Origin of the sequence: Streptomyces roseirectus (genome assembly GCF_014489635.1) — a bacterium.
Classification (GTDB): Bacteria; Actinomycetota; Actinomycetes; order Streptomycetales; family Streptomycetaceae; genus Streptomyces; species Streptomyces roseirectus.
In genome coordinates, this window is sequence record NZ_CP060828.1 from 1,256,720 (window position 1) to 1,311,676 (window position 54,957).

The 54,957-nt window shown below is 72.9% G+C and carries 54 protein-coding genes and 2 pseudogenes (1 of these 56 running past the window's edge); 26 read left to right on the forward strand and 30 right to left on the reverse strand.

Annotation, left to right across the window (positions count from 1 at the left end; translation table 11 throughout):
• Positions 1–91: 91 nt before the first annotated feature.
• A complete protein-coding gene (locus IAG44_RS05065) occupies positions 92–2,539 on the forward strand; it encodes a right-handed parallel beta-helix repeat-containing protein (RefSeq protein ID WP_187745919.1) in 2,448 nt (815 codons plus the stop codon).
• A gap of 92 nt (positions 2,540–2,631) precedes the next feature.
• Entirely contained in the window at positions 2,632–4,101 is a 1,470-nt protein-coding gene (locus tag IAG44_RS05070) for an alpha/beta hydrolase (RefSeq protein WP_425508421.1), read from the forward strand.
• On the opposite strand, the gene IAG44_RS05075 is transcribed toward IAG44_RS05070, so the two are convergent.
• Complete coding sequence (locus IAG44_RS05075) at positions 4,098–6,326, reverse strand: hypothetical protein (protein WP_246563715.1); 2,229 nt, start codon at positions 6,324–6,326, stop codon at positions 4,098–4,100. The two genes, IAG44_RS05070 and IAG44_RS05075, sit on opposite strands and share 4 nt — an antisense overlap.
• A gap of 429 nt (positions 6,327–6,755) precedes the next feature.
• Between IAG44_RS05075 and IAG44_RS05080 the strand changes: the two genes are divergently transcribed.
• Together IAG44_RS05080 and IAG44_RS05085 are read left to right on the forward strand one after the other, a co-directional pair.
• Complete coding sequence (locus tag IAG44_RS05080; protein WP_187745921.1) at positions 6,756–7,583, forward strand: DeoR/GlpR family DNA-binding transcription regulator; 828 nt, start codon at positions 6,756–6,758, stop codon at positions 7,581–7,583.
• 58 nt (positions 7,584–7,641) lie between these two features.
• The gene (locus tag IAG44_RS05085; RefSeq protein ID WP_187745922.1) at positions 7,642–8,112 is read left to right on the forward strand and encodes an SRPBCC family protein; all 471 of its coding nucleotides are present in this window, start codon (positions 7,642–7,644) and stop codon (positions 8,110–8,112) included.
• 149 nt (positions 8,113–8,261) lie between these two features.
• Here IAG44_RS05085 and cds1 read toward each other — a convergent pair whose 3' ends face one another.
• Positions 8,262–9,392, reverse strand: a complete 1,131-nt coding sequence (gene cds1 / locus IAG44_RS05090; RefSeq protein WP_187745923.1) for an L-cysteine desulfhydrase Cds1 — start codon at positions 9,390–9,392, stop codon at positions 8,262–8,264.
• Positions 9,393–9,646: 254 nt separating this feature from the next.
• Between cds1 and IAG44_RS05095 the strand changes: the two genes are divergently transcribed.
• The 3 genes from IAG44_RS05095 (at position 9,647) to IAG44_RS05105 (ending at position 11,711) form a co-directional block, all read left to right on the forward strand.
• Complete coding sequence (locus tag IAG44_RS05095; protein ID WP_187745924.1) at positions 9,647–9,976, forward strand: hypothetical protein; 330 nt, start codon at positions 9,647–9,649, stop codon at positions 9,974–9,976.
• Positions 9,977–10,283: 307 nt separating this feature from the next.
• Positions 10,284–10,808, forward strand: coding sequence for an ATP-binding protein (locus IAG44_RS05100; protein WP_187745925.1), 525 nt, complete (start codon positions 10,284–10,286; stop codon positions 10,806–10,808).
• A gap of 114 nt (positions 10,809–10,922) precedes the next feature.
• Positions 10,923–11,711: an aminotransferase class IV family protein gene (locus tag IAG44_RS05105; protein WP_223006781.1), complete on the forward strand. Its 789-nt coding sequence runs from the start codon at positions 10,923–10,925 to the stop codon at positions 11,709–11,711.
• 109 nt (positions 11,712–11,820) lie between these two features.
• Here IAG44_RS05105 and IAG44_RS05110 read toward each other — a convergent pair whose 3' ends face one another.
• Together IAG44_RS05110 and IAG44_RS05115 are read right to left on the reverse strand one after the other, a co-directional pair.
• Positions 11,821–12,024, reverse strand: a complete 204-nt coding sequence (locus tag IAG44_RS05110; protein ID WP_187753139.1) for a hypothetical protein — start codon at positions 12,022–12,024, stop codon at positions 11,821–11,823.
• Positions 12,021–12,259: pseudogene (locus IAG44_RS05115) on the reverse strand (SHOCT domain-containing protein). The gene IAG44_RS05110 and the pseudogene IAG44_RS05115 overlap by 4 nt, the downstream one beginning before the upstream one ends.
• A gap of 178 nt (positions 12,260–12,437) precedes the next feature.
• Here IAG44_RS05115 and IAG44_RS05120 point away from each other — a divergent pair.
• Genes IAG44_RS05120 through IAG44_RS05130 form a run of 3 tightly spaced genes read left to right on the forward strand, consistent with a single transcriptional unit; the run spans position 12,438 to position 14,552 of the window.
• A complete protein-coding gene (locus tag IAG44_RS05120; protein WP_187745926.1) occupies positions 12,438–13,016 on the forward strand; it encodes a TetR/AcrR family transcriptional regulator in 579 nt (192 codons plus the stop codon).
• Between the two features lie 40 nt (positions 13,017–13,056).
• A complete protein-coding gene (locus IAG44_RS05125) occupies positions 13,057–13,644 on the forward strand; it encodes a DUF4865 family protein (RefSeq protein WP_187745927.1) in 588 nt (195 codons plus the stop codon).
• Entirely contained in the window at positions 13,641–14,552 is a 912-nt protein-coding gene (locus IAG44_RS05130; protein WP_187745928.1) for a phosphotriesterase family protein, read from the forward strand. The genes IAG44_RS05125 and IAG44_RS05130 overlap by 4 nt, the downstream gene beginning before the upstream one ends.
• 63 nt (positions 14,553–14,615) lie before the next feature.
• Here the strand turns inward: IAG44_RS05130 and IAG44_RS05135 are convergent, their stop codons facing one another.
• Complete coding sequence (locus tag IAG44_RS05135) at positions 14,616–15,497, reverse strand: NAD(P)-dependent oxidoreductase (RefSeq protein ID WP_187745929.1); 882 nt, start codon at positions 15,495–15,497, stop codon at positions 14,616–14,618.
• Complete coding sequence (locus IAG44_RS44205; RefSeq protein ID WP_281404275.1) at positions 15,494–15,625, reverse strand: hypothetical protein; 132 nt, start codon at positions 15,623–15,625, stop codon at positions 15,494–15,496. The genes IAG44_RS05135 and IAG44_RS44205 overlap by 4 nt, the downstream gene beginning before the upstream one ends.
• Positions 15,626–15,737: 112 nt before the next feature.
• On the opposite strand from IAG44_RS44205, the gene IAG44_RS05140 reads away from it, so the two are divergent.
• A complete protein-coding gene (locus tag IAG44_RS05140; protein ID WP_187745930.1) occupies positions 15,738–16,325 on the forward strand; it encodes a TetR/AcrR family transcriptional regulator in 588 nt (195 codons plus the stop codon).
• Positions 16,326–16,415: 90 nt separating this feature from the next.
• Complete coding sequence (locus tag IAG44_RS05145) at positions 16,416–17,183, forward strand: SDR family NAD(P)-dependent oxidoreductase (RefSeq protein WP_187745931.1); 768 nt, start codon at positions 16,416–16,418, stop codon at positions 17,181–17,183.
• Positions 17,184–17,221: 38 nt separating this feature from the next.
• Here IAG44_RS05145 and IAG44_RS05150 read toward each other — a convergent pair whose 3' ends face one another.
• Entirely contained in the window at positions 17,222–18,463 is a 1,242-nt protein-coding gene (locus IAG44_RS05150) for an ROK family protein (RefSeq protein WP_187745932.1), read from the reverse strand.
• Complete coding sequence (locus IAG44_RS05155; RefSeq protein WP_187745933.1) at positions 18,460–19,263, reverse strand: alpha-ketoglutarate-dependent dioxygenase AlkB family protein; 804 nt, start codon at positions 19,261–19,263, stop codon at positions 18,460–18,462. The genes IAG44_RS05150 and IAG44_RS05155 overlap by 4 nt, the downstream gene beginning before the upstream one ends.
• Before the next feature lie 66 nt (positions 19,264–19,329).
• Here IAG44_RS05155 and IAG44_RS05160 point away from each other — a divergent pair, with 66 nt between their 5' ends.
• Positions 19,330–20,466: a methyltransferase gene (locus IAG44_RS05160; RefSeq protein ID WP_187752515.1), complete on the forward strand. Its 1,137-nt coding sequence runs from the start codon at positions 19,330–19,332 to the stop codon at positions 20,464–20,466.
• A 29-nt stretch (positions 20,467–20,495) separates the two neighbouring features.
• On the opposite strand, the gene IAG44_RS05165 is transcribed toward IAG44_RS05160, so the two are convergent.
• From IAG44_RS05165 to htpG, 6 genes are all read right to left on the reverse strand, one after another.
• Complete coding sequence (locus IAG44_RS05165; protein WP_187745934.1) at positions 20,496–21,335, reverse strand: class II fructose-bisphosphate aldolase; 840 nt, start codon at positions 21,333–21,335, stop codon at positions 20,496–20,498.
• 32 nt (positions 21,336–21,367) lie between these two features.
• Positions 21,368–22,237: an SIS domain-containing protein gene (locus IAG44_RS05170; protein ID WP_187745935.1), complete on the reverse strand. Its 870-nt coding sequence runs from the start codon at positions 22,235–22,237 to the stop codon at positions 21,368–21,370.
• A gap of 70 nt (positions 22,238–22,307) precedes the next feature.
• Positions 22,308–23,138, reverse strand: a complete 831-nt coding sequence (locus IAG44_RS05175) for an alpha/beta fold hydrolase (protein ID WP_187745936.1) — start codon at positions 23,136–23,138, stop codon at positions 22,308–22,310.
• A gap of 99 nt (positions 23,139–23,237) precedes the next feature.
• Positions 23,238–23,798, reverse strand: a complete 561-nt coding sequence (locus IAG44_RS05180) for an AMIN-like domain-containing (lipo)protein (RefSeq protein ID WP_187745937.1) — start codon at positions 23,796–23,798, stop codon at positions 23,238–23,240.
• 121 nt (positions 23,799–23,919) lie between these two features.
• On the reverse strand, positions 23,920–26,331 hold the full coding sequence (locus IAG44_RS05185; RefSeq protein WP_187745938.1) for an MFS transporter: 2,412 nt from the start codon (positions 26,329–26,331) through the stop codon (positions 23,920–23,922).
• Positions 26,332–26,510: 179 nt separating this feature from the next.
• A complete protein-coding gene (gene htpG / locus IAG44_RS05190) occupies positions 26,511–28,394 on the reverse strand; it encodes a molecular chaperone HtpG (protein ID WP_187745939.1) in 1,884 nt (627 codons plus the stop codon).
• Positions 28,395–28,587: 193 nt separating this feature from the next.
• Here htpG and IAG44_RS05195 point away from each other — a divergent pair, with 193 nt between their 5' ends.
• The 3 genes from IAG44_RS05195 to IAG44_RS05205 all read left to right on the forward strand — a co-directional run bounded on the left by IAG44_RS05195 (position 28,588) and on the right by IAG44_RS05205 (position 31,392).
• Entirely contained in the window at positions 28,588–29,925 is a 1,338-nt protein-coding gene (locus IAG44_RS05195) for an MFS transporter (RefSeq protein WP_223006782.1), read from the forward strand.
• A 430-nt stretch (positions 29,926–30,355) separates the two neighbouring features.
• Positions 30,356–31,090, forward strand: a complete 735-nt coding sequence (locus IAG44_RS05200; RefSeq protein ID WP_187745940.1) for a maleylpyruvate isomerase family mycothiol-dependent enzyme — start codon at positions 30,356–30,358, stop codon at positions 31,088–31,090.
• Positions 31,091–31,110: 20 nt separating this feature from the next.
• A complete protein-coding gene (locus IAG44_RS05205) occupies positions 31,111–31,392 on the forward strand; it encodes a DUF6332 family protein (RefSeq protein WP_187745941.1) in 282 nt (93 codons plus the stop codon).
• Here IAG44_RS05205 and IAG44_RS44715 read toward each other — a convergent pair.
• Positions 31,353–31,511, reverse strand: a pseudogene (locus IAG44_RS44715) (DNA-binding response regulator); the annotation flags it as partial. The gene IAG44_RS05205 and the pseudogene IAG44_RS44715 overlap by 40 nt on opposite strands.
• Before the next feature lie 168 nt (positions 31,512–31,679).
• Positions 31,680–32,387 (reverse strand): TetR/AcrR family transcriptional regulator, encoded by a 708-nt coding sequence (locus tag IAG44_RS05210; protein WP_187745942.1) that lies wholly within the window; start codon positions 32,385–32,387, stop codon positions 31,680–31,682.
• Positions 32,388–32,545: 158 nt separating this feature from the next.
• Here IAG44_RS05210 and IAG44_RS05215 point away from each other — a divergent pair, with 158 nt between their 5' ends.
• A complete protein-coding gene (locus IAG44_RS05215) occupies positions 32,546–32,995 on the forward strand; it encodes a nitroreductase family deazaflavin-dependent oxidoreductase (protein WP_187745943.1) in 450 nt (149 codons plus the stop codon).
• Here the strand turns inward: IAG44_RS05215 and IAG44_RS05220 are convergent.
• A complete protein-coding gene (locus IAG44_RS05220) occupies positions 32,985–34,250 on the reverse strand; it encodes a geranylgeranyl reductase family protein (protein ID WP_187745944.1) in 1,266 nt (421 codons plus the stop codon). The genes IAG44_RS05215 and IAG44_RS05220 overlap by 11 nt on opposite strands.
• Before the next feature lie 191 nt (positions 34,251–34,441).
• Between IAG44_RS05220 and IAG44_RS05225 the strand changes: the two genes are divergently transcribed.
• Positions 34,442–35,797, forward strand: a complete 1,356-nt coding sequence (locus tag IAG44_RS05225; RefSeq protein WP_187745945.1) for a dipeptidase — start codon at positions 34,442–34,444, stop codon at positions 35,795–35,797.
• Positions 35,798–35,804: 7 nt separating this feature from the next.
• Positions 35,805–36,824: a protein kinase family protein gene (locus IAG44_RS05230; RefSeq protein WP_246561505.1), complete on the forward strand. Its 1,020-nt coding sequence runs from the start codon at positions 35,805–35,807 to the stop codon at positions 36,822–36,824.
• A gap of 32 nt (positions 36,825–36,856) precedes the next feature.
• On the opposite strand, the gene IAG44_RS05235 is transcribed toward IAG44_RS05230, so the two are convergent.
• The 3 genes from IAG44_RS05235 to IAG44_RS05245 form a co-directional block, all read right to left on the reverse strand.
• Positions 36,857–37,912, reverse strand: coding sequence for an NUDIX hydrolase (locus IAG44_RS05235; RefSeq protein WP_187745946.1), 1,056 nt, complete (start codon positions 37,910–37,912; stop codon positions 36,857–36,859).
• A gap of 150 nt (positions 37,913–38,062) precedes the next feature.
• Positions 38,063–38,257, reverse strand: coding sequence for a hypothetical protein (locus IAG44_RS05240; protein ID WP_187745947.1), 195 nt, complete (start codon positions 38,255–38,257; stop codon positions 38,063–38,065).
• Between the two features lie 290 nt (positions 38,258–38,547).
• Positions 38,548–39,501: an ROK family protein gene (locus IAG44_RS05245; protein ID WP_187745948.1), complete on the reverse strand. Its 954-nt coding sequence runs from the start codon at positions 39,499–39,501 to the stop codon at positions 38,548–38,550.
• A 224-nt stretch (positions 39,502–39,725) separates the two neighbouring features.
• Here IAG44_RS05245 and IAG44_RS05250 point away from each other — a divergent pair, with 224 nt between their 5' ends.
• The 3 genes from IAG44_RS05250 to IAG44_RS05260 all read left to right on the forward strand — a co-directional run bounded on the left by IAG44_RS05250 (position 39,726) and on the right by IAG44_RS05260 (position 42,314).
• Positions 39,726–40,775 carry a LacI family DNA-binding transcriptional regulator gene (locus IAG44_RS05250; protein ID WP_187745949.1) on the forward strand — a complete coding sequence of 350 codons (1,050 nt, stop codon included), beginning with the start codon at positions 39,726–39,728 and terminating at the stop codon, positions 40,773–40,775.
• Between the two features lie 226 nt (positions 40,776–41,001).
• A complete protein-coding gene (locus IAG44_RS05255; RefSeq protein WP_187745950.1) occupies positions 41,002–41,811 on the forward strand; it encodes a hypothetical protein in 810 nt (269 codons plus the stop codon).
• A gap of 92 nt (positions 41,812–41,903) precedes the next feature.
• Positions 41,904–42,314, forward strand: coding sequence for a VOC family protein (locus IAG44_RS05260; protein WP_187745951.1), 411 nt, complete (start codon positions 41,904–41,906; stop codon positions 42,312–42,314).
• A 64-nt stretch (positions 42,315–42,378) separates the two neighbouring features.
• Here the strand turns inward: IAG44_RS05260 and IAG44_RS05265 are convergent, their stop codons facing one another.
• Positions 42,379–43,665: a DUF6986 family protein gene (locus IAG44_RS05265; protein WP_187745952.1), complete on the reverse strand. Its 1,287-nt coding sequence runs from the start codon at positions 43,663–43,665 to the stop codon at positions 42,379–42,381.
• Between the two features lie 264 nt (positions 43,666–43,929).
• On the opposite strand from IAG44_RS05265, the gene IAG44_RS05270 reads away from it, so the two are divergent.
• The gene (locus tag IAG44_RS05270; RefSeq protein WP_187745953.1) at positions 43,930–44,850 is read left to right on the forward strand and encodes an endonuclease/exonuclease/phosphatase family protein; all 921 of its coding nucleotides are present in this window, start codon (positions 43,930–43,932) and stop codon (positions 44,848–44,850) included.
• 78 nt (positions 44,851–44,928) lie between these two features.
• Here IAG44_RS05270 and IAG44_RS05275 read toward each other — a convergent pair whose 3' ends face one another.
• The 4 genes from IAG44_RS05275 to IAG44_RS05290 form a co-directional block, all read right to left on the reverse strand.
• Positions 44,929–45,891 carry an electron transfer flavoprotein subunit alpha/FixB family protein gene (locus IAG44_RS05275; RefSeq protein ID WP_187745954.1) on the reverse strand — a complete coding sequence of 321 codons (963 nt, stop codon included), beginning with the start codon at positions 45,889–45,891 and terminating at the stop codon, positions 44,929–44,931.
• A gap of 58 nt (positions 45,892–45,949) precedes the next feature.
• Complete coding sequence (locus IAG44_RS05280) at positions 45,950–46,738, reverse strand: electron transfer flavoprotein subunit beta/FixA family protein (RefSeq protein ID WP_187745955.1); 789 nt, start codon at positions 46,736–46,738, stop codon at positions 45,950–45,952.
• Between the two features lie 220 nt (positions 46,739–46,958).
• Positions 46,959–47,468 carry a flavin reductase family protein gene (locus IAG44_RS05285; protein WP_187745956.1) on the reverse strand — a complete coding sequence of 170 codons (510 nt, stop codon included), beginning with the start codon at positions 47,466–47,468 and terminating at the stop codon, positions 46,959–46,961.
• Positions 47,469–47,664: 196 nt separating this feature from the next.
• Entirely contained in the window at positions 47,665–48,078 is a 414-nt protein-coding gene (locus IAG44_RS05290) for a TlpA family protein disulfide reductase (protein ID WP_187745957.1), read from the reverse strand.
• Positions 48,079–48,153: 75 nt separating this feature from the next.
• Here IAG44_RS05290 and IAG44_RS05295 point away from each other — a divergent pair, with 75 nt between their 5' ends.
• From IAG44_RS05295 to IAG44_RS05305, 3 genes are all read left to right on the forward strand, one after another.
• Entirely contained in the window at positions 48,154–48,570 is a 417-nt protein-coding gene (locus tag IAG44_RS05295; protein WP_187745958.1) for a DUF4395 domain-containing protein, read from the forward strand.
• A gap of 258 nt (positions 48,571–48,828) precedes the next feature.
• A complete protein-coding gene (locus IAG44_RS05300) occupies positions 48,829–49,557 on the forward strand; it encodes a lysophospholipid acyltransferase family protein (RefSeq protein WP_187745959.1) in 729 nt (242 codons plus the stop codon).
• A gap of 112 nt (positions 49,558–49,669) precedes the next feature.
• Entirely contained in the window at positions 49,670–50,707 is a 1,038-nt protein-coding gene (locus IAG44_RS05305; protein WP_187745960.1) for a hypothetical protein, read from the forward strand.
• Here IAG44_RS05305 and IAG44_RS05310 read toward each other — a convergent pair.
• The 5 genes from IAG44_RS05310 to IAG44_RS05330 all read right to left on the reverse strand — a co-directional run.
• Positions 50,695–51,831, reverse strand: coding sequence for a hypothetical protein (locus IAG44_RS05310; protein WP_187745961.1), 1,137 nt, complete (start codon positions 51,829–51,831; stop codon positions 50,695–50,697). The two genes, IAG44_RS05305 and IAG44_RS05310, sit on opposite strands and share 13 nt — an antisense overlap.
• Positions 51,832–51,878: 47 nt before the next feature.
• Positions 51,879–52,472, reverse strand: a complete 594-nt coding sequence (locus IAG44_RS05315) for a transglutaminase-like domain-containing protein (protein ID WP_187745962.1) — start codon at positions 52,470–52,472, stop codon at positions 51,879–51,881.
• Positions 52,473–52,547: 75 nt separating this feature from the next.
• Positions 52,548–53,618, reverse strand: coding sequence for a threonine aldolase family protein (locus tag IAG44_RS05320; RefSeq protein ID WP_187745963.1), 1,071 nt, complete (start codon positions 53,616–53,618; stop codon positions 52,548–52,550).
• Entirely contained in the window at positions 53,615–54,361 is a 747-nt protein-coding gene (locus IAG44_RS05325) for an SDR family NAD(P)-dependent oxidoreductase (RefSeq protein ID WP_187745964.1), read from the reverse strand. Before IAG44_RS05325 ends, IAG44_RS05320 begins: the two co-directional genes overlap by 4 nt.
• Positions 54,362–54,467: 106 nt before the next feature.
• Positions 54,468–54,957 carry the end of a DUF6421 family protein gene (locus IAG44_RS05330; RefSeq protein WP_187745965.1) on the reverse strand. The gene runs 908 nt beyond the window's last position, so only the last 490 of its 1,398 coding nucleotides appear in the window; its start codon lies off the right edge, out of view; it ends in the stop codon at positions 54,468–54,470.

A 54,957-nucleotide genomic window follows, 5' to 3' on the forward strand; every position in this document is an offset into this window, starting at 1 on the left:
CAACTCACCACCCGCGCGCACGCTACGGTGGACCAGCCGACCTTCATTCGGCATCGACCCGCGTATCACGAGGTGGGGGCACAGCATCGTCATGGCACAGGGCACGGTCCAGGTGACGCACACCGGCACATCGCGGTGGCGGCGCCGCACGGGTGAGTACGCGTCGCTCGCCGCCGCCCTGGAGGCCGCGGCCGACGGGGACGTCCTCACCGTCGCGCCCGGCACCTACCGGGAGAACCTCGTCGTCGAGCGGGCGGTGACCCTGCGCGGCCCCGAGGGCGCCCCGGGCTCGGTGCGGATCGCCCCCGTCGACGGGGTGCCGCTGACCGTGCGCGCCTCCGCCGTCGTCCAGGACCTCCACGTCGAGGGCCAGGACGCGGCGGCGCCCGCGCTGCTCGTCGAGGAGGGCACGCCGGAGCTGCTGGACGTGCGGGTCGTGACGCGGTCAGCGGCCGGTATCGAGGTGCGCGGCGGGTCGCGGCCGACGGTGCGGCGGTGCACGGTCGACAACCCGGCGGGCATCGGGATCGCCGTCCTGGACGGCGGCGGCGGGGTGTTCGAGGAGTGCGAGGTGATGGCCGCCGGGCAGGCGGGCGTCGCCGTGCGCGGGGGCGCGCACCCGCGCCTGGAGCGCACGCGCGTGCACCACGCGTCCGGCACAGGTGTCAGCGTGACGGGCGACAACTCGGCGCTGGAGGCGGTGGGCTGCGAGATCTACGAGGTGCGCGGCAGCGGCGTCCAGATCACCGGGCGGGCCACCGCCCACTTCACCGACTGCGACGTCCACCGCACGACCGCCGACGGCGTCACCCTCGACACGGACGCGGTGCTCACGCTCGCGGACTGCCGTATCCACGACATCCCGGAGAACGCCGTGGACCTGCGCTCGCGCAGCGTCCTGACGCTGACGCGCACGTCAGTGCGGCAGTTCGGGCGCAACGGCCTGTCGGTGTGGGACCCGGGCACGCGCGTGGACGCCAACCAGTGCGAGATCTTCGACAGCACCGGCGACTACCCGGCCGTGTGGGTGAGCGACGGCGCGACGGCCGTCCTGGACTCCTGCCGCGTCCACGACGTCCCGGACGCGCTGTTCGTCCTGGACCGGGGCTCGCGCGCCGACGTCGTCGACAGTGACCTCAGCCAGGTCCGCAACACGGCCGTCTCGGTGAGCGACGGGGCGACCGCGCAGCTCGACGACTGCCGGATCCGCGAGGCCGCGACGGGCGCCTGGTTCCGCGACCACGGCAGCGGCGGGACCCTCAACAACTGCACGGTGGACTCCGTCCAGACCGGTGTGATCGTCACCAAGGGCGCCGATCCGACGGTCGAGCGGTGCACCGTGGACTCGCCCGCCGAGGCCGGGTTCTACGTGTCGGCGGGCGGGCGGGGCTCCTTCGTCGGCTGCCGGGTCACGGGCAGCGGGGGCTACGGCTTCCACGTGATAGACGGCAGCCGCACGACCCTGCGCAAGTGCCGCACGGAGCGGTGCGCGCGCGGCGGCTACGAGTTCGCGGAGGCGCCGGACGCCGCGCCCGGTTCGGGGCCGCTGGTCGAGGACTGCACGAGCGACGAGAGCGGCGGCGTCCGCACGCCCGCCGCCCCGGCGCTCGCGCCGCGCGAGACGGCCGTGCAGACCGTCACGCACTCCCCCGGGCTGCTGGGCACGATCCCGGACCAGCGGCCCGTCGCCGCGCCGGAGCCGTCGGTGTCCGAGCGGACGATGGAGATCAAGGCGCCGAAGGACGTGCTGGCCGAACTCGACGCGCTGGTGGGCCTGGACAGCGTCAAGCGCGAGGTGCGGGCGCTGATCGACATGATCGAGGTCGGCCGGCGCCGGCAGCGCGCGGGCCTCAAGGCGGCGTCCGTGAAACGCCACTTGGTGTTCACAGGCTCCCCCGGCACCGGCAAGACGACGGTGGCGCGCCTGTACGGCGAGATCCTGGCGTCCCTGGACGTCCTGGAGAAGGGCCACCTGGTCGAGGTGTCGCGCGTCGACCTGGTCGGCGAGCACATCGGGTCGACGGCGATCCGCACCCAGGAGGCGTTCGAACGGGCGCGCGGCGGCGTGCTGTTCATCGACGAGGCGTACGCGCTGTCGCCGGAGGACGCGGGCCGCGACTTCGGCAAGGAGGCCATCGACACGCTGGTGAAGCTGATGGAGGACCACCGCGACGCGGTCGTGGTGATCGTCGCCGGCTACACCGCCGAGATGGAGCGCTTCCTGGCCGTCAACCCCGGTGTGGCGTCCCGTTTCTCACGGACCATCACCTTCGGCGACTACGGCCCCGAGGAGCTGCTGCGGATCGTGCGGCAGCAGGCGGACGACCACGAGTACCGGCTCGCGGGCGGCGCCCCGGAGGCGCTGCTGAAGTACTTCGCGGAGATCCCGAAGGGCCCCGCGTTCGGCAACGGCCGTACCGCGCGCCAGACGTTCGAGGCGATGGTGGAGCGGCACGCGAGCCGGGTCGCGCAGGTCGTGGAGCCCAGCACGGACGAGCTGACCCTGCTGTACGCGGTGGACCTCCCCGAACTCCCCTGACGGGCACGGCAGTTCATACGGGGGACAGCCCCACCCCAAGCATGCCGCCCGCCGGATGGTGACGCGTCCGGCGGGCGGACAGCATGATCGGCATGACGACTTCACGCGTTCTCGCCCTCATGCTCACGGCCGCCGCGACCGCCCTCACCCTGACCGGCAACCCGTCCTCGGCGGCGACCGCCGCGCCCCCGGGCCTCGACTGGCGCCCGTGCGGCGTCGCCGGCCAGGAGTGCGCCGACCTCCCCGTCCCCCTCTCCCACGACGACCCGGACGGCCCCCAAATCACCCTCGCCGTCTCCCGGTTGGCCAGCGACCGCCCCGAGGCCCGGCGCGGCACCCTCCTGGTCGTCCCGGGCGGTCCGGGAGGCTCCGGCATCCGCCGCCTGTCCCAGCAAGGCCCGGCCCTGCAACGGGAGTTGGGCGGCAGCTACGACCTCGTCAGCTTCGACCCGCGCGGCGTGGGCGCCAGTTCACGGACGAGCTGCCGACTGCCCGAAGCGGACCGGCACTTGGTGACCCTGCGGTCGTGGCCCGCGCCGGACGGCGGTATCGCGCAGAACGTCGAGAGGTCCCGGCGCACCGCCGACTCCTGTGCCGAGCACGGCGGTCCGCTGCTGCGCAGCCTGTCCACGGCGACCGAGGTCCAGGACATCGAACGGCTGCGGCAGGCGCTCGGCGAGCAGAAGCTGTCGGCGTACGGGGTGTCGTACGGGACGTACGTGGGAGCCGTCTACGCGCAGAAGTACCCGGCGCGCACGGACCGTTGGGTGCTGGACAGCAACGACGACCCCAACCCCCGCCGGGTCGCCCGGGGTTGGCTCGCGTACATGGCGCGCGGCGCCGAGGACCGCTTCCCCGACTTCGCGGCCTGGGCCGCCGACCCGGCGCGCGGAGACCTGCGCCTGGCCGAACACCCGGGCGACGTACGGGAGTTGTTCCTGTCGCTCGCCGCCTCACTGGACCGGCAGCCGCGCGAGACGACCACTCCGGGCGTGCCGCTCACCGGGAACCGGCTGCGCCAGGCGATGCAGACCACCCTCTACAGTGACGCCTCCTTCCCCCAACTCGCCCTGCTGATACGGCAGGTGACGGACCCGGCGGCCACCCCCGTGCTGCCCCCGGACGTCGCGGGCCCGCTGTCCGACGAGGACGCCGCCGTCACCATGGCGGTCGTGTGCAACGACGTCCGCTGGCCGCACTCGGTGCCCGCGTACCAGAGTTCGATCACCGCGAACCGGGCCCGGTATCCGCTGACGGCCGGGATGCCGGCGAACATCACGCCGTGCTCGTTCTGGAAGGACGCGCCCGCCGCGAAGCCCGTCCGGATCACCGGCGACGGCCCGTCCAACGTGCTGATGATCCAGCTCCGCCGCGACCCGGCCACCCCGTACGCGGGCGCGCTGGAACTGCGCGCGGCGCTCGGCGGCCGGGCCCGGATGGTCACCGTCGAGCGCGGCGGCCACGGCGCCTACCTGAACGCCGGGAACGCCTGCGGGGACCGCCTGGTGACCCGGTTCCTGGTGACCGGCGAGCGGCCCGCGCGGGACGTCGTCTGCGGTTAGGGCGCCTGGGCCTCGTTCGGCACGCAGGCTGGGTCGGCCTGGCCCGGTACGCGGGCGCCGAGGCCGAGGCGGGCCAGGAGGTCGGCGCGCTCGCGCGCGAAGCGGGGGTCGGCCTGGTAGTCGGAGTGGCCCAGCAGGGGCGCGGGCAGCGGGTGGAGGGTCGTGCGGCCGTACTCCAGCGGGTCCGCGAAGGGCACGCAGTCGACGTCCGGGAGGCGGACCGGGCCGCCTATGGGGTCAGTGAGGCGGTACAGGTTGCGCCAGCGGTCGACGTCCTCGTGCAGGGCCTTGAGGGCGTCGGGGCCGAAGTGGGCGGGGAACCAGCGGCCGTACAGGCGCTCGATCGGCGAGCCGTAGGTGAGCAGGGCGACGCGCCCCCGGTCGGCGGGCTCCAGCTGCCAGGCGGCGGCAGCGGCGAGGACGCTGCCCTGGGAGTGCCCGGAGATGACCAGCCGGCCGCCCGTCGCGCGCGTCCAGGTCGTCATCCGCCAGGTCAGGTCCGGGACGGCCCGCTCGGCGTAGCAGGGCGGCGCGAAGGGGTGCGCCGCGCGCGGCCAGAACGTGCCGACGTCCCACAGGATGCCGATCGTCCGGCGTGCGTGCGGGTCCTTGTACGCGCGCCGGCCCCAGGTGACGAACATCAGGAACGCGAACCCGATCAGCCACGACCCGAGCGCCTGCCCCACGCGCGCCGCGCCCTCGACGAACGCGTAGGTCCCCTCGGCCGCCCCCACCGGGGTCTTCCCGCTCACCAGCGCCCCGACGACGGCCGCCGTGCCCAGCAGCAGCGTCGCCCCGGAGGTGACGCCGACCAGGAGCGGCGCCCGGTCGGTGAGCGCGGCCATCGCGCGGGCGCGTGCGATCGCGCGCGTACGCCCCGGATCGCCGCGCTCGACGCCGTACTCCTTCTCGACGGCGCTCTCCTGGGCCTTCGCCCGGCTCAGGGCCCGCCGCCCGAGAAGCGCGCACAGGGCGAGGACGACGAACAGGACGGCCGGGATGACGGACGCCTGCCAGGTCAGCAGGACGGGCGGCCCCGGCAGCACGCCACCGGTGCCGTCCAGCCAGTCCGCGACGCGCTGGGCGACACCGCCGGACATGACGCCGCCCAGCGCGCACGCCAGCATGACGACGGCGGGCCCGCCGAGGCCCCGCAGCGCGGAGCGGTGCTCGGGGTCCCACGTGTAGAGCTTGCGGGCGACGACGGCCAGGGCGACGGCGACCGCCCCCTGGACCACCGCGATCCCGCCGAACGTGACGTCACCCGGCAGCCGTCCCGACGACGTCCATCCGGGCCGCGACCAGGCCGCGTACACCAGGCTCAGCGCCAGCACGGCGGCCGAGCCGAGCGGCAGGCGCCGCACGATGTGGCGGTCGATCTTGTGGTCCAGCCGCTCCTCGGTGCGGCCCCGCCCGCACACCACCCACACGACGCACACCGCGCCGGCGAGCAGCACGACCTCCAGGACGTGCCCCAGGACGTCCAGGAGGGCCGCTCCGCCGCGTTCGCGGTCGTGGCGGGCCGCGGCCGTGCCGACCGTCGCGGCGACCGTCAGGAGGCCCGCTGCGGTGTGCGCGGCGCGCAGCCGGGAGACCAGGCGGCGGCCGTACCAGAAGCCGGGGCGGCTGAGGGTCGTCACCGTGTCGGCGCCGTCCGTGCGGGGCAGCGGCTCCTGCGACTCGTACGCGCGCCAGGTGCGGTGCGAGAGGTACCACAGCAGGGCGACGAGGGCGGTCGGGACGAGCGCCGCGAGGGCGAGGCGGCGGCCGGGGACGCCCCACCAGCCGCCGTCCAGGAACGCCAGCCAGGTGTGGCGCTCCACGCACGCGTGCGTGCCCGCGCACTGCCAGGCGGTGAGGTCGAGGGCGACCTCGCAGGCGGCGGCGACCAGGAGGACCGTCAGGGAGAGCGCGGCGAGCCGCACCAGGAGGCCGTACAGGCGGACCGCGCGCGTGCCCGCGCGGGCGGCGGGGCGCATCCAGTGCGCCAGGTTGACGACCATGAACGGCAGCAGCAACAGCCACAGCGCGCGAGTGCCGTTGCCGGAGGTCAGGTTGGACCAGACGTACGCCTCGGGGACGGGCCGGTCGGCGCGCGCGTGGGGGCGCGCGCCGGCGCCGTCCGGGTCGGCGGTGTCGCCCGCGTCGTCGACGTCGTCCGCGCGCCGGTAGACGGCCGCCGTGTCGTCGCCCGTGATCCGGACCGTGCGGGGGTCGTCGAGCATCTTCTCGGGGGTGGTTCCGCCGACGCCGTGGACGAGGAGTTCGAGGGCGGCGACCGGCTGTGCGGGCGGGCCTTGCGGCGGCGTGCCTTCGCCGGGCAGTGCCTTTTCGGATGGTGCCTTTTCGGGTGGCTCCGCGGGGCTCGGCACCCCGCCTGCGATGAGACGTTCCACTGTTCGCACTTCCCCCGCTGACGCGCCGTCGGCATCTTTCAGTCCCGAGCCAGGATGGCGCGCTGCGGGCCCTGTGCACACCTGTTGTCACGGAATCTCCCCCTTCCGTGAGGCAACCGTGACGAGCCGGTGAACAGTCGCGCGTGCGCGTGGCGTCGGCGCACGCCCGAAGCACCCGGCGACGACGCCCGCGACGTGCGAGGATGGACCGTCCCGACCCGACCGGGCGGGTTCCACGCGGGAAGGACCGGAGCGTACGTGAGCGAGAATCAGAACCTCCTCGCGGAGCAGCGCCGCGCCCTCATCCTCGACGAGGTCCGCCGGCGCGGCGGCGTCCGGGTCAACGAACTCACGCGCAGGTTCAGCGTGTCCGACATGACGATCCGCCGCGACCTCGACGCGCTCGCCCGACAGGGCGTCATCGAGAAGGTGCACGGCGGTGCCGTCCCGATCGTCGAGGCCAGCACCCACGAACCGGGCTTCGAGGCCAAGTCGGGGCTCGAACTCACCGCCAAGGAGGACATCGCGCGCGCGGCCGCCGCGCTCGTCGCCCCCGGCAGCGCGATCGCCCTCTCCGGCGGGACGACGACCTTCGCGCTCGCGCACCGCCTGGTGGACGTGCCGAACCTGACCGTCGTCACCAACTCGGTGCGCGTCGCCGACGTCTTCCACGTCGCGCAGCGCACCGCGGGGCCGCGTCAGGGCGCCTCGACCGTCGTGCTGACCGGCGGGGTGCGCACGCCCTCCGACTCGCTGGTGGGTCCCGTCGCCGACCAGGCCATCGCCGCGCTCCACTTCGACATGCTGTTCCTCGGCGTGCACGGGATATCGGCCGAGGCGGGCCTGTCGACGCCCAACCTCGCGGAGGCGGAGACCAATCGGCGCCTCGTGCACTCCGCGCGGCGGGTCGTCGTGGTCGCCGACCACACCAAGTGGGGTGTGGTGGGCCTGAGTTCGTTCGCGACGCTCGGCCAGGTCGACTCCCTGGTGACGGACTCGGGGCTGTCGTCGGCGGCGCGGGCGGAGATCTCCGAGCATCTGCGGGTCGTGGTGGCCGGGGAAGCGGTCCGGGCCCTGGACATGTGATTCTGACGTACCGTCAACTAGGGTGTGCCGCCCGGCCTTTCGCAGGAGGTGGCTGTCCGTGGAGCGTCATCTTGCCCCAGCGGGGCTCGAGTTCGCCGAGACGGCGCCTGTGCGGCTGGTGTTCGCCCGCGAGATCTCCCCGTCTCCCGAGGCCGTCTTCCACGCCCTCGCTCACGAAGTGCCGGGCTGGGCCGAGTGGTTCGGGCAGGTGAAGCGGGCGCGGGCCCTCGACGGCGGTGCGCGGCGGGAGGTCCGTCTCACGGGCGGCACACGGTTCGAGGAGACGATCCTCGCGGCCACCTCCCCCGAGGTGTACGCGTACCGGGTCGACACCACCAACGCGCCCCTGCTGCGGGCCCTCGTCGAGGAGTGGCGGTTGTTCCCCTCGGGGGGCGGGACGCGCGTGCGGTGGACGTTCGCCTGCGACGGGCCGCTCGCGCTGCGGGCGGTGCTGAAGGGGGCGCGGCCGTTGATCGGGCGGGCGTTCCGGGACGCGGTAGGGGAGTTGGAGCGGCGGCTGGTGCGGTGAGCGGGGGTAGGGGTCGCAGGGCACGGGGCTCGGAGCCGCCGGGCGCGGGGGGGGCGGGTCGCGGGGCCGGCGGGTGCGGGGCACGGGTCGCGGGGCCGGCGGGCGCGAGGTACAGGTCGCGGGCCGGCAGGCGCAGGGCTCGAGGCGGGTCAGTCCTGCCACTTGCCCGTCGTGAGCAGCGTCTCGATCGCCTCGCGGTACGGCGTGATGTCCAGCCCCTGCTGCGCGAGCCAGGCGTCGGAGTAGTACTTGTCGAGGTAGCGGTCGCCGGGGTCGCACAGCAGCGTCACGACGCTCCCCTGCCGGCCCTGCGCCACCATCTCGGCGACGATCTTCAGCGCGCTCCACAGCCCCGTCCCCGTCGACGCGCCCGCCTTGCGGCCGATCGCCTCCTCCAACGCGCGCACGGCGGCCACGCTCGCGGCGTCCGGCACCTTCATCATCCGGTCGACCGCGCCGGGCACGAAGCTGGGCTCCATCCGGGGACGCCCGATACCCTCGATCCGGGAGCCGCAGTCGCAGGTGACGTCCGGGTCGCCGGTCGTCCAGCCCTCGTAGAAACAGGAGTTCTCCGGGTCGGCGACACAGATCCGGGTGTCGTACTGCATGTAGTGCACGTACCGGGCGATCGTCGCCGAGGTGCCGCCCGTGCCGGCCGTCGCGACGATCCACGCCGGTTCCGGGAACCGCTCCAACTCCAGTTGCCGGAAGATGGATTCGGCGATGTTGTTGTTCCCGCGCCAGTCCGTCGCGCGCTCCGCGTACGTGAACTGGTCCATGTAGTGCCCGCCGGTCTGCGCCGCGAGCCGCGCGGACTCCTCGTACATCGTGCGCGGGTCGTCGACGAAGTGGCACCGCCCGCCGTGGAACTCGATCAGACGGCACTTCTCCGCGCTGGTCGTGCGCGGCATGACGGCGACGAACGGGACGCCGATCAGCTTCGCGAAGTACGCCTCCGACACGGCCGTCGAACCGCTCGACGCCTCGATGACCGGGCGGCCGGGCCGGATCCAGCCGTTGCACAGGCCGTACAGGAACAGCGAGCGGGCCAGGCGGTGCTTGAGGCTGCCCGTGGGGTGCGTCGACTCGTCCTTCAGGTAGAGGTCGATGCCCCACTCCTCGGGGAGCGGGAAACGCAGCAGATGTGTGTCGGCGGAGCGGTTCGCGTCGGCCTGCACCTTGCGGACGGCGTCCTTCAGCCATCCGCGGTACGCGTCGTCGCTGCGGTCGGTGTCCAGCGTCTCGGACTGTTGGGGGGTGGGGACCTGGGGAGTGGTCACGGCGGGGCTCCTCACACGCTCGCTCAGGCGGCCGTCGCCTCGATCATAGACACCCGTCACACGCTTCCCACCTGCATAAACACACCTTTGAGCGCCCCAAAGGAACCCTCAGGGGGCGCATTCGCGCGAGTGCTCCGGGCGAGCGCGCCGGGCCCGCCGCACACCCTGGTGCTCCACGCGCCCGCGCGGCAGACTGCACGGCACCGGGGGCGGACGGCGACGATCACGTACGGGTGGCGAGGGGGCGAAGCGGCATGACGGAGCCGGAGTTCACGGCGACGGGCGTGCGCATCGGCAGCAGACTCCGGTCGCTGACCAGGGCCGGGCAGGTCCGGGTCGGCGACGGCCGGGTGGAACTGCTCAACAGTCGCGGCGGTGAGATCGACAGCGCGCCTGCGCGGTCGGTGCGCGTCTCCCGGTCCTGGTTCGGCGCGGACGCCCGCGCCCGTGCCGAGCTCAACGGCACGCGGTACTCGCTGACTTTAGCCACGGGTGAGCCGGGGGACGGGGGCGGGGGCGGCGAGGGCCGGGCGTCGGGGGCGCGGGGGTTCGTCGAGGCTGTGCGGAGGGCGAGGGGTGGGTGAGGGGGTGGTGGGGGTGGGCATGTGGGGGTGGTGCGGTGGTACATCACATGTCACATACGGGCCGGCGGTCGGGCGTGGTGGTACATCACACATCACATGCGAGCTGGCGGACGGGTGTGGTGTGTGACATATGTTGCGCCCCCGCGCCCCCTGAGCCACCCTGAAATCACGTCACTCTGGGTTTACCGGCGATAACGCTGCGAACCAGCCCGCCGGCCACGACAGCAGCCGGCCGCTGCGCGGGACGCGCTGCCGAAACGATCCGAACTCCGTGTTCTTCCGGACCTCACGCCGGGGAGTCGCAGCCGTGATCAGCAACCCGAACAGGCAGTGCACGGTGGAGCTGCAAGCCCTGCCGGCGCGGATCGGCCAGGTCCGCAGAATCGTTACCGCGCACTTGCGCTACTGGCAGCTCGATCCGCTCATAGACCGGGCCGCGCTCGGTGTGACGGAGCTCCTGGCCAACGTCCACCGGCATGCGCGGCCGGACAAGACCTGCGTCGTCGAGATGGAACTGCTGCACGGGGCGCTGACCGTCTCGGTGCACGACGGCGATCCCCGTCTGCCGGTGATGACGCGGGCCGACGACACCGGCGACCCTGGCGACATCGACGCGCTCGCCACCTGCGGCCGAGGGCTCGCGCTGGTGGCCGCGGTGAGCGAGAGCTGGGGGGCGCGGTCGGAGGGGGAGAGCGGGAAGGTCGTGTGGTTCACGCTGTCGGTGCCGGGTGCGGTGGGGGGCGGGGGGAATGTGATGGGTGATGTACCACTGCGGGAACTCGCCGCTCCGCAGAGCGTCGCGGAGCCGCAGCGCTGGGCGGCGCGGGTCTAGGGGCCTTTGTCAGAAGGGACTTGGGCGCTTTCCAAGCCTCCGGTGCACGCCTAGGGTGGTCAGGTCCCGGACGTCGGGCCGGGGGCGGGTGAGGGAGGGGTCGTCATCGACCGGGTGGAAGTCAACGGCGTCGAGGCGGACGGCGCGGACCTGAGGCTGCTGGCCAGGACGAGTTACGCGCACTTCACCTCGATGCAGGTGCGGGGCGGCGCGGTCCGGGGGCTGGACCTGCATGTCGAGCGGCTGGACGAGAGCGCGCGTGAACTGTTCGGCAGAGGGCTGGACGCCGAGCGGGTGCGGTCGTGCCTGCGGCACGCCGTGGCCGGGGGTCCGGACGCGGTGTCGGTCCGGATCACCGTTTTCGCCCGGCGGATGGACGCCGTGTCGCGCGGGGAGGCCGTGGAGCCGGAGATCGCGGTGGCGGTCGGCGCTCCGGCCGAGGCGGAGACCGGTCCGCTGCGGCTGCGTTCGGTGGAGTACGAGCGTGATGTACCACATGTCAAACACGCCGGGACGTTCGGTCTCGTCCACCAGCGGCGGCAGGCGGCTCTCGCCGGGTACGACGACGCTCTGTTCACCGACCGGCGCGGCCGGATCTCCGAGGCGTCGGTCTGGAACGTCTGCTTCTACGACGGGGACCGGGTCGTCTGGCCCGAGGCCGCCGTGCTGCCCGGCATCACCATGCGGCTGCTGCGCCGGGGGCTGGAGGCCAAGGGCGTCCCGTGCGAGCGGCGTGAGATCCGGCTCGGCGACCTCACTCCGGCGCTGTCCGCCTTCCTCACGAACTCGATCTCGCCGGCACTGCCCGTCGCGAGCGTCGACGGCATGGACCTGACCGTCGACCCGGCGGCCACGAACCTCCTCCTGGACTGCTACGAGACCAACCCCTGGCAGCCGGTCTGAGTTCCGGCCGCGGCCTCCCGGAGAAGGCCGCGGCCGGTACGTCCACCGGGCACGGCTTCACTCCGCGTCCGCCTGGCGTGGTGTCACTCCGCGTCTGCCGGACGTGGTGTCACTCTGCGGCGACGGCCCCGAGCACGTTCAGCCGTGCCGCCCTGCGTGCCGGACGCAGCGCCGCCAGCACCCCGGCCGCGACCCCGACCGACGCCACCACCAGGAGCCTCAACCCCGGTACGGCGAAGGCGAATTCGCTGGTGTCACCGGCGCCGTACACCTTCACGGCGTCGGTGACCCGCGCGGCGGTCGTGGCCGTCATGCCGCATCACCGCCCTTGCGCCCGAAGTGCTCTTCCAGGACGGACAGGCGGCGCCAGTACTCGTCCTCGCCGATGTCGCCGGAGGCGAAGCGGCGGCCGAGGACGGCGAGGGACGCGTCACCGAGGGGGCGCGCGGTGCGGTCCACGCGTCGGGGGCCTGTCGTGCGGCCCAGAGCAGGGGGAACAGCAGGATCCAGGGGCCGGGGCCCCCGTAGCCGTTCGCAAAGGTGTTCATCGCCGGTCATCTCCTTCGGCAGCGGTCGGTTCGTCGCTGTCGAGGCTGCCGCCGGGAGGGTGTCCGGGGCGTCGCACGGTCGGTGGTACATCACATACTCCCCGGGGAGTATGTGATGTACCACGCACCACTCCCCCGGCGACCGGTCCGACCCGTCTGGCGCTCTGTACCTACTGGTATGTACAGTGCCGCCATGAGCACCCAGGAGCGTCTGATCGAGTCGACCCGTGAGCTGCTGTGGGAGCGCGGCTACGTGGGCACCAGCCCCAAGGCGATCCTGGAGCGCGCGGGCGCCGGGCAGGGCAGCATGTACCACCACTTCAAGGGCAAGCCCGACCTGGCGCTGGCCGCGATCCGGCGCACGGCCGAGGAGCTGCTGGCGAGCGCCGAGGCCGTCCTCGACTCGCCGGGCACGCCGTACGAGCGGATCGCGGCCTACCTGCGGCGCGAGCGTGACGTCCTGCGCGGCTGCCCGGTCGGCCGTCTGACGATGGACCCGGACGTCATGGCCGACCCCGACCTGCGTGCCCCCGTCGACGCGACGCTCGCCAGCATCCGCGCGCGGATCGCCGAGATCGTCGAACTCGGCAAGGAGCAGGGGCAGTTCGCGTCCACGCTGGACGCCGGGGAGATCGCGTCGGCGGTCGTCGCGACCGTCCAGGGCGGTTACGTCCTCGCCCGCGCCTCCGGTTCGCCGGACGCGTTCGACGCGGGTGTCCGGGGCCTGCTCGCCCTGCTCGCTCCCCCGCGCCGGTGACCAGCACGACCGCAGCGCCCGACCGGCCCGAGGAGCCCTCATGCACGCCATGCAGTACGAACTCACCTTCCCCGCCGACTACGACATGCGCGTCATCCACGCGCGCGTGGCCCGCGTCGGGCACCTCCTGGACGACTGGGACGGACTCGGCCTCAAGGCGTACCTCCTGCGCGAGCGCGGCACCGACGGCTCGCCCGTCAACCAGTACGCCCCGTTCTACCTGTGGGACACCACGCGGGGCATGAATCGTTTCCTCTGGTGCGGCCCGTTCCAGGGGCTGAGCGACGACTTCGGGCGGCCGGCCGTGCGGCAGTGGAGCGGTGTGGCGTACGAGGTCGGCGGCGCCGTCGGTTCTCCCGCCGCCGTCGCCGTGCGGCAGCGGGTGCCCGTGCCGCCGGACGGCGTCGTGTACGCCGACGTCATGGAGGGCGAGGCCGAGGCGGTCGGGAAGCTGGCCCAGCGGGACGGGGTGATCGCGGCCGCCGCGGGGGTGGACACCGCGCGGTGGGAGATCCTGCGGTTCTCGGTGTGGGCGCATGACGCGCCCGGCGTGGAGGGTGAGGTGTTTCGTGTGCTGCATCTGTCGACGCCGGGGTTGACGCGGCTGCCCCGGGGGCGCCAGTGGTGAGGGCCGTCCGCACAGTGGTGGGTGATGTACCACCCGACCGGCTCGGCGTCTGTGACGCCCACGACCACCTCTTCCTCAGCAGCCCGCGCCTCCCCGGCGAGGAGCTGCGCAGTGTCGGCGCCGCGCGGGCGGAGCTGGCCGCGTTCCGGGCGCTGGGCGGCGGCGCGGTGGTGCAGTGGACGCCGTACCGGATGGGCCGGCGGGCCGCCGATCTCCCGCCGCTCGCACGGGAGTCGGGGGTGCACATCGTCGCCGCGACCGGGCTGCACCAGGCTCAGCACTACGACGAGGCGATCCTCAAGGCGGTGCGCGGGCCCCGGCTCGCCGAACTCTTCGTCGCCGAACTCACCACGGGGATAGGGCTGTCGGGGGTGCGGGCCGGGTTCGTGAAGGTGGCCGGCGGGTTCCACGCGCTGGATCGGCACGCCCGCTGGACCATGACGGCCGCCGCCGAGGCCTACCACGCGACGGGCGCGCCGATCGCCGTCCATCTGGAGCTGGGGACGGGCGCGCCGGACGTGCTCGACCTGTTGTGCGGGGAGTTGGGGGTGCCGCCGGAGCGGGTGGTGCTGGGGCATCTCAACCGCGCACCCGATCTTCTGACACATCGTCATGTGGCCGCGAGTGGTTGCTACTTGGCGTTCGACGGCCCGTCCCGTGCTCATCACGCCACCGACTGGCGGATGCCGGACGCCGTACTCGCCCTCGTCGAGGCCGGGTTCGGGGACCGGTTGCTCCTCGGGGGTGATACAACGACCGCCGGTGCCAGGTCGGTGAACGGCGGGCCCGGGATGCCGTATCTGTTGCGCCGGGTGCGGGAGCGGTTGGCGGCGGTCGTCGGGGCGGAGGCGGTGGGGCGGATGGTGACGGAGAACGCGGGGCGGGCGTTCTCCGTGGAGTGGCGGTGAGGGCCGACCCTCGCTGATCCGTGCGTGGCGGGCCGGCCAACTGCCGCTCGCGGCACCGGAGTTCTAACCAGCGTCCGGCTCGAAGCTCGCGAAGTAGGCCGCCGCCATGTCCTCGTCCCCGTGTCCGGCGGCAGCCGCGCGTGCCAGTCGTTCGGCGGCGGCCTCGGCGACGTCGAGACGGACGCCGTGCGTCCGTCCCGCCTCGACGATCAGCCGGGCGTCCTTCTCGGCCGTCGTCACGCCGAACTGGGCCGGGGACAGGCGGTCTTCGAGGATGAGCGCGGACTTGGCGTGGAGGTAGCCCATGTCGAGAGGGCCGCCGGTGATGAGGGCGAAGAAGTCCCGCGGGTCGACGTCGAGCGCTTGGGCGAGGGAAAGGACCTCGCCGGTGGCGGCGGTGGCGGCCAGCACCCAACTGTTGGCGACCAGCTTGAGGCGGGTCGCTCCGCCGGGTTCCTCGCCGGTCCACACGGTGCGGGCGCCGACCGCGTCGAACACCGGGGCGACGGCGGTGCGGTGTGATGCATCACCGGCCGCCAGCACCGTGAGCTGTCCCGCCTCGGCCGGCTGCCGGGTGCCGAGGACGGGCGCGTCGAAGAACACCAGGCCGTGGTCACGGGCGAAGCCGGCGAGTTCGGCCACCGAGTCGAGCGCGACGGTGGTCGACTGCACCCACAGGGTCCCCTCCCCCAGCCCCGGTGCCGCATCACACATCACGTCCCGCACGGCGCCGCCGTCGTACAGCATCGTCACGACGGCATCCGCGCCGCGCACCGCCTCGGCGGCGGAGTCCACGACGGTGACCCCGTCGGCGGCCAGCGGTTCGGCCTTGGCGCGGCTGCGGTTCCAGGCGCGGACGGTGTGTCCCGCGCGGGCGAGGTTGCGGGCCATCGCGGCGCCCATGATGCCGGTGCCGAGGACGGTCACGGTGAGTTTCTCGGTCATGGCGTCAGCTTCCTGATGCGGTGCGGGTTGTCCTGCCCATCCTCCCTGCTCACGCCCGCCTCACGCGAATCGACGCGGCCCGCTGGCGTCACAGCGCGGACGGCGCCGTCCGTGAACTCGACGGTCACGAAGGGATGTTGGCGCTGGTGACCCTCGGCTACGGCGCCTGGTCATGGCGGCGCCGTGGAGCCTCACCGCACTTAATTGACCGGTCGTTCTTGAATGACCTAGCCTCCTCGCATGGCGAGGACAAAGGAATTCGACCCGCACGCCGCTCTCCAGGCAGCTCTGGAGCTGTTCTGGCGACGCGGTTACGAGGCCACTTCGATGGCCGACCTCGTCGAACACCTCGGTATCGCACGCGCCAGCATCTACGCGACCTTCGGCAGCAAGCACGACCTGTACCTGAAGGCCCTGGACCGCTACGGCGAGCTTCACCACCCAGTGCTGGTACGGGAGTTGTCCGCGCCGGGTCCCGCCCTGCCTGGCGTCCGGGCCGTCGTGCGTCGGTTCGCCGACGAGTCCACCGCCGAACCCGGCCGCGCGTGCGGCTGTTTCGTCGTCAACACGGCCGTCGAACTCGCCCCGCACGACCCGGCCGCCGCCCGCCGCGTCGACCTCGGCTGGGAACACCTGGAGACGCTGCTGCACGCCGCGCTCGAACGGGCCCAGGCGCAGGGTGAGTTGACGCCGGACCGCGACCCTCGCGCGCTCGCCCGGATGCTGCTGGTCTTCCTCCAGGGGCTGCGGGTGGTCGGCAAGGCGTCGACCGATCCGACGGCACGGCTGCGCGACGCGGTGGAACAGGCGCTGACGCTTCTCGACTGAGCCCCCTCGGGCGGCCCCTCTCCAGCTCGGCCCTGCCCAAAAGCTCAGCCCTGCCCAAATTCAAGACCGAACGTTCTCGAAAGGACCTTCATGTCTCCCCAGCGCTTCACCCACCGCACCGCGCTCGTCACCGGTGCCGGCTCCGGCATCGGCCGCGCCCTCGCGCTCGCCTTCGCCGCCGAGGGAGCGAACGTCGTGGTCGCCGGACGCACCCGCGCCGCCCTGGACGAGACCGTCGCGCTCGTCGAGGAGGCGGGCGGCACCGCGCTCGCGCACGCCGTCGACGTGACGGACGCCGCCGGCGTCGACGCACTCGTCCGGGCCGCCGTCGAGCGGTTCGGTTCGCTGGACGTCGCGGTGAACAACGCCGGCGTCATCCGCGCCGGACTCCCGCTCGCCGACATGGAGTTGGCCGACTGGCACTCCGTCATGGACACCAACCTGACCGGCCTCTTCCTCGCCCTGCGCGCCGAGATACGGCAGATGCGCGCCCAGCCGCGCGGTGGCACGATCGTCAACGTCGCCTCGAACCTCGGGGCGCACACCCAGAAACCCGGCACCACCGCCTATTCCGCGAGCAAGGCCGCCGTCGCCTCCCTCACCCGGGGCGCCGCCCTGGAGCACATCGCGGACGGCGTCCGCATCAACTCCGTGAGTCCGGGCGTCACTCGGACCGCCATGTCTTTGCTGCCGGGCGAGACGGAGGAGGGCCGGGCGGCGCGGATGAAGGAGCAGTCGCCGCTCGGACGGAGCGTCGCGACCGATGAAGTCGCCCAGGCCGTCCTGTACTTGGCGTCGGACGACGCGGCTCCGGTGGTCGGCGCGGACCTGGTGATCGACGGCGGCACGTCCCTCTGACCGACGGCGCAGGGCATCCGGACGGCGGTCCCGGCCCGTCACCCGCTCAACGCCCCCAGCGGATCGTCCAGCACCGGCTGCCACGCCAACTCGGCAGCCCCGACAAGGCTGTTGTGGTCCAGGGAGCAGGCGAGGATCGGCACGCCACCGCTGCGGCCCCACAGACTCCGGTCGGCGACGACGGCCCGCAGCCGCTCCGGATCGGCGTCGAGGAGTGTGCCGTGCAGACCGCCGAGGATGATGCGGTCGGGGTTGAGGATGTTGACCAGCCCGGCGAGCCCCAACCCCAGCCGGTCGATGAGGGATTCGGCCGCCGCGCGGACCACGGGGTCGCCGTACTCCTCACGGATCAGCCGGTTCGCCTGGTGCAACAGCGAGCCCTCGGGCCCGGGTTCGCGTCCGGCGGCCGTCAACAGGGCCAGCGGGTCGGCCTCGACGTCGAGACAGCCCCGGCTTCCGCAGTGGCAGGGGCGGCCCTCAGGGTTCACGGTGAGGTGGCCGACCTCCAGCGCGAGGCCCGAACTCCCCGTGTGCAGACGGCCGTCGAGGACGAGGGCGCCGCCGACGCCCCGGTGTCCCGTGGCCACGCACAGCAGATCGCGCGCGCCCCGTCCGGCGCCGTGCCGGTGCTCGGCGAGCGCGGCGAGGTTGACGTCGTTCGCCGCGAACGCGGGACCCTCGACGCCCGCCGCGCCGATCCGCTCGGCGAAGATCTCCCGCACCGGGGCCCCCACCGGCCAGGCCAGGTGCAGGGGGTTGAGGGCCAGGCCCTCCGGCTCGGCGACCGCCGACGGGACGGCGAGTCCGGCGCCGACGCAGCGCCGTCCGCTGGTCCGCAGCAGGTCCGCGCCCGCCTCGACGACCGCGTTCAGGATCTTCGCCGGGTCCGCGTCGACCGCCTCGCAGCTCGGGGTCGTCGCGACGATCCGCCCGCCGAGTCCGACCAACGCCGCCCGGAAACCGTCCGCGTGGACCTGCGCGGCCAGCACCACCGGTCCGTCCTCGGCGAGTTCGAGGCGGTGCGAGGGGCGGCCCTGGGAACCCGCGGCGGCCGTCGGGTGCGCGTCCACCCGGATCAGGCCCAGCGCCTCCAGCTCGGCAGCGACCGCGCCCGCGGTGGCACGCGTCACACCGAGTTCGGCCGTGAGGACCGCGCGCGTCGGCGCCCGCCCGGTGTGCACGAGCTCCAGCGCGGGCCCGAGCGCGCCGCGCCCCCGGTCCAACCGCGCCCGTGAGGTGGTCACTTCCCCCGCCGACCGGGGGTCCGCCTTGCCGCTCATGAGGGCGAGTCTCCCATGATCCGCTCGGCGCCGTGGCCGTGCGCGAAACCGCTGACGCGCAGCGTCACGTTCAGCCGTCCGACGAGCCCGAGACCGGCCGGCGCCGTCCCCGGGAGCACCCTCGGTACCGCGTGATATGCCATACGTGACGCACCACCGAACACGAACAGGTCCCCGCTGCGCAGCTCGACGTCCGTGTACGGCCGCCCCCGCGTCTCGGTGTTCCCGAACCGGAACACGCACCGGTCCCCCAGGCTCAGCGACACGACCGGCGCGTCCGACCGCTCGTCGGCGTCCTGGTGCATGCCCATGCGGGCGTCGCCGTCGTAGAAGTTGACGAGCGCGATGTCGTAGGGCGGCCAGGGTGCCGGTGGTGTGTCACACACCACTGCGGGGGACGGTGGTACATCACGCACTACCGAGTGGGCCAGTGATGCATCACATACCACCGGCCGCACCGGCACCGGCCCCCGCACCGCCTCCGTCGCGTACGCCTCCCGAACCGCCCTGCGCCCCAGCTCCCCCAGCCACGCGGGAAAAGGTTTCACCGCGCTCCCGTCCCCGTCGGACACCGTCCGGGAGTACCCGTACGGGTACCAGTGCCACCCCAGGCAGACCTGGCGCGCGGTCATGGTGCCGCCGCCGGGTGTGCGGACGGTCCGCAGGCCGGCCGGCGGTCGTGCCCAGGCGCGGCACGCTTCGAGGAGTTCGCGCTGGGCGTCGGCGTCCAGCCAGTCGGGTACGTGCACGGCACCCGGCGCGACCTGCGCGCGTTCGCGGGGAAACAGCTCGGCGTCCATCTGTCCATCCTGCCGCACCCGGTCTGAGCTGCGGTTCGGCTAGCCTGGCTGACGATGAACGACCGTATGACGACGCCGTGGGGCGAGCTGGAGCTGAGCCGCTTCCCCGAGGACCCGCGCGACCGGCTGCGTGCCTGGGACGCCGCCGACGCGTATCTGCTGACGCATCTGCACGAGCAGGCGGTGCCGCTGACCGGCGCGGTCGTCGTGCTGGGCGACCGCTGGGGCGCGCTGGTCACGGCGCTCGCGCAGTGCGGGCCGACGCAGATCACCGACTCCTGGCTGGGGCAGGAGGCGACGCGGGCGAACCTCGCGCGGGCCGGTGTCGCGACCGGCGCCGTGCGGCTGCTGACCACGCAGGATCCGCCGCCCGCCCGTGTCGACGTGCTGCTGGTGCGGGTGCCGAAGAGCCTGGCGCTCCTGGAGGACCAGTTGCTGCGGCTCGCGCCGGCCGTCCACGCGGGCACGGTCGTCGTCGGCACCGGCATGGTGAAGGAGATCCACACCTCCACGCTCCGCCTGTTCGAGCGGGTCCTCGGCCCGACCCGCACGTCGCTGGCCCGCCAGAAGGCCCGCCTGATCTTCTGCACGCCGGACCCGGCGCTGGAGCGCCCGGCGAACCCGTGGCCGTACGGCTACACGCTGCCGGACGACGTCGGGGTCCTCGCCGGTCATCCGGTCGTCGGCCACGCGGGCGTCTTCTGCGCCGACCGCCTCGACATCGGCACGCGCTTCTTCCTCGCGCATCTGCCCGGTACGCGGGGCGTGCGTCGGGTGGTGGACCTCGGCTGCGGCAACGGCGTCGTCGGGACGGCGGTGGCGCTGGCCAATCCCGAGGCGGAGGTGCTGTTCACCGACGAGTCGTTCCAGGCGGTGGCCTCGGCGGAGGCGACGTACAAGGCCAACGGGGTACCCGGGCATGCCGAGTTCAGGGTCGGGGACGGGCTCGCGGGGGTGCCGGACGCGAGCGTGGACGTCGTTCTGAACAACCCGCCGTTCCACTCCCATCAGGCGACGACCGACTCGACGTCGTGGCGGATGTTCAGCGGGGCGCGGCGGGTGCTGCGGCCGGGCGGCGACCTGTGGGTGGTGGGCAACCGGCACCTCGGGTACCACGTCAAGCTCCGCAAGCTGTTCGGGAACTGCGAACTCGTCGCGGGGAACCCGAAGTTCGTGGTGCTGAGGGCGGTCAAGAAGGACTGATCCCCCGACCCTCGGGCCTCGTCCGCACCTCACCCGCGCACGATCCCCCCGACGATCCGCGCGACCGCCCGCGCCATCGCCTCCCGCCCCGCGCCGAGATACGCACGTGCGTCCACCACGTCCGGATGCTCGTCCAGATGCACGCGCACCGCGTCGGTCAGCGCGATGTTGAGGGCCGTGCCGACGTTGACCTTGGCGATGCCGCCCGCGACGGCGGCGGTGAGTTCGGTGTCGGGGACGCCGGAGGAGCCGTGCAGGACGAGGGGGACGTCGACGGCGAGCGCGAGCCGTTTCAGCAGGGCGTGGTCGAGGACGGCCGTGCGGCTGGTCATGGCGTGCGTGCTGCCGATGGCGACGGCGAGCGCGTCGACCCCGGAGTCCGCGACGAACGTCCGCGCCTCGCCGGGGTCGGTGCGCACCCCGGGCGCGTGTGCGCCCCGCTTCCCGCCGATCTCCCCCAACTCGGCCTCGATCCACAGCCTTTGGCCGTGCGCCCACGCGACGGCGGCCCGGGTCGCGGCCAGGTTCGCGTCGTACGGCAGGTGCGAGGCGTCGTACATCACCGAGCTGAACCCGGCGTCGGCGGCCTGTTTCAGGAGCGCGTCGTCGCGGACGTGGTCGAGGTGCAGCGCGACGGGCACGCGAGCCTGTCCCGCGACGGCGAGCGCGGCACGGGCGAGGGGCAGGACGTGTCCCCGCCTGAACTTGACGGCGTTCTCGCTGACTTGGAGGACGACGGGCGCCCCGGCGGACTCGGCGCCCTCGACGACCGCCTCGATGTGCTCCAGGGTGATGATGTTGAAGGCGGCGACGGCGGAGCGCTCCTGGGCCGCGCGGGTGACGAGGTCGGCCGTCGTGGTGAGGGGCATGGCACAACTCCTCGGGGAGGTACGGCCGTTGCTCAGGGGGTGAGGATCACGGAGCGGGTGAGGTGACGGGGCCGGTCGGGATCGAGCCCCCGGGCGGCCGCGACGGCGAGCGCGAGCCGCTGGGCCCGGACCAGTTCGGCCAGCGGGTCCAGCGCACCGTCCACCCACAACGCGCCTGTGCCGCGCACCTGTTGGGCCAGTCCTTCGGGGGCCTCGCCGAGCATCCAGGTCGCCGTCCCGGCCGTGCTGACGCTGATGGGCCCGTGCCGGTACTCCATCGCCGGGTACGCCTCGGTCCACGACAGGGACGCTTCGCGCATCTTCAGCGCGGCCTCGTGCGCGAGCCCGACGGTCCAGCCGCGCCCGAGGAACGTGAACTGGCCGCAGTCCACGAGCCCTTGGGGCAATGGTTCGGCAAGTGCCGTGCGGGCGTCGGGTATCGCCGTGTCGGGGTGCAGGCCGAGGTGGGCGCGCAGGAGGGTGAGGGCGGTGGTGGCGAACCGGGTCTGGACGACGGAGCGTTCGTCGGCGTAGGCGAGGGTGACGACGGCGTCGGCGGCCGTCGTGACGGGGGCGGCCGGGTCGGCGGTGAGCGCGGTGGTGCGGGCGTGTCCGCGCACCCGGCGCAGCAGGTCGAGGACTTCGGTGGTCGTGCCGGAGCGGGTGAGGGCGACGATGTGGTCGTAGGCGCGGTCGTGGGGGAATTCGGAGGCGGCCCAGGCGTCCGTCTCGCCGCCCCTGAGGGCGGCGGCGGCCTGGGCCATGTAGTACGAGGTGCCGCAGCCGACGATCGCGACCCGTTCGCCCGGGGCGGGTAACTCGGCTGTGTGGTCGGCGGCTTGGGAGACGGCGCGGGTCCAGCACTCGGGCTGGCTGAGCAGTTCGTCCTCGACGTGGGTCATGCCCCGCCCTTCCCCGGCGACGATCGTTCCCGCACGGTACGGCCGCCCGGCTCACGGCTTCAAAAACGCGTCACCTGCCGGCGGACCCCGAAGTGCCCGCGCCCCGGAAGAAGTCGAGCATCAGCCGGTTCACGGCGTCCGGCCGTTCGAGGTAGCCGTAGTGGCCGCAGTCCTTGACCTCGCGGTACACGGCGCCGGGGATCGCGTCGGCGACCTCGCGGCTCAGCCTCGGCGGGAGGACGGCGTCGTCGGCGAAGGCGATCACCAGCGTGGGTGTCCTGATCTGCCGGTAGGCGGTCAACCGGCCGTCGGGCGCGGTGAGTTCGAGCTGGACGCGGCTGCTGGGACCGGTGTCCTCGCCGGCGAACTCGAAGAGGTCGAGCCAGTCCTGGAGGCGCTGTTCGTCGTCGAGGGTGGCCGGGGAGAGGTTGCGCTGGGCGCGGTTCCAGGCCGCGTAGGGGGCGGGGAGTGTCAATCCGGCGGTGTGCAGGGAGAGTTCGGCGTCGATCGCGGCGCGGCGGAAGGCGTCGGTGCGGCCGTGCGTGGCCATCAGGACGCCCTGGCTGACCAACTCCGGCCGGGCGAGCATGAGTTCCTGGACGACGTAGGCGCCCAGGGAGGTGCCGACGACGCGGCACGGGCCGAGGCCGAGCTGTTCGATCAGGCCCGCCGTGTCGGCGACCATGTCGTCGATCGTGAACCCCTGCGGGCAGGGGTCGCTCGGGGGGATGCCCCGGTTGGTGAAGGTGACGACGCGGTGCCCGGCCGCTTTGAGTGCCGGCTCCTGGTGCAGGCGCCAGACGCGCCCCGCGGCGCCGCGCCCCATCACCATGACGACGGGTTCGCCGCTCCCCTCGTCGTCGTAGTGGAGCCGGGTTCCACCGATCCGCAGGTCGGGCATGGTCCTCCTTCACCGTGCACGTGCTGGTGCACAGTCAATCAGCCCGCCCGCGGGAGCCCGGCCGGGACCGCCGTTCGACGGCCGGCCCCCGGCGTGGTCTCACCAGGTGTGCGCGACGTCGATGACGATCTTGTCCGTCAACTGCTGGACCCGGAACGGCAGTCGGGCCCGCACGCCGACCCCCACCAGGGTCTCGCCCTCGAAGCTGCTAGCGTAGCGGGTGTCGCGGAAGGTGGTGTAGCCGCTGACATCGACCCCGGGGAGCGGCTGGCGGGCGCGGCCGGGGTAGGTGGACTGGCCCGTCTCGGGGTCGTAGGACGGCGCCACGAGGCGGATCGAGAGGATCGCGCCGCCGGAGACCGGGACGAGGTCGCCGGAGCCGTCCTGGTACAGGGCGTCGACGTAGCCGACGCGGTAGCCGACGCCGGTGCCGCCGCCCGGTACGTCGAAGACGATGCGGTCGTAGCAGTCGTGCCGGCCGGTCCGGGCGTTCGTCAGCGGTGCGTAGTTCACCGAGGCGGCGTCCTTGTCGAGGCTCCCCCAGCCGGTGGGGCAGGCGGTGACGCTCTGTCCCGTGGCCGCGGTCGCGGTGGTCGCCGCGGTGCCGAGTGCCGTCACGGCGAGGGTGAGTGCCGCAACTGCCGCTGCTGTGCGTCGCATTGATTCCCCCTGTGCGGATGGTGTGACTGTGCTGGGGCTTAAGACGACGCAGCCCGGCGAAAGGTTGCGCTGCGAACAGGGGCCGCGCGCGGGGGACTTCGCGCGCGGCCCCCGTGAACTCCTACTCGGCGTGGGCCAGTTCGATGTCGTGCCCGTCGATGTCCCCGGCCAGGCTCACGCCGGTCGCGCGCGGCGGGTAGCCGGTCGCGATGACGGTGTACTCCCCGCTGTCGAGGTCGGAGAACGCGTACGCGCCGTCGGAGCCGGTCGTGGTCGTGGCGACGACGTTGCCGGCGGCGTCGACGAGCGTCACGCGCGCGTCGCCCAGCGGGAGACCGGCTCCGCGCACGGTCCCCCGCACGTGCGCGCCGGGCCGCAGTTCGACGTCGACGCGGGTGACGCCGTTGCCGGCGATCTCGACGGGGAGCGCGAGGGGCCGGTGCTTGGGCGAGTTGACGGCGACCGTCACCGCGCCCGGCACGAGGTCGGTCAGCGCGAACTCCCCGAGCCCGTCGGTCCGGGTGGTCGCCAGCACGTCACCGCGGACGTCGGTCACGATCACCACCGCGCCCGCGACCGGCGCCCCGCCGTCGGCGGCACGCACGGTCCCGGCCAGCCCGCTGGTCCCGCTCAGGAGCACGTCGTACGCGACCGGGGCCGGCCCCACCACGACGGTCGTCGCCTGCGGCTGGAGTCCGTCGGCGGCGGCGAGCAGGACGTACGTGCCCTCGCCGGGCGCCTGGACGGCATACGCGCCGTCGGCCTCGGCGACCGCGCGGCCCACCTGCCGTCCGTCGAGCGAGATCAGCGTCACCGCGGCGCCCTCGACGGGCACGTTCTCGGCGCCCCGCACGAACCCGCGCACCGGATGCCTCGCGCCGCCGGGGACACCGTCGCCCAAGTTCGGCACGGACGCGACGAGTTCGGCGACGGCGCGGGACAGAGGGACAGCGACGGCGGCACCGACGGCCTGCCGGTCGGCGTCAGCAGCCCGCTGGTCCGCGTCCGCGCCCCGCCGGCCGGCGTCCGCGTGCCGCACCCCGGCCTGCCCGGCGTCTGCGGATGCCGCCGCATCCGCCCCGTCCGATGCCGGTGCGCCCGCACGTGCATCCGCCGTCTCCTTGCGCCGGGGAATGAACGCCGCGACGACGAACGCGAGGACGGCCGCCCCCGACCCCACCGCCATGACCACCTTGAAGCCGTTCTCCGAGGGCAGCGCCACCCCGTGGAACCCGGTCGTCAGCTGCGCGAGGATCACTCCGGCGACGGCGCTGGCGGTCGACGTCCCGATGGACCGCATGAGGGTGTTGAGGCTGTTCGCGGCGGCGGTCTCGGACGGGTCGACCGCGCCCATGATCAGCGCGGGCATCGCCCCGTAGGCGAACCCGATACCGGCGCCGACGACGCAGGACACCAGGACGAGCTGCCAGACCTCGGACATGAGCACAACGCCGAGCCCGTACCCGGCGGCGACGATCACCGCGCCGGCCATCAGCGTGACCTTGGCGCCCCACTTCCTGGATATCAGCGCGGACAGCGGGGCGACGGCCATCATCACGAGCCCGGTCGGCGCCATGACGAGGCCCGCGTCGAGCAGCGACCTGCCGAGCCCGTAGCCGGTGGCCTCGGGCAGCTGGAGCAGCTGCGGGAAGACCAGGGACATGGCGAACATGGAGAACCCGAAGGCCATGGACGCGAGGTTGGTCACGAGCACCTGGCGGCGGGCGGTGGTGCGCAGGTCGACCAGCGGCTCGGCGACCCGCAGTTCGAACAGGCCCCACCCGAGCAGGATCACGACGGCGGCGGCGAACAGGCCGAGCGTCGTCCCGCTGGTCCAGCCCCAGTCGGCGCCCTTGGAGATGCCGAGCAGCAGGCAGATCAGGCCGGCCGCCATCCCGGCGGCGCCGGCCAGGTCGAACCGTCCGCCCGTGCGCACCCGCGACTCGGGCACGCACAGCGGCACCAGGAGCAGCGCGACGGCGCCGAGCGCGGCGGACGTCCAGAACAGCGTGTGCCAGTCGAAGTGGTCGGCGATGAGGGCTGCGGCGGGCAGGCCGAGCGCGCCGCCGATGCCGAGGGACGCGCTCATCAGGGCCGTCGCGGAGCCGAGCCGTTCGGCGGGGAGTTCGTCGCGCATGATGCTGATGCCGAGCGGGATCACGCCGGAGGCGAGGCCCTGGAGGGCGCGGCCGACGATCATCGGGGCGAGCGTGTCGCTGAGCGCGGCGACGACCGAGCCGGTGACCAGCATGAGCAGGCTGACCAGCAGCATGCGCCGCTTGCCGTACATGTCGCCGAGGCGGCCCATCACGGGGGTGGCGACGGCGGCGGCGAGGAGGGTCGCGGTGACGGCCCAGGTCGCGTCCGAGGCCGAGGCGTCCAGGAGTTTCGGCAGCTCGGGAACGATCGGGATGACCAGGGTCTGCATGAGCGAGACGACGATCCCGCCGAAGGCGAGCACCGCGACGACGAGGTTCGCCCGGGGTGCGGACTCCACCCCCGTCGCCACGGACCGGGGTTGGGCGTGGGACATGGTCGGGCCTCCGTGGGGGGATGTCGGGCCGGTACGCCGTCGACGAATGTACGCCCGCTTGATTGACTTAAGCAACCAGAGGATGGGGGGATTATGTGGGGAAATGCGCAGGGCGCGCACTCCTCGTACGGAGTGCGCGCCCGGTCGGGTGGGTCAGCGGGTCGGGGTGGGCCGACGGGTCAGAGCGACTTCTCCAGCCGCTCCGCCACCACCCGCACGAACTTGCCGGGCTCCTTGGGCCGTCCGCCCTCCGCGAGCACGGCGAGGCCGTACAGCAACTCGGCCGTCTCGACGAGCCCTTCGCGCCGTTCCTCCTCCTGGTACGCCTTGTTCAGGCCCCGCACCAGCGCGTGCCCGGCGTTGAGTTCGAGGATGCGCTTGGCGTCGGGGACCTCCTGCCCCATGGCCCGGTACATGTTCTGCAGCGCCGGGGTGATGTCGCCGGTGTCGGAGACGACGCAGGCCGGGGAGACGGTCAGCCGCGCGGAGAGCCGGACGTCCTTGACCTCGTCGGCCAGCCGCTCCTTCATCCAGTCGAGCAGCCCGGCGTACTCCTCGGCCTGCTTCTCCCGTTCCTCGCCCGCCTGTTCGCCGTCCTGCGCGTCGAGGTCGATCTCGCCCTTGGCGACGGACCGCAGCCGCTTGCCCTCGAACTCGGGGACGGCGTCGACCCACACCTCGTCGACGGGGTCGGTGAGCAGCAGGACTTCGATGCCGCGGGCCGAGAACGCCTCCATCTGCGGGGAGTTCTCAATGCTCTCGCGGGACTCGCCGGTCAGGTAGTAGATGTCCTCCTGACCGTCCTTCATCCGCTCCACGTACTCCTGAAGCGTCGTCAGCTCCCCTGTCCCGGCAGCCGAGTCGGTGCTCTCGAAGGAGCAAACCGCCAGCAGCGCGTCCTTGTTGTCGACGTCGCTCAGCAGACCTTCCTTGAGGACGGCGCCGAACTCCCGCCAGAACGTGGCGTACTTGTCGGCCGCGTTCGTGCGCATCTCCTTGACGGAGGAGAGGATCTTCTTCGCGAGGCGGCGCTGGATCATCAGGATGTGGCGGTCCTGCTGAAGGATCTCGCGGGAGACGTTGAGCGAGAGGTCGGCCGCGTCGACGACGCCCTTGACGAACCGCAGGTAGGGCGGGAGCAGCGCCTCGCAGTCGTCCATGATCAGCACGCGCTTGACGTAGAGCTGCAGGCCGCGCCGGTAGTCGCGGGTGAACAGGTCGTGCGGGGCGTGCTCGGGCAGGAAGAGCAGGGCCTGGTACTCGAAGGTGCCCTCGGCCTGGAGGCGGATGGTCTCCAGGGGGTCGCGCCAGTCGTGGCTGACGTGCTTGTAGAGCTCGTGGTACTCGTCGTCGGTGACCTCGTCGCGCGAGCGCGCCCACAGGGCCTTCATCGAGTTCAGCGGCTCGTCCTCGGCGCCCAGGCGGATCGGCCAGGTGATGAAGTCCGAGTACTTCTTGACGATCTGACGGACCGTCCAGTCGGCCGTGTAGTCGTGGAGTTGGTTCTCGGGGTCGGCCTCCTTGAGGTGGAGCGTGACGGCCGTGCCCTGCGGCGCGTCGTCCACGCGCTCCAGGGTGTACGTCCCCTCGCCGCGCGAGGACCAGCGGGTCCCGGCGCTCTCGCCGGCCCGCCGGGTCAGCAGCGTCATCTCGTCGGCGACCATGAACCCGGAGTAGAAGCCGATGCCGAACTGCCCGATCAGGCCCTCGACTTGGTCCTCCTCGCCGTCCGACTCCTTCAACTCCTCGATGAACGCGGCGGTTCCGGAGTTCGCGATGGTGCCGATCAGCCTGCCGACCTCGTCGTACGACATGCCGATGCCGTTGTCGCGGACGGTGAGCGTGCGGGCGTCCTTGTCCACCTCGATGCGGATGTGCAGGTCGGAGGTGTCCGCGTCGAGGCTGTCGTCGCGGAGCTTGTCGAGGCGCAGCTTGTCGAGCGCGTCGGAGGCGTTGGAGACGAGTTCCCGCAGGAACACGTCCTTGTTCGAGTAGACCGAGTGGATCATCAACTGGAGAAGCTGACGGGCCTCTACCTGGAACTCAAACGTTTCGGTCGCCATGACGCGTGTGTCCTCCCGTATGCCGATTCCGCCGGATCACAAAAAGCGAGAGCAACTTTAAAACACCAAGTGGGGGCGGCAGCACAGTCTTCCGGCCGACCTGGACGCTTCCGGCCGACCCGGGCGGGCCACCGTCCCCGAGTGACCGGCAACTCCCTTGCCCCCGGCGGCCCGCTCTCCCTAGCCTGGTTTTGTGCCGCTGATAAACAAACTCCGCTCGCGCAACGACGCGCGACGCGACGGCCTCACCCTCCTGCGGGCCGTACTGACCGCGTTCTTCGCCGTGGACGGCTTCATGTTCGCCGGCTGGGTCGTCCGCATCCCCGACATCAAGCAGCAGACCGGCGCCTCGGCGTCCTCCCTGGGCCTCGCGCTGCTGTGCGTCTCCGCCGGGGCGGTCGTGACCATGCTGTTCACCGGCCGGCTCTGCCAGCGCTACGGCAGCCATCCGGTCACCGTCGTCTGCGCGGTCCTCCTCTCCCTGTCGATCACCCTCCCTCCGCACGCCCACTCCGTCCCGGCGCTCGGCGCCGTCCTGCTGCTGTTCGGGGCGGCGTACGGGGGCATCAACGTCGCCTTCAACAGCGCCGCCGTGGACCTCGTGACCGTGCTGCGCCGGCCGATCATGCCCAGCTTCCACGCCGCCTTCAGCCTCGGCGGCATGCTCGGCGCGGGCCTCGGCGCCCTCGTCGCCGGCCATCTCTCCCCCACCTGGCACCTGCTCCTCCTGGGCGCCGTCGGCCTCCTGGTGACGGCCGTGGCGGGCCGCACGCTGCTGCGGCTGCCACCGGCGCGTGCGCAGGCGGGCGAGGCGAGCCCGGAGCCGGTACGCGCACACGCGCGCGGGGACGACGGGGTCGCGGGGCCGGCGCCCGCGCGCGAGGGAGACACGGTCGCGGCTCCGGCCCGGCCCCGCGCATCGGCCCGCGCGCACGCGTACGACGCGAAACCGGCCGCGCCCGGGCGGCGCACCCCGCACGCCCGGCGCCTCGTGCTCGTCTTCGGTCTGATCGCCTGCTGCACGGCCTACGGCGAGGGCGCCCTCGCCGACTGGGGCGCGCTGCACCTGCGCGACGACCTGGACGCGTCCGCCGGGGCCGCCGCCGTCGGGTACTCGTGTTTCGCGCTGGCCATGACGGTCGGCCGGCTCTCCGGGACGACGCTGCTGGAGAGGCTGGGACGCACCCGTACCGTCGTCACGGGCGGGGCTCTCGCGGCGGCCGGGATGCTGCTGGGCGCGCTGGCCCCCGCGTACTGGGCGGCGCTGATCGGCTTCGCCGTGGCGGGCCTGGGGCTCGCGAACCTCTTCCCGGTCGCCGTGGAACGCGCGGGCGCGCTGGCCGGTCCCCACGGCGTCGCCGTCGCCTCCACCCTCGGCTACGGCGGCATGCTCCTGGGTCCCCCCGCGATCGGCTTCATGGCCGACTGGTTCTCCCTCCCGACGGCCCTCACGAGCGTCGCCGTCCTCGCGGGCCTCGCGGCGCTGATCGGGACGGTCACCGGGCGGGCTGAGCGGGGGGCGGCGGGCTGAGGCGGGTGTGGGGTGCCTCAGCGCGGGGCGTCTCAGGCGGGCTGAGGCGCGGGCGGGGGTGTCTGGGGCGGGCTGAGCGGGCGCGAAGCGCCTCAGGCAGGCTGACGTGCGGGCGGGGACGTCTGAGGCGGGCTAATGCCGGCGGGAGACGTGCCTTGGAGCAGGCTGGCGCGGCGGGGGACGCCTCGGGACAGGTCGAAAGCAGGCGGGAAACGCCTTGGGGCAGGCCAGAAGCGGGCGAAAGGCCACCGGGCGGAGCCAGGCGCGGGGGCCCCGCAGAACGGGCTGAGCGGGGCGCGAGGCGCCTCAGGGCAGGCCGAAGCGGGCGCGCGGCACGTGCGTCGAGCTGAACCGGACCCGGAGCGCCGTGCGCCGGGCTGAAGCGGGCGCGGGGCGCCGTGCGGCCGGCCGAACCGTCACACTCGTCCCCATGGAAACAAGTGAGTTCATCCGCGTCCTGGACCGCGAGGGGCGCACCCTGGCCGACGCCGCCGAGGCGGCCGGCGTCGACAGTGCCGTCCCGACGTGCCCCGGCTGGCGCGTGAGGGATCTGCTGGAGCACACGGGGTCCGTGCACCGCTGGGCGCGCGCGTATGTCGCCGAGGGCATCCCCGAGCGACGCCCGCGCGAGGCGGCACCGGAGCTCGACGGGCCGAAGCTGGTGGAGTGGTTCCGCGAGGGGCACCGCCTGCTCGTGGACACCCTCGCCGCCGCCCCGGCCGGCATCGAGTGCTTCACCTTCCTGCCCGCCGCGCCCGCGCCGCTCGCCTTCTGGGCTCGCCGCCAGGCCCACGAGACGTCCGTGCACCGCTACGACGCCGAGTCGGCGACCGGCGCCGAACCCGCCCCGGTCGACGCCGGTTTCGCGGCGGACGGCATCGACGAGATCCTGCGCGGCTTCCACGCGCGCGCGAAGAGCCGCGTCCGCACCGAACGGCCCCGCGTCCTGCGCGTGCGCGCGACGGACGTGGACGACGCGGTGTGGACCGTACGGCTGTCCGCCGAGCCAGCGGTGACGGAGCGCGCGGACACCGGCGACGCGGACTGCGAACTCACCGGCCCCGCGCGCGTGTTGTACCTGGCGCTGTGGAACCGGGTGCCGTTCCCCGAGGTGCGCGGGGACGGGTCGCTGGCGGCCCTGTGGACGGAGCGCTCGGGCATCTGACCGTGTGCGAGACTCAGGGGATGACGGGGCACGGGGGACGCCGTACGCAGGCGGACAAAGACGCGATCACAGTGGAGATCGGGTACGCGCTGTTCAGCGCGGCGTTCGCGGCGGCGGTGGTGTTCGGGGCGGTGGCCGGTCCGGCGCTGCTCTTCGAGCCGCCGGAACCGGCGGAGAGCCTGCTGTTCAAGGCGGGCGTGGGGCTCGTGCCGGTCGTGTTCCTCGCGCGCGTGGTGAGCGTCCTGCTCGCGTTCCGCCGGGATCAGCCGAGCCACCCCGGCCGCACGAGCCCGGACTCGTAGGCCAGGACGACGAGTTGGGCGCGGTCGCGCGCGCCCAGGAGCCGAGCAGGACGAACGCGGTGATCACCGCTGTCGACCGCCAGGGCCACCGACCGTCGTCCGCCCAGGCCCGCGCCCACAGCGCCCCCTCCGGCCACCGCCCGTCTGTCCTCCGCTCCGCCATGCGGTCACGCTAGACGGGCGGGCGGCTGCCGCGCGTCCGCCGGGCGGAGCGGGCGGCCGTACTTCCCGGGGAGTACGGGGTGATGCCGCCGTCCTGCCCGGCCTCGCTCCGTGCGGGCGCGCGCCTAGGCCGCCCCCGGCTCCAGGAACCCCACCCCGCGCGCGAGGCGTGTCGCGGCCTCGCGGAAGAAGGGTTCGCGGTCCTCGACGACGCGGTGGAACTGGCCGAAGAGTTCGAAGCCGACGAGGCCGTAGAGCTGGGCCCAGGCCGCGATGAGGGCGGCGGCGGCGCCCGGGGGGAGGTCGGGGGCGAGGTCGGCGGCGATGCGTTCGGCCTCGGGGCGCAGGGCGGGCGGCAGGGGCGGTTCGGCGAGGGCGCGCGCGTGGTGGGCGTCTCGGGCGATGGCGATGAGGAGGAGGCCGACGCGGGCGGCGGCGGGGACGGTGGAGTCGGGGGCGTGGTAGCCGGGGACCGGTGAGCCGTAGATCAGCGCGTACTCATGGGGATGCGCGAGCGCCCACGCGCGTACGGCTTCGCAGACGCCGACCCAGCGGCCGGTCATGTCGTCCTGGGCGATCTCGGCGTGGGCCTGCTCGGCGGCCTCGCCGAGGCTGTCGTAGGCGTCGATGATGAGGGCGGTGAGGAGGTCGTCGCGGCTCGGGAAGTAGCGGTAGAGGGCCGAGGAGACCATGCCCAGCGCGCGGGCGACGGCCCGCAGGGAGAGCTGGGCGGCGCCCTGGGCGGCGAGCTGCCGGCGGGCCTCCTCCTTGATGGCGGCGGTCACTTCGATCCGCGCGCGGGCGCGGGCTCCTGGTGAGACGTTGCGGCTCATGCGGGCAAGTCTTCCACCGGACCGGAGCAGTGCACACATTGGAGAGCGCCGAACAAAAAAGAGAGCACTGCTCTTGCAGTGATCGCGCACCTCGGGCACACTCGAACACACAAACCGAGAGCACCGCTCTCCGAAACGCTCGAACGCCGGGAGTCGCCATGTCGCAGCCGTACTACCGCAGGGGCAGCGCCCTGAACGTCCGTTTCAACAACGTCGTCGGCTGGCTCGCCCGGCACGGCTTCAGCATCGCCGGCAGCGCCGAAATGTCCGTGAAGGGCCGAAAGAGCGGGCAGCCGCAGCGGATCCCCGTCAACCCGCACACGCACGCGGGCGCGCAGTACCTGGTCTCCGCCCGGGGCCACTCCCAGTGGGTGCGCAACATGCGCGCGGCGGGCGGCGGCGAACTGCGCGTGGGCCGCACAGTGCGGGAGTTCACGGCCGTGGAGGTGCCCGACGCCGAGAAGACGGCGATCCTGCGCACCTACCTGGAGAAATGGGGCTGGGAGGTCGACCAGTACTTCCAGGGGGTCACGGCGAAGTCCTCGGACGAGGAGATCGCCGCCGCGGCGGGCGACCACCCCGTCTTCCGAATCACCGTCAGGAGCTGACCGCGTCCCCGGCCTCGTCCGCCGCCTTGGGCCGCAGCTCCACCCCGGTCAGCACGCGCTGCGCGAGCGGATGCGTCCGCACCAGCTCGGCCAGGGTCGTCTTGCCCCGGGTGATCTCGGTGAACGCCCGCCAGGCGGGCCTGAAGCCGGTGAGGGCGGCGTGGAACAGCCCGGGACGGCGCTCGAAGGCGGCCAGCATGCGCTTGCCGACGCTCATCTCGACGCCGAGCCCCGCCTTGACGGCGAACGCGTAGTTCAGGGCCTGACGGCGCGTGTCCACCGCGTCGTGCGCCTCCGCGATGCGCACCGCCCACTCCCCCGCCAGCCGCCCGGAACGCAGCGCGAAGGAGATGCCCTCGCGGGTCCAGGGCTCCAGGAGACCTGCCGCGTCACCGCAGACCAGCACGCGCCCGCGCGAGAGGGGCGAGTCGTCCGCACGGCAGCGCGTCAGATGGCCGGAGGAGACGCTCGGCTCGAACCCGGCGAGCCCGAGCCGCCCGATGAAGTCCTCCAGGTACCGCTTGGTCGCGGCGCCCTCCCCGCGCGCGGAGATCACGCCGACCGTCAAGGTGTCCCCCTTGGGGAAGACCCAGCCGTAACTGCCGGGCATCGGGCCCCAGTCGATGAGGACCCGGCCCTTCCAGTCCTCGGCGACCGTCTCCGGCACCGGGATCTCCGCCTCCAGGCCGAGGTCGACCTGGTCGAGCTTCACGCCCACGTGCGCCCCTATCCGGCTGGCGCTGCCGTCGGCCCCCACCACCGCGCGCGCCAGCAGCGTCTCGCCGCCCTGGAGGACGACGGCGACGCTGCGCCGGTCCGGGACGGCCGAACCGTGCTGCTCGACACGCGACACGGTCACGCCCGTGCGCAGCTCGGCGCCCGCCTTCTGGGCGTGCTCCACCAGCTGCTGGTCGAACTCGGGGCGGTTGATCAGCCCGAACAGCATCTGCCGGGACCGGCGCGTACGCGTGAAGCGGCCGTTGTTGGAGAACGTGACCGCGTGCACCCGGTCCTTGAAGGGCAGTTCGAAGCCGGGCGGCAGGCAGTCACGCGAAGGGCCGATGATGCCGCCGCCGCACGTCTTGTAGCGGGGCAGTTCGGCCTTCTCCAACAGCAGCACGCGCCGCCCGGCGACGGCCGCCGCGTAAGCCGCCGAGGCGCCCGCGGGGCCCGCGCCCACCACGACGACGTCCCACACCTGACGTGTGTCCTCGGTCTCGCTCACGTCGTCCGCCGAAGAGTTCTCGCTGCTCACGATGGTCTACTGCTCCCGATCAAGCCGCCTGCCGCACCTGTCCACCCGCATCCTACGGCGGAGATCACCGGGGCCCTCCGGTGAGGCCCCGCAGGCCCGAGCGCGTACGCTCGCTGCCAGATCCCCGCCGTACGGACCCGTACGAACGCGGGTTCACCCCGTACAACGTCGCACCCACGAGGAGCGTGCCCATGTCGTCGAAATCGGTCGCCGAGACCGTCGCCTCCCTGATGCCCAGGGCGCAGGCGGAGCTGGCCGAGCTGGTGGCCTTCCGGTCGGTGGCCGACTTCGGGCAGTTCCCGCGCGCGGAGAGCGAGGCCGCCGCGCGCTGGATCACCGACGCCCTCGCCGCCGAGGGCTTCCAGGACGTCGCCGTCCTGGACACCCCGGACGGCACCCAGTCCGTGTACGGCTACCTGCCGGGCCCCGCGGGCGCGCGCACGGTCCTGCTGTACGCCCACTACGACGTGCAGCCCCCGCTGGACGAGGCCGCCTGGACGAGCCCGCCCTTCGAACTGACCGAGCGCGACGGGCGCTGGTACGCGCGCGGGGCCGCCGACTGCAAGGGCGGTGTGATCATGCACCTGCTCGCGTTGCGCGCCCTCAAGGCGAACGGCGGGGTCCCGGTGCACGTCAAGTTCATCGCGGAGGGCTCCGAGGAGCAGGGCACCGGCGGCCTGGAGCGCTACGCCGAGGCCCACCCGGAGCTGCTGGCGGCCGACACGATCGTCATCGGGGACGCCGGCAACTTCCGTGTCGGCCTGCCCACCGTCACGGCCACCCTGCGCGGCATGACGATGCTCCGGGTCGGCGTCTCCACCCTGGAGGGCAACCTGCACTCCGGCCAGTTCGGCGGCGCCGCACCGGACGCCCTGGCCGCGCTGATCCGCGTCCTGGACTCGCTGCGCGACAAGGACGGCTCGACGACCGTGGACGGGCTGACGTCCGACGCCCACTGGGACGGCCTCCAGTACGACGAGGAGCAGTTCCGCAGTGACGCCCGGGTCCTCGACGGCGTCGACCTGATCGGCTCCGGGACGGTCGCCGACCGCATCTGGGCGCGCCCCGCCGTCACCGTCCTCGGCATCGACTGCCCGCCGGTCGTCGGCGCCACCCCCTCCGTGCAGGCGCACGCCCGCGCGCTGGTCAGCCTGCGCGTCCCGCCGGGCACGGACGCCGCCGAGGCGACGAAGCTCCTGCGCGCCCACCTGGAGGCGCACACGCCGTGGAACGCGCGCGTGGAGGTCGAACAGGTCGGCCAGGGCCAGCCGTTCAGCGCCGACACCACCAGCCCGGCGTACGCGGCGATGGCCGACGCCATGGCGGTCGCCTACCCCGGTGAGGAGATGCAGTACGCCGGCCAGGGCGGGTCGATCCCCCTGTGCAACACCCTCGCGGCGCTCTACCCGCGCGCGGAGATCCTGCTCATCGGGCTCAGCGAGCCGGAGGCCCAGATCCACGCGGTCGACGAGAGCGTGTCTCCCGAGGAACTGGAGCGGCTGTCGGTGACGGAGGCGCTGTTCCTGCGCAACTACGCGGCGAACTGACCGCCCCGTGCGCGTGCGCCTGACCGTCCACGCCGCCGTGTCGGCCGCCCTCGCCCGCCTGGACGACGCCGGCCTCACCGCCCTCCTCGACACGGGCACGCCGCTCGGCACCGGCGTGGGCGGCGCGACCGCGCGCGTGGAGGTCGCCGGGCACCCGGTGTTCGTGAAGCGGCTCCCGCTGGCCGACGCGGAACGGCACCGCTCGACAGCCGACGTGTTCGGCCTCCCGCCCGCCTGCCACTACGGCATCGGCGCCGTCCCGAGCCCCGGGTTCGGCGCCTGGCGGGAGCTGGAGGTGTACGAGACGACCACCCGGTGGGCCGTCTCGGGCCGCTTCCCGGGGTTCCCGCTGCTGCGCCACGCGCGCGTCCTGCCCGCCACCCCGGCGGACCGCTCCGACGCCTACGCCGAGCGGGCGGGCGCCTACTGGGGACCGGCCGTCCGCGCGCGGGTCGAGGCCCGTGCGACGGCGACGGCGAACCTGCTCCTGTTCCTGGAGTACGTCCCACAGACCCTGCACGACTGGCTGCGCGCTCAGGTGCACGGTCCCCGCCCGGACGAGGCGTGCGCCCTGGTGGACCGTCAACTGACCGCGCTGACGGACTTCCTGGGCACCACCGGCCTCGTCCACTTCGACACCCACTTCCGCAACGTCCTCACCGACGGCCGGCGCCTCTACCTCACCGACCACGGCCTCGCCCTCTCCACCGGCTTCGACCTCACCCCGCGCGAACGGGCCTTCCACGCCGCCCACCGCACCTACGACGACGCCTACACGCGCGCGTACCTGGCCCGCTGGCTGGTCACCGAGTTCCACGGCGGCGGCGCCGACCGGCTGGCCCGCCTGCGCGCGTACGCGGACGGCGCGCGTCCCGAGGGGATGCCGGACGCGGTGGCCGGACTGGTCCGGCGGCATGCCGCCGTGGCGGCGGTGATGGAGGAGTTCGAGTCACGGCTGGGCCAGGACTCCTCGGCCGTCTTCCCGGCGGAGGCCGTACATCGGCTGCGCACGGACCGGGGAGCCTGACGGGCCGTCGGAGAAGCACCCCGCAAGGGCGCTCAGCAGGCTTCTCCGGCCACGGGAACCCCCGCCTCCAGATAGACGGCCGCACCTCGCTCACGGGCCCGCAGAGCCCAGCACAGGCGTTCGTAGCGGGTGGGCGGGAGGAGGTCGGCGGCCTCCTGTTCGGTGACGAAGCGCCAGGCGCGCAGTTCGGGGCCCGGCAGGCAAAGGTTCGCGACGGCGCCGGCGTCGAGCGTGCCGCCGTCGAAGAGGAAGCGCAGACCGCCGTAGCGGGGCGGCGAGGGCGGCTCCCAGTCGGCGACGAGCAGGCGGGGGACGTCCGTCAGGCGGATACCGGTCTCCTCCTCGACCTCGCGCACGCCCGCGCGCGCGGGTGCCTCGCCGGGTTCGACGACGCCGCCGGGGAACTCCCAGCCGGGCTTGTAGGTCGGGTCGACGAGCAGCACCCGGTCGTCCTCGTCGAACAGCAGCACCCCCGAGGCGATCGTCTCCGCCGTCGGCTCGGGCGTCTGGACGATGTCGCACGCCGGGACGACGCCCGTCCCGACGGCCTCCGCGATGCGCTGGGCCGTCTCGTACGGGGTGAGGGCGCCGGTGTCGATGAGATGGGCGTCCGCCGTCAGCCAGGCAGCGAGGGCGGCCCGGTACGGCTCGATGTGGTCGTACGCCCACTGCCGTACCCGCATCTCGCCGTCGGGGAGGTCCGCCGGGACCGGACGGTTGGCTATGCGCTCTCGCAGTATCGTTTCAGCCGGGGCGAGGAGCACATGCCGTACCGGTATCCGGCGGGCGGCGAGGCCGCCGAAGATCTCGTCCCGGTACTCCTGGCGCAGCAGCGTCATCGGGACGACCAGCGTGCCGCCGACCTCGCCGAGCAGCGCGGCAGCCGTGTCGATCACCAGTCGGCGCCAGATCGGCAGGTCCTGGAAGTCGCCGACCTCGGCGAGGTGCTTGGCCGGAAGAAGCTGGGTGAGCGCCCCGCCGACGAACTCCGGGTCGAAGAGCGTGCTGTTCGGGATCAGATCGTTCAACTCCCGTGCGGTGGACGTCTTCCCCGCACCGAACGCGCCGTTGATCCAGACGACACTCACGTTTCCCCCTCTTCCGTCGGCCCCCTGAGGCTTGCCCGTTCCACCCTGCCACGGAAACCAGTTCCCGTTGAGGACGTCGAGCACCAGGGGAGAACACCGAGGCACCGGCCCCTCCAGGACCGGTGCCTCGCGTTTCCCAGGAGCGTCGGTTCAGCCGCCCTGCCCCAGGGCGTCGTCGTCCACGGCCAGGCTCTCGTCGGCCACCGCGTGGTCCAGGCTGCTGAGCGTGTCCCCCACGTCGAGCCCCCCGAGGCTGTCGTGGTCCACCCCGTGCGAGGGCGTGATCGCCGCGACGACGAACCCGGTGGCCAGGGAGGCGATGGCAAGCATGCTGCGCTTCTTCATGCCCGCTTCAACGGACGACGCGGGGGTGAGGTCACGCACGGGTTCGGGAGTGCGTGGTGAGAGAGGTTTGGTGGGAGGGGGCTCCGCGCGCGGGCGACGACCTCGCGGATGCCACGCACGCCCTGCCCGGGCGCCCGCCCCGTAACCGGCCCTCCACGCGTGCGTGCCGCCCGACGCGGGCGCGTGCCCTCGCGCGCGTGCTGCTCACTTCGACGTCAGCGGCTGTCCCGCTTCTCAGTGGCTGCCCTGCCCCGCCGAGGCCGCAGTCCCCACCCGACCGACGCCCGCCCCTACACCCCCGCCGCAGCCGCCCCCTCGCGCCGCCCCAGGGCCGCCGCGGCAGCCCCCACGAGCCCCGCGTCCGTGCCCATCTGCGCGGGGACGACGGTGAGCCCCTGGACGAAGGAGAGGGTGGCGTAGGAGGCGAGGTGGCGGCGGAGCGGGGCGAAGAGGACGTCGCCGGCCTTGCCCACGCCGCCGCCGATGACGGCGATGTCTATCTCGACCAGTGTCGCGGTGGCCGCGATGCCCGCCGCGAGGGCCTGGGCGGCGCGGTCGAAGGCGGCCAGGGCCGCCGGGTCGCCCGCGCGGGCGGCGGCGGCGACCGCGGCGGCGGTGGTGTCGCCGTCGGGCCCGGGACGCCAGCCGTTGTCGAGGGCGCGGCGGGCGATGTGGGGACCGCTGGCGATGCGCTCGACGCACCCGCGCGCGCCACAGGGGCACAGGTCGCCGTCGAGGTCGACGGAGATGTGACCGATGTGCCCGGCGTTGCCGGTCGGCCCCGGGTGAAGACGGCCGTTGAGGACGAGACCCCCGCCGACACCGGTCGAGACGACCATGCAGAGCGCGTTGTCGTGCCCGCGCGCGGCCCCCTGCCAGTGCTCGGCGGCGGTGATCGCGACCCCGTCGCCGATCAGCTCTACAGGCAGCTCACCGGTGACCGCGCGCACACGCGCGACGAGCGGGAAACCGCGCCAGCCGGGCACGTTGACCGGGCTCACGGTGCCCGCGGAGGCGTCGACGGGGCCCGCGCTGCCGATCCCGACGCTGTGGACGCGGGTCCACAGGGGCGACGCGGTCAGCTCCCCGAGCACCGCCTCGACGGCGCCCATCACGGTCTCACCGTCCTCCCGCGCGGGAGTCGGCCGCTGCGCGCGGACCAGGATCGCGCCGTCGCCGTCCACCAGGGCTCCGGCGATCTTGGTGCCGCCGATGTCGAGCGCGGCCACGAGGTCGGTATGCATCAAAGTCTCGGTTCTCCCCAGGTCAACCGGCGAAAAGGGCTGGCCGGTCCAGCGGTGGGGGACGTGGACCGGAGAAGGCGTTGGACAGTCTCCCCCGCATCTGACAACGTTGTCCAGGCTCTATGCTCGACGCCACATCCTCATACAACCCCAGGGATCGCGCGACCCCCCGCAAACCCGGACATCGCCGTACCCCGAGGCCGACAGGAACAGGACACCGCATCGTGACAGAGACGCCCCGACGCGCCCCCTCCCTGACCACCGCCCGCTACGGCAACCGTCCCACCATGAAGGACGTCGCCGCGCGCGCGGGTGTCGGCCTCAAGACCGTCTCCCGGGTGGTCAACGGCGAACCGGGGGTGACCCCCGAGACCGAACGGCGCGTCCAGGAGGCCATCGACGCGCTCGGCTTCCGCCGCAACGACAGCGCGCGCGTGCTGCGCAAGGGGCGCACCGCGAGCATCGGGCTCGTCCTGGAAGACCTCGCCGACCCGTTCTACGGCCCGCTCAGCCGCGCCGTCGAGGAGGTGGCACGCGCGCACGGTGCCCTGCTCATCAACGGCTCCAGCGCCGAGGATCCCGACCGCGAGCAGGAACTCGCGCTGGCACTGTGCGCGCGGCGCGTGGACGGGCTCGTGGTGATCCCCGCCGGCGACGACCACCGCTACCTGGAGCCCGAGATCAAGGCGGGCGTCGCAACGGTGTTCGTCGACCGTCCGGCCGGGCGGATCGACGCGGACTGCGTCCTGTCCGACAACTTCGGCGGCGCCCGCGAAGGCGTCGGCCACTTCATCGCGCACGGCCACCGGAGAATCGGGTTCATCGGCGACATGCCCCGCATCCACACGGCCGCCGAGCGCCTGCGCGGCTACCGGGCCGCCATGGAGGACGCCGGGATAGCGGTCGAGGACGCCTGGATGTCCCTCGGCGTCACCAGCCCCGACCGGGTGCGCCGGGCCGCCGAGGAGATGCTGTCGGGGCCCTCGCCGGTCACCGCGATCTTCGCCGGCAACAACCGGGTCACCGTCACCGTCATCCGCGTCCTCGCCGAGCACGCCCGCCGCGTCGCCCTCATCGGCTTCGACGACCTCGAACTCGCCGACCTCCTCCAGCCCGGCGTCACCGTCATCTCCCAGGACGCCGCCGTCATCGGCCGCACCGCCGCCGAACGCCTCTTCCAGCAGCTCGAAGGCGTCGGCACCGCCCCTGAGCGCATCGTCCTGCCGACCCGCCTGATCACGCGAGGGTCGGGGGAGCTGCCGCCGGCGGACTGAGGGGGCTGAGGGGGGCGGGTGGTACATCACGCGTGATGTACCGGGGGCACGCGGGGCGGGGCGTGATGTGTGATGCATGACGCGCGACTCCCTCCAGCCGTACGGCGTGACGCATGACATGTGATGTGTGATGCATGACGTGTGGTGTGCGACGCGTGACACGCGACATGTGATGTGTGATGTCCTATCCCCCCTCCCCCACCCCCACTGGTATATGACACCTCACATGCCACCCTCACCCACCCCACCCCCCACCCTCGCCTCCCTCGGCCTCTCCGAAGCCCCCCGCGATCACCCCCTCACCTACCCCGGCGCCTGGCCCGCCACCTCCGCGCTCCTCGACGGCGACCGTCTCCTCCCCCTGGACCGCCTGATCCACCCGGACCGCACCCCCGTCCTCGCCGTCGGTTCCAACGCCTGCCCCGGTCAACTGCGCCACAAGATGGACGAGTTCGGGATCACCTCGCCGATCCCGATGACGAAGGCACGGGTCACCGGCGTGGACGTGGGCGTCTCGGCGCACGTGAGCCGGATGGGGTACGTGTCCGCGTCGCCGCTCAACTCCCCCGGCACGACACGGGAGTTGTTCGTGATCTGGTTGGACGGCGAGCAGTTGGACGTCGTCGACGCCAGTGAGGGCGCGTCCTCGCCCCGGGGGAACTACGCCCGGTGCCGGCTGCCCGCGCCGGAGTTCGGGGTCGAGCTGGAGGACGGGGGCCGGCTGCCCGGCGTGTACGTCTACGTGAACCGGCACGGCGTCCTGCACGACGGTTCCGGGACGCCGCGCAGCCATCCGGGGCAGCGCGCCCTGATCTCCGGACTCCTGGCGGGTTCGGCCGAGTTGAGGCGGCTGTTCGGTGCGACGCCGGAGGAGTTCTGCGCGCGGGCGCGGGCGGATGCGCGACTGTGCGAGCGGGGCACCCGGCTGCTGCGGGAGGAGAAGCTGGTGACGGTGTCCGGCCTTGAACACCTGCGCGCGCACCGGGACTTCGAGGCCGGAACACACTCACACGCAGCGGGGCGTCCGCGACGCTGAGTTAGGGTCGGGGGCAAGGCATCGCGTGCCGGTCACCGTCCCGGTGCGGCATGGAGGTGCCCGTGAGTTTGCCCTACGGAGGCATTCCACAGATGTCTGTCGAACTGAACCACACCATCGTGCAGGCCCGGGACAAGCAGGAGTCGGCGCGATTCCTCGCCCACGTCCTCGGCCTTGAGGTCGGCCCGCCGTTCGGCCCGTTCCTGCCGGTCGGGACCGCGAACGGGGTGACCCTGGACTTCATGACCGTGTCGGCGGAGTCGATCGCCACCCAGCACTACGCGTTCCTCGTGTCCGACGAGGACTTCGACGCCGCCTTCGCCCGGATCGAGGAGGCGAAGATCGAGTACTTCGACGATCCGCACCTGCGGCGCGCGGGCCGGATCAACCACTACTACGGCGGCCGGGGCCTGTACTTCCTGGACCCGGTGGGCCACACGATGGAGATCATCACGCGCCCGTACAGCACCACCGACGACCCCACCGGCAGCACCGCCGAGTAGCCCGGCGGGCCGTTCGACGCCGGCCGGTCCCCGGGCCGGCCGGCGCCTCCGGAGCCCAGCCCACTCACGCCGCCTTGCGCCGCCCCGCGAACCCCTCCAGCTCCTCCCGCGTCAGCCCGCTGCTCCCGGCCACCTCGGCCGCGTCCAGTGCCCCGCAGTCCAGGCCGCGCAGCAGGTATCCGCTGAGCGCCTTCGCGGTGGCGGGTTCGTCCATGACGTCCCCGGTGGTGCGGTTGGCGTAGCGGGACAGCCGGGCGGCGGCCTGGGCGAAGCCCTCGCGGTAGAAGGCGAAGACGGCGGCGTACCGGGTGGGCAGGTGCCCGGGGTGCATGTCCCAGCCCTGGTAGTAGGCGCGGGCGAGGGCGCGGCGCGTGAGCCCGTAGTGCAGGCGCCACGCGTCGTGGACCTTCTCGGTGGGGCCGACGGGCAGGACGTTGGTGGAGCCGTCGCAGACGCGGACGCCGGTGCCGGCGGCGGCGACCTGCATGACCGCCTTGGCGTGGTCGGCGACGGGGTGGTCGCTGGCCTGGTGGGCGGCGGAGACGCCGAGGGAGGCGCTGTAGTCGAAGGTGCCGTAGTGGAGGCCGGTGGCGCGGCCCTCGGCGGCGTCGATCATGCGGGCGACGGTGGCGGTGCCGTCGGCGCCGAGGACGGCCTGGCTGGTCTCGATCTGGATCTCGAAGCCGATCCGGCCGGCCTCCAGGCCGCGCGCCTTCTCGAACGCCTCCAGGAGGCGGACCATCGCGGTGACCTGCTCGGGGTAGGTCACCTTGGGCAGCGTGAGGGTGAGCCCGGCGGGCAGCGGGCCGGTCTCCAGGAGGCCGCTGAGGAAGATGTCGAGGGTGCGGATGCCCCGGTCGCGGACGGCGGCCTCCATGCACTTCATGCGGATGCCGGTGTACGGCGCGGCGGTGCCGTCCCGGTGCGCGGCGGCGATCAGGCGGGCGGCGTGCGCGGCGTGCCGGTCCTCCTCGGCGTCGGGGCGGGGGCCGTAGCCGTCCTCGAAGTCGACGCGGAGGTCTTCCACCGGTTCGCGTTCCAGTTTGGCGCGCACGCGGGCGTACACGGGTTCGGCGAGGTCGTCGGCGAGGCCGAGGACGGCGGCGAGGGAGGCGGCGTCCGGGGCGTGTTCGTCGAGGGCGGTGAGGGCGGCGTCGCCCCAGGCGCGGATCGTGCCGGCCGCGAAGGCGTCACCGGGGACGTAGACGGTGTGGACGGGCTGGCGGGTGCCGGGGTCGCCGGGGTAGCGGCGGGCGAGTTCCGCGTCGACCGGGGCGAGGCGGGCGCCGATCTCCTCGGCGACGGCGCTCTCCAGGCTCGTCACGACCGGTTCCTGCTGCCCTTGCCCCATCCCGCACCCTCCTGTTTTCCGCTTTACGGAATCAATGCTCCGGCGAAGGAAGCCAACAACGGATCTTTCCGCCGGTCAACACCCCGTCCACGGAGCGGTCCGCCGCCCCGTACCCCTTCATCGTCACGAACCCCTCCGCCGGTTCACTTCCCCGACCCCTTTCTTCCCCGGCCCCCTTCTCCCCCAGTCCCGTTCTTCACCGCGGCCCTCTTTCGCACATCGGTCCGCACCCTCATCCTGATCCCCGACGGGGAGGGGACGCACATGACGGGCACCAGGGATGTGACGCGGCGCGCGAGTCTGCGGGGCGTGGTGGCGGCGGCCGTCGCCGTCCCGCTGCTCGGCACCGTAGGGGCCTCGCAGGCGCGTTCCGACCGCGCGAAGCAGCCGGCGCCCCCGAGTCGGCCCGCCCCGCCGTTACGGGTCATGACCTTCAACCTCCGTTTCGCCAGCGACAAGGAGCCCAACAGCTGGGCCGCGCGCCGCCCGGTCACGCGCGAACTGCTCCTGCGGGCCGCCCCCTCCGTCGTGGGCACGCAGGAGGGCGTGCACGGGCAGATCCTGGACATCGCCGCCGACCTCGCCCCCCGGTACGCGTGGATCGGCACGGGCCTGGAGGGCCGGACGACGGACGAGTCGCTGGCCGTCTACTACGACACCGCCCGCCTCACGCCCGTCGCGCACGGCACGTACGCCCTCTCGGACACGCCGGAGGACCTCGCGTCGAACACCTGGGGCGCGGCGTTCGTCCGGATGGTCACCTGGGTGCGGTTCAGGGACCGGCTGGGCGCGGGCCGGGAGTTCTACGTGCTGAACACGCACCTGGACCACCGCAGCCAGTACGCACGCGTGCGTGCCGCCTCGCTCATCGCCGGCCGGATGGACGCGCTGGCCCTGCCCGCCCTGCTGCTCGGGGACTTCAACGCCGCGGCGCACGCCAACGAGGTGTACGACACGCTGCTGGGCGCGGGGCTCGTCGACACGTGGGACAGCGCGCCCGCGCGCGGGCCGTCGTTCGGGACGTTCCACGACTACCGGGGGCTGGTGGCGGACGGCCGCCGGATCGACTGGGTGCTGGCCACGCCGGGGATACGCGCGCGGCGGGCGTGGGTGGACACGTACACGCGCGGGACGCAGTTCCCGAGCGACCATCTGCCGGTGTGCGCGAGCGTGGACCTCGCGTAGCCCTCACGGACGTCCGGGAGCAGCCCCCGTACGCCAGAGGCCCCGCCGGGGGCGGGGCCTCTGTCAGCTGCCCGGAGATCAGCCCTTGCGGGTGTTGATCTCCTCGGTGAGCTGCGGGACGACGTCGAAGAGGTCGCCGACGACGCCGTAGTCGACCAGGTCGAAGATCGGGGCCTCGGGGTCCTTGTTGACCGCGACGATGGTCTTCGAGGTCTGCATGCCCGCGCGGTGCTGGATCGCGCCGGAGATGCCGTTGGCGATGTAGAGCTGCGGCGAGACGGACTTGCCGGTCTGGCCGACCTGGTTGGTGTGCGGGTACCAGCCGGCGTCGACGGCGGCGCGGGAGGCGCCGACGGCCGCGCCGAGGGAGTCGGCCAGGGCCTCGATGAGCGCGAAGTTCTCGGCGCCGTTGACGCCGCGGCCGCCGGAGACGACGATCGCGGCCTCGGTCAGCTCGGGGCGGCCGGTCGACTCGCGCGGGGTGCGGCCGGTGACCTTGGTGCCGGTCGCCTTGTCGGAGAAGGTGACGGCAAGGGCCTCGACGGCGCCCGCGGCCGGGGCCGCCTCGACGGCGGCGGAGTTGGGCTTGACGGTGATGACCGGGGTGCCCTTGATGACGCGCGACTTGGTGGTGAAGGACGCGGCGAACACGGACTGCGTGGCGACCGGGCCCTCGTCGCCGGCCTCCAGGTCGGTCGCGTCGGTGATCAGGCCGGACTCGATGCGCAGCGCCAGGCGGGCGGCGATCTCCTTGCCCTCGGCGGAGGAGGAGACCAGCACGGCGACCGGGGAGACGGCGTCGTAGGCGGCCTGGAGGGCGTCGACCTTCGGGACGACGAGGTAGTCGGCGTACTCGGACGCGTCGTGGGTCAGCACGCGCACCGCGCCGTGCTCGGCGAGGACGGCGGCCGTGTCGGCGGCGCCGTTGCCGAGGGCGACCGCGACGGGCTCGCCGATGCGGCGGGCCAGGGTCAGCAGCTCGAGGGTGGGCTTGCGGACGGCGCCGTCCGCGTGGTCGACGTGGACGAGGACTTCAGCCATGGGATTGCTCTCCTGCGAAACGAAGTTGAGGGGCGGTCAGCGACTGCTGAATGGGGGCTCAGATGAACTTCTGGCCCGCGAGGAACTCAGCGAGCTGCTTGCCGCCCTCGCCCTCGTCCTTGACGATCGTGCCGGCGGTGCGGGCCGGGCGCTCGGTCGCCTCGTCGACCTTGGTCCAGGCGCCGTCCAGGCCGACCTCCTCGGCCTCGATGTCGAGGTCGGACAGGTCCCAGGACTCGACCGGCTTCTTCTTGGCGGCCATGATGCCCTTGAAGGACGGGTAACGCGCCTCGCCCGACTGGTCGGTGACCGAGACGACGGCCGGGAGGGACGCCTCCAGCTGCTCGGAGGCGGCGTCGCCGTCGCGGCGGCCCTTGACGACGCCGTCCTCGACCTCGACCTGGGAGAGCAGCGTCACCTGCGGGACGCCCAGGCGCTCGGCGAGCAGGGCCGGGACGACGCCGCCCGTGCCGTCCGTGGAGGCCATGCCGGAGACGACCAGGTCGAAGCCGGCCTTCTCGATGGCCTTGGCGAGGACCAGGGAGGTGCCGATCGCGTCGGTGCCGTGCAGGTCGTCGTCCTCGACGTGGATGGCCTTGTCGGCGCCCATGGAGAGGGCCTTGCGCAGGGCGTCCTTGGCGTCCTCGGGGCCGACGGTGAGGACGGTGACCTCGACGTCGTCGTCGGAGTTCTCGGAGATCTGGAGGGCCTGTTCGACCGCGTACTCGTCGAGTTCGGAGAGCAGACCGTCCACGTCGTCCCGGTCGACGGTCAGGTCATCGGCGAAGTGCCGGTCGCCAGTGGCGTCGGGCACGTACTTCACAGTGACAACGATCCTCAAGCTCACGCCGGCTCTCCTACTGCATCGTCAGTTCTCAGCTGCCTACTTGCAGGCAGCATAGGCGCCTGAAGAGGCCGTTCCCGGATCGGGGGCGGCCCGCCTCCGTCCAGGATATTACTCACCAGTACAACCAGTTCATGCCCGCTAAGCAAGCGCTTTGAACTGTGACCTTCGCAACGCAGCGTAACCGGAACTCGACGATCCCGCAGAGGGCGAGCGGGACGCCTCAGTCACGCAGGGCGTTGAACCGTCCCTGGTGGTAGAGCAGCGGCCGTCCCGCGCGCGTGGGGTCGCCGAGGACGACCTCCGCGAGCACGATCCGGTGGTCCCCCGCGGGCACGCGCGTGTGCACGCGGCAGACGAGCCAGGCGAGGACGTCGTCCAGGACGGGCACCCCCTCGGGGCCCTCGCGCCAGGCGGTCGGGGCGCCGAAGCGGTCGGCGCCGCTGCGGGCGAAGGTGGCCGCCAGGTCGGCCTGGTGCTCGCCGAGTATGTGCACCCCGACGTGTTTCGCGCGCGCGATCGCGGGCCAGCTGGAGGCGCCCACGCCGATGCCGAACGACAGCAGTGCGGGTTCGGCGGAGACGGAGGTGAGGGAGGTGGCGGTGAAGCCGACGGGGCCGTGCTCCCCGGCGGCGGTGATCACCGCCACACCGGCGGCGTGCCGGCGGAAGACGGAGCGCAGGAGGTCGGGAGAGGCGAGCTGAGCGGCGGCGAGGTCGGGCGAGGCCGTCATCGGGTTGTCCTTCGGGAAGAAGTGACGAGCGGGTCCGTGGGTGCTCAGCGGCCCGGACAGCGCGCGCTCGCGGTGCTCCGGGCCAGGTCGACATGGACCCGCCCGTAGAGAAGGAGTTCCTCAGGCATGACGTCAGGCTGACGATAGGTGGCATGTCCAGTCAAGGGCGTTCCGGGATCTGGAAGCTGCCGTTCCGTCACACCGCCTCCCCCAGCGCGGCGATGACGTCCGCCTTGCGCGGCTGGCCGGCGGCGCGCCGCACGACGTGGCCCCCGGCGTCGAGGACCAGCACGGTCGGCGTCTTGAGGATGCCGAGTTCGCGCACGAGGTCCAGGTGCTGTTCGGCGTCGATCTCGATGTGGGCGACGCCGGGCACCATCGCGGCCACCTCGCCGAGCGTGCGCCTGGTCGCCCGGCAGGGGGCGCAGAAGGCGCTGGAGAACTGCACGAGCGTGGCCCGTTCGCCGAGTTCGCCGCCGAGCCGGCCGGCGTCCAGTCGTCTGCCGTCGTCGCGTCCGCGCACGCGTACCCTCCCGCCGTGCCGCTTGCGCAGCACTCCGTAGGCGCTCGCCGTCGCGAGCACCGCCACGCACACCATGAGTCCGGTCATCGCCTGCTCAAGCGTTCACGAGACCGCAAACATTCCCGCTTCCGAAGGCGATCTCCGATGCGGAATGCTGGATTCATGGACATCGACGCACGCGGGCCACGCTTCGGCGCGGCCGTCACGACCGTCGTTCTGGCGGCCGTCCTCATCACCGGCAGCGCCTGGCTGCTCGCCTGGCAGACGCTGGCGTTCGCGCTGGGCGCGGCGGGCGGGGTGGCCCGCTCGCCCTACGGATGGGTCTTCAAGGCCGCCGTACGGCCCCGTCTCGGCCCGCCGAGCGACTTCGAGGCTCCGGAGCCGCCGAGGTTCGCGCAGGCCGTCGGACTGCTGTTCGCGGGCGTCGGACTGGCCGGATTCGGGCTGGGCGTCGAGTGGCTGGGGCTCGCGGCGACGGGGCTCGCGCTGGCGGCGGCCTTCCTCAACGCGGCCTTCGGGTACTGCCTGGGCTGCGAGTTGTACCTGGTGGTCCGGCGCGTCACGGTCCGTGTGGAGTGAAGCGGGTGATCTGGCGCGTGCGCGAGGGCCCGCTCGAAGCAAAGATCGAAGTGAGGCGCGAAGTAAAGAAAGGATCAAAGCCCGAGGTGGATCAAGGTCCGGACGTGACGAGAATCTCCGACGCGGCCAGGAACCAGGACTGGCCCGCCGCACGTTCTTGGGGCACGATCTGCGACATGCCGTAAACCTACGGCTGCGTAACTTGCCCGCCGGGAGTTCCCCTTCCCAGGCCGAGTGAAGGAAGGGTCCGCCTCACCCATGGCAGAGCTTGTCTACCGTCCCGCAGTTGGTCTCGCGCAGACCCTGTTCAAGGTCTGGGACCTCAAGATCGACTGTCGGGGCTCGGAGAACATCCCGCGGTCGGGCGGGGCGGTGCTGGTGAGCAACCACATCAGCTACCTGGACTTCATCTTCGACGGCCTCGCCGCGCTCCCGCAGAAGCGCCTGGTGCGCTTCATGGCGAAGGAGTCCGTCTTCCGCCACCGGATCTCGGGCCCGCTGATGCGCAACATGAAGCACATCCCGGTCGACCGCACCCAGGGCGAGGCCGCCTACCAGCACGCGCTGGACTCCCTGCGCTCCGGTGAGGTCGTCGGGGTCTTCCCCGAGGCCACCATCTCCCAGTCCTTCACCCTGAAGAGCTTCAAGTCCGGCGCCGCGCGCCTCGCCCAGGAGGCGGGCGTCCCGCTCGTCCCGATGGCCGTCTGGGGCACGCAGCGCCTGTGGACGAAGGGCCACCCCCGCAACTTCAAGCGCAGCCACATCCCGATCACGATCCGCGTCGGCGAGGCCATCGAGGCGTCCAAGGACAAGTACGCGGGCGCCATCACCCGCCAGCTCCGCGAGCGCGTCCAGGAGCTCCTGGAGGCCGCCCAGCGCGCGTACCCGGTCCGGCCGAAGAACGCGAGCGACACGTGGTGGATGCCGGCCCACCTCGGCGGCACGGCGCCCACGCCCGAGGAGGTCCGCGCGGCCGAGGCCCGCTGAGTCCGTGCGGCGGGCCGGGCGGTAGGGTCCCGGCAGAAGTCGAGGGCCGCGCCGGGGCCTTGGCGCGCCCCGCCCGGCCGCACACCGCCGAACGCGCCACGGGGGCAGGGAAATGCGGCGCTGGGTCAAGGTGTCGGTGACGGCCGCGGTGGTGCTGAGCGTGGGCGGCTGGTTCGCCCAGCCGTACGTCAAGGACTGGTGGCTGGTGCGCGACGCCTGCGACGGAGGGCTACCCGCGGGCGCGGCGCGCGAACTGGCGCCGCACGACGCGCACTTCGCGGGTGAGGAGTCACGGACGCTGCGGGGGTTGGGCGAGTACCGGTGCGAGGTCACGGTCGAGGGTGACGACGAACCCACGCAGTTGGTGTCGCTGCGGGCGTACACCGGTCGCGACGCGGTGGAGGGCTCGCTGCTCACCTCGGTGAGATCGGGGTTCCAGAGGATGGCCGCCGTGCCGGAGGGCCTGCCGGGTTTCGTGAGCCGCTACAAGACGGCCGACTTCCTGGTGCCGTGCCCGGACCTGCCGAAGGACGCCGACGGCCGTTCGCCGAAGATGCTGGCCCACTTCACCTTCGGCGAGAAGACACTGACCGGCCGCCCGGCCGTCTACGAGGCGGCGGTGGCCCTCGTGAACTCCGCCTCCGACCGCCTCGGCTGCGGCGCGGCGCCACTGAAGGCGCCCACCGGCAAAGACGGCCTGCCCGACCCGGAGGACGAGCAGGACCCGGTCTGGCTCGACGAGGCCGGCGACACCGGCTGCGCGTGGGCACGCAAGGCCGGCCTGCCGTCCGCTCCGGCCGCCTGGCGCGTCGTCGACCGCATGAACGACGCGGCGCCGATCGGCCGTTGCGCCTTCCAGAACCGCGCCCCCGGCGACGACGAGCCGGGCGCGCCGCTGGCCTTCGAGTCCTGGTACGGCGACTGGACCGACCGCCTTCTCACCGAGGGGCTGAGCCATGCCCGTTGGCTCACGGCGACGGCCCGCTGCGACGGCGAGGCCGCGCACTTCGTCCTCAGCGCCGACGACGAGTTCCCGGGTCTCGGCACGGCGAAACAGCGCGCGCTGCTGAAGGCGTTCGCCGAGGACAAGGTGGAGCGGCGCGGCTGCACGGACCTCCGGATGGACGGCGCCGAAGCTCAGTCCGGGTAAACGAACGACTGCAGGTACTGCTTGTCGATCGACCGCCGCATCTCCACGACCCGTGCCTCGGGCGTCCCGCGCGTGGCGGCCCACTTCTCCAGCACCGCGTACAACTGGGCCCGGCCGTCCATCAGTTGCCCCTGCACCGGCCCCGACACGGGCCGTGCGGCGATGGTGCCCTGTGGAGTCCGGCTGGTCACCCGGCGGTCGGCCGCCAGGTAGGCGCCTCGGGTGTGCTTGCGCACGGCGCGGTCGAACTCCGCCACATCGGGGATCGTGCCGTTCCTCACCAGTTCGGTCCGCATCCCCATCAGGGCACCGAGGCGGTCGCCGAAGCGGCCCAGGTCGCGGTCGACCCAGGAGGTCGAGGACCGGTCGGAGCCACCGGGCGCGCGGTCGGGATCCGCGCCGTTGTCGGTCAGCCGCTCCAGGTAGTGCGCGAAGTAGGCGCGTTCGGCGTCGTAGAGGATCGCGAACACCCGGGGATCCCAGACGGTCCTGGCCCTCACCGCGCCGACGCGCAGGCTGCCGGTCAGGGAGGAGCCGGTGTAGCTGAAGTGGGCGTGGGCCTCACCGGGCGCGAGGAAGCTGCCGGGGCGGGGGTCGAATGCCTCGGCCTGTTCCGCCGTGACGGCTGGGCGCTCGTCGTCACGGTCGATGTCGAAGTACAGGCTCTGGTCCACCACGTACGCGCTGAGGAGTCCGGCCACGGCGGTGGTGAGCCCGGCGGGCAGCGGTTCGCCGGCCCGCCCGAGCACGCGGACGACCCCGTACGCGCTCCGCGCCTGCTCCAGACTGTGCGCCCGCCCTTCAACCCGCGTGCCCGCGTCCACAACCCGCCCCAGCACCGCACCCCCGTCCCCACAGGGCCGTTCGACGAACAGGGCGCGGACGGCGGGCAGCCGGGACAGGTCCTCGCCGGGGTCGAGCGCGCGGGTGGCCGCCGCCGGGTCGCCGGCGAGGGCGCGGGTGGACGCCGGGACGGCCTGGCAGGGCGGCGCGCCGTCGGAGTCCGCGAGGACCACGGGGACGGTGACGGCGACGGCGGCGAGGGCCGCGGTCACCGCCGAGACGGCCTTCCAGCGCTTGCGCAGCGGCGCCAGGCGCCCTTGTTCCACTCCCCCGTCGGCCATGCCGGGGAGACTAGCGGGCGCGTTCCCTCAGGTGTGCGGCGGGGGCGTCACAGGGCGGTCGGGAGGATCGTCCACAGGTGCGGTCGGTCGGTGGCATCCTGGAGCGCGCGCAGGACGGCCGGATGGGGCTCCGCGTAGAGGGTTGGAAAATCCAACTCACCCTCCTGGGCGTCGGGGATCCAGGCCAGCCGCTCCCCGGTGAGGGAGAACCGCGCGTCCACGCCGGGTTTGTTGCCGCGGGGGTCCTGGCGGTGCCAGGCGCCCTTGAAGCGGACGGCGACGAGGCCGTGGACGACGTGGCCGGGGCCGTCGTCGGAGCGCAGGAGCTGGTAGCAGAGGGCGGTGGGGATGTCCTCGGCGCGCAGGAGGGCCGTGAGGGCGTGGGCCTTGGCGTAGCAGATGCCGGTGCGCTGTTCCAGGACGTCGGAGGCGCGCCAGGTGACGCGGGGGTCCTGGGCGTCCTGGGAGTGGGGGATCTCGTCGCGGACGTACTCGAAGGCGGCCTGTGCATAGGCATACGAGTCGGGGACGTCGGCGGCGAGTCGTGCGGCGGTCTGCCGGACGAGCGGGTGACGGTGGTCGATGACCTCGTCGTCCGCGAGATATGCGGACAGGTCGGGGGTGTTCTGGATCAGCTCCATGCCCGCTGAGCATAGGAACGCGACCGCCCGAACGTCAATTCTTTTTCGGACGGTCGCATACTTATGCATGGCTGGCTACCGCGCCATCTCCTCCTTCAGCGCCGCCAGGAACGCGTCCACGTCGTCCTCGGTCGTGTCGAAGGAGCACATCCAGCGCACGACCCCGTCCGCCTCGTCCCAGAAGTAGAACCGGAACCTGTCCTGGAGGCGGACGCTCACGTCGTGCGGCAGGCGCGCGAAGACGCCGTTGGCCTGGACGGGGTACAGGATCTCGACGCCGTGCACCGCGCGGACGCCCTCGGCGAGGCGCTGGGCCATCTCGTTGGCGTGCCGGGCGTTGCGCAGCCACAGGTCCTTGGCGAGCAGCGCCTCCAGCTGCACGGAGACGAACCGCATCTTGGAGGCGAGCTGCATGGACAGCTTGCGCAGGTGCTTCATCTGCCGCACGGCGTCCTGGTCGATCACGACGACGGCCTCGCCGAACAGGGCGCCGTTCTTCGTGCCGCCCAGGGAGAGGATGTCGACGCCGACGGCGTTGGTGAAGGTCCGCATCGGGACGTCCAGGGAGGCCGCCGCGTTGGCTATCCGGGAGCCGTCGAGGTGGACGCGCATCCCGCGCGCGTGCGCGTGGTCGCAGATCGCGCGGATCTCGGCGGGCGTGTAGAGGGTGCCGAGTTCGGTGGACTGGGTGATCGAGACGACCTGCGGCATCGCGCGGTGCTCGTCCTCCCAGCCGTACGCCTGGCGGTCGATCAGCTCGGGCGTGAGCTTGCCGTCCGGGGTGGGGACGGTGAGCAGCTTCAGGCCGCCCATGCGCTCGGGCGCGCCGCCCTCGTCGACGTTGATGTGGGCGCTCTCCGCGCAGATCACCGCGCCCCAGCGGTCGGTGACGGCCTGGAGGGCGACGACGTTGGCGCCGGTTCCGTTGAAGACGGGGAACGCCTCGGCCGTGGGGCCGAAGTGGCTGCGGACGATTCCCTGGAAGTGCTCGGTGTAGTCGTCCTCGCCGTAGGCGACCTGGTGGCCGCCGTTGGCGAGCGCGAGGGCGGCCATCACCTCGGGGTGCGCGCCCGCGTAGTTGTCGCTGGCGAAGCCGCGGACCTCGGGGTCGTGCCGGCGGCGGGCGTCGGTCTTCGGCGGGTTCACGGCTGCTTGGTGAGCCACAGGCGCTGTCCGTTCACTTCTGCGGCGGGCCGGTTCCAGACACCGACGACGGCCTCGGCGAGTTCCTTGACGTCGGTGAAGCCCGCGAACTTGGCGTTGGGCCGCTCGGCGCGCATCGCGTCGTGCACGAGCGCCTTGACGACCAGGATCGCGGCGGCGGACGTCGGGCCGCCCTCGCCGCCGGCCTTGCGGAAGTAGTCGGCGAGGGCCAGCGTCCACGCCTCGGCGGCGGCCTTGCCCGCGGCGTAGGCGGCGTTGCCCGCGGTGGGGGCGCTCGCGCCGGCGGCGCTGATCAGGACGTACCGGCCCCGGTCGCTGCGCTGCAGCGCCTCGTGGAAGGCGAGGGAGGTGCGCTGCACGGTGCGGATCAGCAGCATCTCCAGGAAGTCCCAGTCGTCCAGGCTGGTCTTGGTGAAGGTCTCGCTGCCGCGCCAGCCGCCGACGAGGTGGACCAGGCCGTCGACGCGGCCGAACTCCTTCTCCGTGCGGTCGGCCCACGCGCGCGTGGCGTCCAGGTCCAGCAGGTCGACGGGTTCGCCGGTGACGGTCGCGCCGCCCGCCGCGTAGCGGGCCGCGTCGACGGCCGCCGCGAGCCGTTCCGGGTCGTTGTCGGCGCCGACGACGGTCGCCCCCGCCTCGGCCAGCCGGATCAGTGTCGCCCGCCCGGCGGGGCCGCCCGCTCCGGCGACCGCGATCACCGCTCCGCTCAGCGCGCCGTTGCCCATGTTCCTCGCCTCGCTCTTGTCGTCCGTCCAACGTCGGAACGTGACCGTATCGTCGTAACGGTCACGTTCCGTCGGTACTGTGTCGTCCTTGCCTTGCCCCGACCGCTCACGCGGCCGTGCGCTCCGCGCCGTCCGCGCGGATGCCACGGGTCGAGGCGATCACACTCTTCAGCTTCTTCGCCAGCGCCTCATAGAACATGCTGAGCGGAAACTCGTCCGGGAGCACGTCGTCGACGAGCTTGCGGGGCGGCTGGGAGAGGTCGAGGGCGTCGGGGCCCTTGGCCCACTTCGAGGCCGGGTGCGGGGAGAGGTAGCGGGCGACCAGGTCGTAGCCGGCGAACCAGTGGACGAGCTTCGGGCGGTCGATGCCGTCCTTGTAGAGCTTCTCGATCTCGGCGCACAGGTCGTTGGTGACCTTGGGGGCGCGGTCCCAGTCGATGTGCAGCTTGTTGTCGGTCCAGCGCACGACTTCGCCCCGGTGCAGGTGGGCGAAGAGGAGCTGCCCGCCGAGGCCGTCGTAGTTGCGGACGCGGTCGCCGGTGACCGGGAAGCGGAACATGCGGTCGAAGAGGACCGCGTACTGCACGTCGCGGGCC

Bases quoted from the DNA above. Each gene is read 5' to 3' on its own strand.
- IAG44_RS05065 (WP_187745919.1), top strand. From the start codon at position 92: ATGGCACAGGGCACGGTCCAGGTGACGCACACCGGCACATCGCGGTGG.
- IAG44_RS05070 (WP_425508421.1), top strand. From the start codon at position 2,632: ATGACGACTTCACGCGTTCTCGCCCTCATGCTCACGGCCGCCGCGACC.
- IAG44_RS05075 (WP_246563715.1), bottom strand. From the start codon at position 6,326: ATGCTCGACGACCCCCGCACGGTCCGGATCACGGGCGACGACACGGCG.
- IAG44_RS05095 (WP_187745924.1), top strand. From the start codon at position 9,647: ATGACGGAGCCGGAGTTCACGGCGACGGGCGTGCGCATCGGCAGCAGA.
- IAG44_RS05110 (WP_187753139.1), bottom strand. From the start codon at position 12,024: ATGACGGCCACGACCGCCGCGCGGGTCACCGACGCCGTGAAGGTGTAC.
- IAG44_RS05120 (WP_187745926.1), top strand. From the start codon at position 12,438: ATGTACAGTGCCGCCATGAGCACCCAGGAGCGTCTGATCGAGTCGACC.
- IAG44_RS05125 (WP_187745927.1), top strand. From the start codon at position 13,057: ATGCACGCCATGCAGTACGAACTCACCTTCCCCGCCGACTACGACATG.
- IAG44_RS05135 (WP_187745929.1), bottom strand. From the start codon at position 15,497: ATGACCGAGAAACTCACCGTGACCGTCCTCGGCACCGGCATCATGGGC.
- IAG44_RS05140 (WP_187745930.1), top strand. From the start codon at position 15,738: ATGGCGAGGACAAAGGAATTCGACCCGCACGCCGCTCTCCAGGCAGCT.
- IAG44_RS05145 (WP_187745931.1), top strand. From the start codon at position 16,416: ATGTCTCCCCAGCGCTTCACCCACCGCACCGCGCTCGTCACCGGTGCC.
- IAG44_RS05150 (WP_187745932.1), bottom strand. From the start codon at position 18,463: ATGAGCGGCAAGGCGGACCCCCGGTCGGCGGGGGAAGTGACCACCTCA.
- IAG44_RS05155 (WP_187745933.1), bottom strand. From the start codon at position 19,263: ATGGACGCCGAGCTGTTTCCCCGCGAACGCGCGCAGGTCGCGCCGGGT.
- IAG44_RS05160 (WP_187752515.1), top strand. From the start codon at position 19,330: ATGACGACGCCGTGGGGCGAGCTGGAGCTGAGCCGCTTCCCCGAGGAC.
- IAG44_RS05165 (WP_187745934.1), bottom strand. From the start codon at position 21,335: ATGCCCCTCACCACGACGGCCGACCTCGTCACCCGCGCGGCCCAGGAG.
- IAG44_RS05170 (WP_187745935.1), bottom strand. From the start codon at position 22,237: ATGACCCACGTCGAGGACGAACTGCTCAGCCAGCCCGAGTGCTGGACC.
- IAG44_RS05175 (WP_187745936.1), bottom strand. From the start codon at position 23,138: ATGCCCGACCTGCGGATCGGTGGAACCCGGCTCCACTACGACGACGAG.
- IAG44_RS05180 (WP_187745937.1), bottom strand. From the start codon at position 23,798: ATGCGACGCACAGCAGCGGCAGTTGCGGCACTCACCCTCGCCGTGACG.
- IAG44_RS05185 (WP_187745938.1), bottom strand. From the start codon at position 26,331: ATGTCCCACGCCCAACCCCGGTCCGTGGCGACGGGGGTGGAGTCCGCA.
- htpG (WP_187745939.1), bottom strand. From the start codon at position 28,394: ATGGCGACCGAAACGTTTGAGTTCCAGGTAGAGGCCCGTCAGCTTCTC.
- IAG44_RS05200 (WP_187745940.1), top strand. From the start codon at position 30,356: ATGGAAACAAGTGAGTTCATCCGCGTCCTGGACCGCGAGGGGCGCACC.
- IAG44_RS05205 (WP_187745941.1), top strand. From the start codon at position 31,111: ATGACGGGGCACGGGGGACGCCGTACGCAGGCGGACAAAGACGCGATC.
- IAG44_RS05210 (WP_187745942.1), bottom strand. From the start codon at position 32,387: ATGAGCCGCAACGTCTCACCAGGAGCCCGCGCCCGCGCGCGGATCGAA.
- IAG44_RS05215 (WP_187745943.1), top strand. From the start codon at position 32,546: ATGTCGCAGCCGTACTACCGCAGGGGCAGCGCCCTGAACGTCCGTTTC.
- IAG44_RS05225 (WP_187745945.1), top strand. From the start codon at position 34,442: ATGTCGTCGAAATCGGTCGCCGAGACCGTCGCCTCCCTGATGCCCAGG.
- IAG44_RS05240 (WP_187745947.1), bottom strand. From the start codon at position 38,257: ATGAAGAAGCGCAGCATGCTTGCCATCGCCTCCCTGGCCACCGGGTTC.
- IAG44_RS05245 (WP_187745948.1), bottom strand. From the start codon at position 39,501: ATGCATACCGACCTCGTGGCCGCGCTCGACATCGGCGGCACCAAGATC.
- IAG44_RS05255 (WP_187745950.1), top strand. From the start codon at position 41,002: ATGCCACCCTCACCCACCCCACCCCCCACCCTCGCCTCCCTCGGCCTC.
- IAG44_RS05260 (WP_187745951.1), top strand. From the start codon at position 41,904: ATGTCTGTCGAACTGAACCACACCATCGTGCAGGCCCGGGACAAGCAG.
- IAG44_RS05265 (WP_187745952.1), bottom strand. From the start codon at position 43,665: ATGGGGCAAGGGCAGCAGGAACCGGTCGTGACGAGCCTGGAGAGCGCC.
- IAG44_RS05270 (WP_187745953.1), top strand. From the start codon at position 43,930: ATGACGGGCACCAGGGATGTGACGCGGCGCGCGAGTCTGCGGGGCGTG.
- IAG44_RS05275 (WP_187745954.1), bottom strand. From the start codon at position 45,891: ATGGCTGAAGTCCTCGTCCACGTCGACCACGCGGACGGCGCCGTCCGC.
- IAG44_RS05285 (WP_187745956.1), bottom strand. From the start codon at position 47,468: ATGACGGCCTCGCCCGACCTCGCCGCCGCTCAGCTCGCCTCTCCCGAC.
- IAG44_RS05290 (WP_187745957.1), bottom strand. From the start codon at position 48,078: ATGACCGGACTCATGGTGTGCGTGGCGGTGCTCGCGACGGCGAGCGCC.
- IAG44_RS05295 (WP_187745958.1), top strand. From the start codon at position 48,154: ATGGACATCGACGCACGCGGGCCACGCTTCGGCGCGGCCGTCACGACC.
- IAG44_RS05300 (WP_187745959.1), top strand. From the start codon at position 48,829: ATGGCAGAGCTTGTCTACCGTCCCGCAGTTGGTCTCGCGCAGACCCTG.
- IAG44_RS05305 (WP_187745960.1), top strand. From the start codon at position 49,670: ATGCGGCGCTGGGTCAAGGTGTCGGTGACGGCCGCGGTGGTGCTGAGC.
- IAG44_RS05310 (WP_187745961.1), bottom strand. From the start codon at position 51,831: ATGGCCGACGGGGGAGTGGAACAAGGGCGCCTGGCGCCGCTGCGCAAG.
- IAG44_RS05315 (WP_187745962.1), bottom strand. From the start codon at position 52,472: ATGGAGCTGATCCAGAACACCCCCGACCTGTCCGCATATCTCGCGGAC.
- IAG44_RS05325 (WP_187745964.1), bottom strand. From the start codon at position 54,361: ATGGGCAACGGCGCGCTGAGCGGAGCGGTGATCGCGGTCGCCGGAGCG.